The 54,194-nt window shown below is 68.2% G+C and carries 63 protein-coding genes and 2 pseudogenes (2 of these 65 only partly in view); 43 read left to right on the top strand and 22 right to left on the bottom strand.

Annotation, left to right across the window (positions count from 1 at the left end):
- The 7 genes and pseudogenes from JWQ81_RS03555 to JWQ81_RS03585 form a co-directional block, all read right to left on the bottom strand.
- Positions 1-612 (bottom strand): annotated as a pseudogene (locus tag JWQ81_RS03555) (amidohydrolase family protein); its annotated part reaches 507 nt to the left of the window's first position; the annotation flags it as partial.
- A 295-nt stretch (positions 613-907) separates the two neighbouring features.
- On the bottom strand, positions 908-1,678 hold the full coding sequence (locus JWQ81_RS03560) for an antibiotic biosynthesis monooxygenase (RefSeq protein ID WP_297537388.1): 771 nt from the start codon (positions 1,676-1,678) through the stop codon (positions 908-910).
- Positions 1,675-2,928: an amidohydrolase family protein gene (locus JWQ81_RS03565; protein ID WP_297537390.1), complete on the bottom strand. Its 1,254-nt coding sequence runs from the start codon at positions 2,926-2,928 to the stop codon at positions 1,675-1,677. The genes JWQ81_RS03560 and JWQ81_RS03565 overlap by 4 nt, the downstream gene beginning before the upstream one ends.
- A 27-nt stretch (positions 2,929-2,955) precedes the next feature.
- A complete protein-coding gene (locus JWQ81_RS03570; protein WP_297537392.1) occupies positions 2,956-4,419 on the bottom strand; it encodes an FAD-dependent monooxygenase in 1,464 nt (487 codons plus the stop codon).
- Between the two features lie 174 nt (positions 4,420-4,593).
- Complete coding sequence (locus tag JWQ81_RS03575) at positions 4,594-5,607, bottom strand: alcohol dehydrogenase catalytic domain-containing protein (protein ID WP_297537394.1); 1,014 nt, start codon at positions 5,605-5,607, stop codon at positions 4,594-4,596.
- 47 nt (positions 5,608-5,654) lie between these two features.
- On the bottom strand, positions 5,655-6,263 hold the full coding sequence (locus JWQ81_RS03580) for a TetR/AcrR family transcriptional regulator (protein WP_297537396.1): 609 nt from the start codon (positions 6,261-6,263) through the stop codon (positions 5,655-5,657).
- 26 nt (positions 6,264-6,289) lie between these two features.
- Entirely contained in the window at positions 6,290-6,958 is a 669-nt protein-coding gene (locus JWQ81_RS03585) for a TetR/AcrR family transcriptional regulator (RefSeq protein WP_297537398.1), read from the bottom strand.
- Positions 6,959-7,095: 137 nt separating this feature from the next.
- Here JWQ81_RS03585 and JWQ81_RS03590 point away from each other — a divergent pair, with 137 nt between their 5' ends.
- Both JWQ81_RS03590 and JWQ81_RS03595 read left to right on the top strand, forming a co-directional pair.
- Positions 7,096-7,332 carry a hypothetical protein gene (locus JWQ81_RS03590; RefSeq protein WP_297537399.1) on the top strand — a complete coding sequence of 79 codons (237 nt, stop codon included), beginning with the start codon at positions 7,096-7,098 and terminating at the stop codon, positions 7,330-7,332.
- A gap of 196 nt (positions 7,333-7,528) precedes the next feature.
- Positions 7,529-7,852, top strand: coding sequence for a fumarylacetoacetate hydrolase family protein (locus tag JWQ81_RS03595; protein ID WP_366942255.1), 324 nt, complete (start codon positions 7,529-7,531; stop codon positions 7,850-7,852).
- A 98-nt stretch (positions 7,853-7,950) separates the two neighbouring features.
- Here the strand turns inward: JWQ81_RS03595 and JWQ81_RS03600 are convergent, their stop codons facing one another.
- The 4 genes from JWQ81_RS03600 to JWQ81_RS03615 form a co-directional block, all read right to left on the bottom strand.
- The gene (locus tag JWQ81_RS03600; protein ID WP_366942250.1) at positions 7,951-8,385 is read right to left on the bottom strand and encodes a recombinase family protein; all 435 of its coding nucleotides are present in this window, start codon (positions 8,383-8,385) and stop codon (positions 7,951-7,953) included.
- Positions 8,386-8,486: 101 nt separating this feature from the next.
- On the bottom strand, positions 8,487-9,287 hold the full coding sequence (locus tag JWQ81_RS03605; protein WP_297537403.1) for an enoyl-CoA hydratase/isomerase family protein: 801 nt from the start codon (positions 9,285-9,287) through the stop codon (positions 8,487-8,489).
- Complete coding sequence (locus tag JWQ81_RS03610; protein WP_297537405.1) at positions 9,284-10,519, bottom strand: acyl-CoA dehydrogenase family protein; 1,236 nt, start codon at positions 10,517-10,519, stop codon at positions 9,284-9,286. Before JWQ81_RS03610 ends, JWQ81_RS03605 begins: the two co-directional genes overlap by 4 nt.
- Positions 10,520-10,600: 81 nt before the next feature.
- The gene (locus tag JWQ81_RS03615; RefSeq protein ID WP_297537407.1) at positions 10,601-11,719 is read right to left on the bottom strand and encodes a LuxR C-terminal-related transcriptional regulator; all 1,119 of its coding nucleotides are present in this window, start codon (positions 11,717-11,719) and stop codon (positions 10,601-10,603) included.
- Between the two features lie 75 nt (positions 11,720-11,794).
- On the opposite strand from JWQ81_RS03615, the gene JWQ81_RS03620 reads away from it, so the two are divergent.
- Positions 11,795-12,418: a TetR/AcrR family transcriptional regulator gene (locus JWQ81_RS03620; RefSeq protein WP_297537409.1), complete on the top strand. Its 624-nt coding sequence runs from the start codon at positions 11,795-11,797 to the stop codon at positions 12,416-12,418.
- 6 nt (positions 12,419-12,424) lie between these two features.
- Here JWQ81_RS03620 and JWQ81_RS03625 read toward each other — a convergent pair whose 3' ends face one another.
- On the bottom strand, positions 12,425-13,645 hold the full coding sequence (locus tag JWQ81_RS03625; RefSeq protein WP_297537411.1) for a LuxR C-terminal-related transcriptional regulator: 1,221 nt from the start codon (positions 13,643-13,645) through the stop codon (positions 12,425-12,427).
- A gap of 183 nt (positions 13,646-13,828) precedes the next feature.
- Here JWQ81_RS03625 and JWQ81_RS03630 point away from each other — a divergent pair, with 183 nt between their 5' ends.
- The 15 genes from JWQ81_RS03630 to JWQ81_RS03700 are packed head-to-tail and all read left to right on the top strand — an operon-like array spanning position 13,829 to position 30,530.
- Complete coding sequence (locus tag JWQ81_RS03630; protein WP_297537413.1) at positions 13,829-14,419, top strand: RNA polymerase sigma factor; 591 nt, start codon at positions 13,829-13,831, stop codon at positions 14,417-14,419.
- A complete protein-coding gene (locus JWQ81_RS03635) occupies positions 14,416-14,814 on the top strand; it encodes a hypothetical protein (RefSeq protein WP_297537415.1) in 399 nt (132 codons plus the stop codon). Before JWQ81_RS03630 ends, JWQ81_RS03635 begins: the two co-directional genes overlap by 4 nt.
- Positions 14,811-15,671: an ABC transporter permease gene (locus JWQ81_RS03640; protein ID WP_297537417.1), complete on the top strand. Its 861-nt coding sequence runs from the start codon at positions 14,811-14,813 to the stop codon at positions 15,669-15,671. Before JWQ81_RS03635 ends, JWQ81_RS03640 begins: the two co-directional genes overlap by 4 nt.
- A gap of 9 nt (positions 15,672-15,680) precedes the next feature.
- Positions 15,681-16,553, top strand: coding sequence for an ABC transporter permease (locus JWQ81_RS03645; RefSeq protein WP_297537419.1), 873 nt, complete (start codon positions 15,681-15,683; stop codon positions 16,551-16,553).
- Positions 16,554-16,580: 27 nt separating this feature from the next.
- Positions 16,581-17,444: an ATP-binding cassette domain-containing protein gene (locus JWQ81_RS03650; protein ID WP_297537421.1), complete on the top strand. Its 864-nt coding sequence runs from the start codon at positions 16,581-16,583 to the stop codon at positions 17,442-17,444.
- 2 nt (positions 17,445-17,446) lie between these two features.
- Positions 17,447-18,676: an MlaD family protein gene (locus JWQ81_RS03655; protein WP_297537423.1), complete on the top strand. Its 1,230-nt coding sequence runs from the start codon at positions 17,447-17,449 to the stop codon at positions 18,674-18,676.
- Positions 18,673-20,112 carry an MlaD family protein gene (locus tag JWQ81_RS03660; protein WP_297537425.1) on the top strand — a complete coding sequence of 480 codons (1,440 nt, stop codon included), beginning with the start codon at positions 18,673-18,675 and terminating at the stop codon, positions 20,110-20,112. The genes JWQ81_RS03655 and JWQ81_RS03660 overlap by 4 nt, the downstream gene beginning before the upstream one ends.
- Positions 20,112-21,401, top strand: coding sequence for an MlaD family protein (locus JWQ81_RS03665; RefSeq protein WP_297537427.1), 1,290 nt, complete (start codon positions 20,112-20,114; stop codon positions 21,399-21,401). Before JWQ81_RS03660 ends, JWQ81_RS03665 begins: the two co-directional genes overlap by 1 nt.
- A gap of 8 nt (positions 21,402-21,409) precedes the next feature.
- On the top strand, positions 21,410-22,756 hold the full coding sequence (locus tag JWQ81_RS03670; protein WP_297537429.1) for a mammalian cell entry protein: 1,347 nt from the start codon (positions 21,410-21,412) through the stop codon (positions 22,754-22,756).
- Positions 22,753-24,012: an MlaD family protein gene (locus JWQ81_RS03675; protein ID WP_297537431.1), complete on the top strand. Its 1,260-nt coding sequence runs from the start codon at positions 22,753-22,755 to the stop codon at positions 24,010-24,012. The genes JWQ81_RS03670 and JWQ81_RS03675 overlap by 4 nt, the downstream gene beginning before the upstream one ends.
- A 9-nt stretch (positions 24,013-24,021) precedes the next feature.
- A complete protein-coding gene (locus JWQ81_RS03680; protein ID WP_297537433.1) occupies positions 24,022-25,320 on the top strand; it encodes an MlaD family protein in 1,299 nt (432 codons plus the stop codon).
- Positions 25,317-27,584, top strand: coding sequence for an RND transporter (locus JWQ81_RS03685; RefSeq protein WP_297537435.1), 2,268 nt, complete (start codon positions 25,317-25,319; stop codon positions 27,582-27,584). Before JWQ81_RS03680 ends, JWQ81_RS03685 begins: the two co-directional genes overlap by 4 nt.
- On the top strand, positions 27,584-28,759 hold the full coding sequence (locus tag JWQ81_RS03690) for a peptidyl-prolyl cis-trans isomerase (protein ID WP_297537437.1): 1,176 nt from the start codon (positions 27,584-27,586) through the stop codon (positions 28,757-28,759). The genes JWQ81_RS03685 and JWQ81_RS03690 overlap by 1 nt, the downstream gene beginning before the upstream one ends.
- Positions 28,756-28,968 (top strand): hypothetical protein, encoded by a 213-nt coding sequence (locus JWQ81_RS03695; RefSeq protein ID WP_297537439.1) that lies wholly within the window; start codon positions 28,756-28,758, stop codon positions 28,966-28,968. Before JWQ81_RS03690 ends, JWQ81_RS03695 begins: the two co-directional genes overlap by 4 nt.
- A 23-nt stretch (positions 28,969-28,991) precedes the next feature.
- Positions 28,992-30,530 carry an acyl-CoA synthetase gene (locus JWQ81_RS03700; protein WP_297537440.1) on the top strand — a complete coding sequence of 513 codons (1,539 nt, stop codon included), beginning with the start codon at positions 28,992-28,994 and terminating at the stop codon, positions 30,528-30,530.
- A 64-nt stretch (positions 30,531-30,594) separates the two neighbouring features.
- On the opposite strand, the gene JWQ81_RS03705 is transcribed toward JWQ81_RS03700, so the two are convergent.
- Both JWQ81_RS03705 and JWQ81_RS03710 read right to left on the bottom strand, forming a co-directional pair.
- Positions 30,595-31,065 carry a hypothetical protein gene (locus tag JWQ81_RS03705; RefSeq protein ID WP_297537442.1) on the bottom strand — a complete coding sequence of 157 codons (471 nt, stop codon included), beginning with the start codon at positions 31,063-31,065 and terminating at the stop codon, positions 30,595-30,597.
- The gene (locus JWQ81_RS03710) at positions 31,065-32,180 is read right to left on the bottom strand and encodes a CaiB/BaiF CoA-transferase family protein (protein ID WP_297537444.1); all 1,116 of its coding nucleotides are present in this window, start codon (positions 32,178-32,180) and stop codon (positions 31,065-31,067) included. Before JWQ81_RS03710 ends, JWQ81_RS03705 begins: the two co-directional genes overlap by 1 nt.
- Before the next feature lie 179 nt (positions 32,181-32,359).
- On the opposite strand from JWQ81_RS03710, the gene JWQ81_RS03715 reads away from it, so the two are divergent.
- The 10 genes and pseudogenes from JWQ81_RS03715 to JWQ81_RS03755 all read left to right on the top strand — a co-directional run bounded on the left by JWQ81_RS03715 (position 32,360) and on the right by JWQ81_RS03755 (position 39,971).
- On the top strand, positions 32,360-32,761 hold the full coding sequence (locus JWQ81_RS03715; RefSeq protein WP_297537446.1) for a sterol carrier protein: 402 nt from the start codon (positions 32,360-32,362) through the stop codon (positions 32,759-32,761).
- A 22-nt stretch (positions 32,762-32,783) separates the two neighbouring features.
- Complete coding sequence (locus JWQ81_RS03720; RefSeq protein ID WP_297537448.1) at positions 32,784-33,842, top strand: alcohol dehydrogenase catalytic domain-containing protein; 1,059 nt, start codon at positions 32,784-32,786, stop codon at positions 33,840-33,842.
- A 7-nt stretch (positions 33,843-33,849) separates the two neighbouring features.
- The gene (locus JWQ81_RS03725) at positions 33,850-35,370 is read left to right on the top strand and encodes an aldehyde dehydrogenase family protein (protein ID WP_297537450.1); all 1,521 of its coding nucleotides are present in this window, start codon (positions 33,850-33,852) and stop codon (positions 35,368-35,370) included.
- A gap of 51 nt (positions 35,371-35,421) precedes the next feature.
- Positions 35,422-36,705: a cytochrome P450 gene (locus JWQ81_RS03730; RefSeq protein ID WP_297537452.1), complete on the top strand. Its 1,284-nt coding sequence runs from the start codon at positions 35,422-35,424 to the stop codon at positions 36,703-36,705.
- The gene (locus JWQ81_RS03735; RefSeq protein ID WP_366942251.1) at positions 36,702-36,902 is read left to right on the top strand and encodes a ferredoxin; all 201 of its coding nucleotides are present in this window, start codon (positions 36,702-36,704) and stop codon (positions 36,900-36,902) included. The genes JWQ81_RS03730 and JWQ81_RS03735 overlap by 4 nt, the downstream gene beginning before the upstream one ends.
- 14 nt (positions 36,903-36,916) lie before the next feature.
- Positions 36,917-38,137, top strand: coding sequence for an NAD(P)/FAD-dependent oxidoreductase (locus JWQ81_RS03740; RefSeq protein ID WP_297537454.1), 1,221 nt, complete (start codon positions 36,917-36,919; stop codon positions 38,135-38,137).
- An 80-nt stretch (positions 38,138-38,217) separates the two neighbouring features.
- Positions 38,218-38,553 (top strand): annotated as a pseudogene (locus tag JWQ81_RS44780) (ATP-binding cassette domain-containing protein); the annotation flags it as partial.
- A 55-nt stretch (positions 38,554-38,608) separates the two neighbouring features.
- Positions 38,609-38,896: a hypothetical protein gene (locus JWQ81_RS03745; RefSeq protein ID WP_297537456.1), complete on the top strand. Its 288-nt coding sequence runs from the start codon at positions 38,609-38,611 to the stop codon at positions 38,894-38,896.
- A gap of 26 nt (positions 38,897-38,922) precedes the next feature.
- Positions 38,923-39,759, top strand: coding sequence for an NAD(P)-dependent oxidoreductase (locus tag JWQ81_RS03750; RefSeq protein ID WP_297537458.1), 837 nt, complete (start codon positions 38,923-38,925; stop codon positions 39,757-39,759).
- A 14-nt stretch (positions 39,760-39,773) separates the two neighbouring features.
- The gene (locus JWQ81_RS03755) at positions 39,774-39,971 is read left to right on the top strand and encodes a DUF6372 family protein (RefSeq protein ID WP_297537460.1); all 198 of its coding nucleotides are present in this window, start codon (positions 39,774-39,776) and stop codon (positions 39,969-39,971) included.
- Positions 39,972-40,017: 46 nt separating this feature from the next.
- Here JWQ81_RS03755 and JWQ81_RS03760 read toward each other — a convergent pair whose 3' ends face one another.
- On the bottom strand, positions 40,018-40,656 hold the full coding sequence (locus JWQ81_RS03760; protein WP_297537462.1) for a DUF2637 domain-containing protein: 639 nt from the start codon (positions 40,654-40,656) through the stop codon (positions 40,018-40,020).
- Between the two features lie 6 nt (positions 40,657-40,662).
- Complete coding sequence (locus JWQ81_RS03765; protein ID WP_297537464.1) at positions 40,663-40,848, bottom strand: helix-turn-helix domain-containing protein; 186 nt, start codon at positions 40,846-40,848, stop codon at positions 40,663-40,665.
- A 371-nt stretch (positions 40,849-41,219) separates the two neighbouring features.
- On the opposite strand from JWQ81_RS03765, the gene JWQ81_RS03770 reads away from it, so the two are divergent.
- From JWQ81_RS03770 to JWQ81_RS03805, 8 genes are all read left to right on the top strand, one after another.
- Positions 41,220-41,420 carry a hypothetical protein gene (locus JWQ81_RS03770; RefSeq protein ID WP_297537466.1) on the top strand — a complete coding sequence of 67 codons (201 nt, stop codon included), beginning with the start codon at positions 41,220-41,222 and terminating at the stop codon, positions 41,418-41,420.
- A 7-nt stretch (positions 41,421-41,427) separates the two neighbouring features.
- Positions 41,428-41,724 carry a hypothetical protein gene (locus JWQ81_RS03775; RefSeq protein WP_297537468.1) on the top strand — a complete coding sequence of 99 codons (297 nt, stop codon included), beginning with the start codon at positions 41,428-41,430 and terminating at the stop codon, positions 41,722-41,724.
- Positions 41,725-42,073: 349 nt separating this feature from the next.
- Positions 42,074-42,580 carry an SAV_915 family protein gene (locus JWQ81_RS03780; protein WP_366942252.1) on the top strand — a complete coding sequence of 169 codons (507 nt, stop codon included), beginning with the start codon at positions 42,074-42,076 and terminating at the stop codon, positions 42,578-42,580.
- 220 nt (positions 42,581-42,800) lie between these two features.
- Positions 42,801-43,205 carry a hypothetical protein gene (locus JWQ81_RS03785; protein ID WP_297537472.1) on the top strand — a complete coding sequence of 135 codons (405 nt, stop codon included), beginning with the start codon at positions 42,801-42,803 and terminating at the stop codon, positions 43,203-43,205.
- A 159-nt stretch (positions 43,206-43,364) separates the two neighbouring features.
- Complete coding sequence (locus JWQ81_RS03790; protein WP_297537474.1) at positions 43,365-43,631, top strand: hypothetical protein; 267 nt, start codon at positions 43,365-43,367, stop codon at positions 43,629-43,631.
- Entirely contained in the window at positions 43,628-43,945 is a 318-nt protein-coding gene (locus tag JWQ81_RS03795; protein ID WP_297537476.1) for a hypothetical protein, read from the top strand. Before JWQ81_RS03790 ends, JWQ81_RS03795 begins: the two co-directional genes overlap by 4 nt.
- A gap of 5 nt (positions 43,946-43,950) precedes the next feature.
- On the top strand, positions 43,951-44,295 hold the full coding sequence (locus JWQ81_RS03800; protein ID WP_297537478.1) for a hypothetical protein: 345 nt from the start codon (positions 43,951-43,953) through the stop codon (positions 44,293-44,295).
- Between the two features lie 190 nt (positions 44,296-44,485).
- Complete coding sequence (locus JWQ81_RS03805; RefSeq protein ID WP_297537480.1) at positions 44,486-44,884, top strand: hypothetical protein; 399 nt, start codon at positions 44,486-44,488, stop codon at positions 44,882-44,884.
- Here JWQ81_RS03805 and JWQ81_RS03810 read toward each other — a convergent pair.
- The 3 genes from JWQ81_RS03810 to ribA form a co-directional block, all read right to left on the bottom strand.
- Positions 44,854-45,372 (bottom strand): hypothetical protein, encoded by a 519-nt coding sequence (locus tag JWQ81_RS03810; RefSeq protein WP_297537482.1) that lies wholly within the window; start codon positions 45,370-45,372, stop codon positions 44,854-44,856. The genes JWQ81_RS03805 and JWQ81_RS03810 overlap by 31 nt on opposite strands.
- Before the next feature lie 315 nt (positions 45,373-45,687).
- Positions 45,688-46,476, bottom strand: coding sequence for an inositol monophosphatase family protein (locus JWQ81_RS03815; RefSeq protein WP_297537484.1), 789 nt, complete (start codon positions 46,474-46,476; stop codon positions 45,688-45,690).
- A complete protein-coding gene (gene ribA, locus JWQ81_RS03820; protein WP_297537486.1) occupies positions 46,473-47,120 on the bottom strand; it encodes a GTP cyclohydrolase II in 648 nt (215 codons plus the stop codon). Before ribA ends, JWQ81_RS03815 begins: the two co-directional genes overlap by 4 nt.
- Before the next feature lie 86 nt (positions 47,121-47,206).
- Here ribA and JWQ81_RS03825 point away from each other — a divergent pair, with 86 nt between their 5' ends.
- The 4 genes from JWQ81_RS03825 to JWQ81_RS03840 are packed head-to-tail and all read left to right on the top strand — an operon-like array spanning position 47,207 to position 50,404.
- A complete protein-coding gene (locus JWQ81_RS03825; protein WP_297537629.1) occupies positions 47,207-47,605 on the top strand; it encodes a 6-carboxytetrahydropterin synthase in 399 nt (132 codons plus the stop codon).
- A complete protein-coding gene (locus JWQ81_RS03830; RefSeq protein WP_297537488.1) occupies positions 47,578-48,627 on the top strand; it encodes a glycosyltransferase family 4 protein in 1,050 nt (349 codons plus the stop codon). Before JWQ81_RS03825 ends, JWQ81_RS03830 begins: the two co-directional genes overlap by 28 nt.
- Positions 48,624-49,415: a class I SAM-dependent methyltransferase gene (locus JWQ81_RS03835; RefSeq protein ID WP_297537489.1), complete on the top strand. Its 792-nt coding sequence runs from the start codon at positions 48,624-48,626 to the stop codon at positions 49,413-49,415. Before JWQ81_RS03830 ends, JWQ81_RS03835 begins: the two co-directional genes overlap by 4 nt.
- Positions 49,415-50,404 carry a lysylphosphatidylglycerol synthase transmembrane domain-containing protein gene (locus JWQ81_RS03840; protein WP_297537491.1) on the top strand — a complete coding sequence of 330 codons (990 nt, stop codon included), beginning with the start codon at positions 49,415-49,417 and terminating at the stop codon, positions 50,402-50,404. The genes JWQ81_RS03835 and JWQ81_RS03840 overlap by 1 nt, the downstream gene beginning before the upstream one ends.
- Here JWQ81_RS03840 and JWQ81_RS03845 read toward each other — a convergent pair.
- Both JWQ81_RS03845 and JWQ81_RS03850 read right to left on the bottom strand, forming a co-directional pair.
- Positions 50,327-51,031 (bottom strand): creatininase family protein, encoded by a 705-nt coding sequence (locus tag JWQ81_RS03845; protein WP_297537493.1) that lies wholly within the window; start codon positions 51,029-51,031, stop codon positions 50,327-50,329. The two genes, JWQ81_RS03840 and JWQ81_RS03845, sit on opposite strands and share 78 nt — an antisense overlap.
- Positions 51,024-52,001: a zinc-binding alcohol dehydrogenase gene (locus JWQ81_RS03850; RefSeq protein WP_297537495.1), complete on the bottom strand. Its 978-nt coding sequence runs from the start codon at positions 51,999-52,001 to the stop codon at positions 51,024-51,026. Before JWQ81_RS03850 ends, JWQ81_RS03845 begins: the two co-directional genes overlap by 8 nt.
- Positions 52,002-52,045: 44 nt before the next feature.
- Between JWQ81_RS03850 and JWQ81_RS03855 the strand changes: the two genes are divergently transcribed.
- Complete coding sequence (locus tag JWQ81_RS03855; protein WP_297537497.1) at positions 52,046-52,777, top strand: CDP-alcohol phosphatidyltransferase family protein; 732 nt, start codon at positions 52,046-52,048, stop codon at positions 52,775-52,777.
- Complete coding sequence (locus JWQ81_RS03860; protein WP_297537499.1) at positions 52,770-53,183, top strand: DoxX family protein; 414 nt, start codon at positions 52,770-52,772, stop codon at positions 53,181-53,183. Before JWQ81_RS03855 ends, JWQ81_RS03860 begins: the two co-directional genes overlap by 8 nt.
- Here the strand turns inward: JWQ81_RS03860 and JWQ81_RS03865 are convergent.
- Positions 53,155-53,811, bottom strand: a complete 657-nt coding sequence (locus JWQ81_RS03865; protein ID WP_297537501.1) for a hypothetical protein — start codon at positions 53,809-53,811, stop codon at positions 53,155-53,157. The genes JWQ81_RS03860 and JWQ81_RS03865 overlap by 29 nt on opposite strands.
- Before the next feature lie 194 nt (positions 53,812-54,005).
- Here JWQ81_RS03865 and JWQ81_RS03870 point away from each other — a divergent pair, with 194 nt between their 5' ends.
- On the top strand, positions 54,006-54,194 hold the 5' portion of the coding sequence (locus tag JWQ81_RS03870; RefSeq protein ID WP_297537503.1) for a proline racemase family protein. The gene runs 810 nt beyond the window's last position; only the first 189 of its 999 coding nucleotides appear in the window; its start codon is at positions 54,006-54,008; its stop codon lies beyond the right edge, outside the window.

Raw genomic sequence — 54,194 nt, forward strand, 5'->3', positions numbered from 1 at the left:
GATCCACGCGTCGAGGGCACCGGCTTGGTCGAGTTCGACGAACACGTCCAGCCAGGCTCCCATGGTGGCGGCGTCCTGGGTCGCGGTGACGCCGACCGAGTTGAAGATCGACACCGCCGTTCGGGCGGACACCAGGTCTCTCGCGTGCGCGTCCGGCATGCTGCGGCGTACCGCCAGCTCCGCTGCTGTCGACGGTGCTTCGAGTAGTTGGCCGACGAGGACGCCTTCCGTGTCGCGCACGTATCGACCGTCCGCCGGGTCCTCGGTGGTGGCATCGACCCCCATGATCTGCAGGGCGCGGGAGTTGACCCAGCGGTTGTGCAGCGAGTCGTCCCGCAGCAGGACGGGCCGTCCGCGCGCGGCCTCGTCCAGGGCGGCGAGTGCTTTCCGGGTCGCGATCGACTGGAACACCGGGCTTATGACGGTGCCACCGACGACCCAGTCGTCGGGGCCGATCTCACCGGCCTGGTCGGCCACCGCGCGCAGTATCTGCGGTAGATCCGCCGCTGGGGGCAGGGTCAGCTCCCAGGCTGACTGCTGCCCACCGAAGCCCAGATGGGAGTGCGCGTCGACCAGGCCGGGCATGATCATCCCTCCTGCGGCGTCGACCACCTGGGTGTCGGCGCCGATCAGGTCGTCGACGTCGGCATCGGCCCCGACGGCGATGATCCGGCCGTCGCGGACCGCGAACGCCCGCGCTCTCGGCCCGACGGTCCCGGACTCGGCTGCCTGCGCGAGGGTTCATGCTCTGCTGCTCCCGGTTCTGCTAGGTCGGTGTTCAAAGCCAGAAGGTGGACCTCGCCCGTGTTGCACCATTAGTGCAGATTGGCACTGGAGTGCAAATATCAGCCGAGGAGGCGGAGGCTGCCGGCCGGAGCCGCGTCCGGCCGGCAGACCGGTGGGGTGGTCAGTCGCAGGAGGTGAGCATTTCCTGCCGCGGCGGCCATTCCACGAGGGAACCGGCGGCCTTCTTGAAGGCGTCCATGTGCGCGGTCTTGTGGTGCGCAGCGAGCGCGGCCGGACTTGCCCAGCGTTCATAGACCACGACGGTGTCGGGCGCGTCCTTGGCTTGGTGCACCAGGTAGGCCAGGCAGTCGTCCTCCTGGCGGGTGTCTTGTGCCACCGAGCGCATCAGCGCGCGTACCTCGTCCGCGTGGCCGGGGAGCGCTTTCATCGTGGCGACCGCGCAAACGGTGGTGTCCTGCTCCGGTGCGAGGGGGCCGGCGCCGAGCCAGGGCGACTCGAACTCGACGGCGGATTGGCCGAGCCCGTGGGGTTGCCGGGTGTAGAACCGCAGCCGCTGCCCGTCGGGGTCGGTGACCACCAGCAGCCAGCCCACCATCGCGACGATGGCCGGCGAGTGCGGGACACCGAGGGCGTCCAGGTGGGCGGTCCAGGCGTCCAGCGCCGGGCGGTCCTCGATGGTGAGGGTGAGGAAGTCGTAGCCCTTCAGCGCGACGGCGGTCGCCGGGTCCAATCGCAGTTCGACTTTGCCGTCGATGCCGGGGACGTCGAGGATCACCGCGAAGAGGGTGCCGTCGGGCCGGCGGTGGTCCAGTTCGGTCAGTCGCCGGGCGCCGAGGACCTCGCTGTACCACCGGGTGCTGCGTTCCAGGTCGGTGACCGGCAGCTTGATGTGGTGGATGCCGTGGTGGGCCGGGGTTTCCAGGTTACTCATGATCGGATCAGCTCCTGTTCGGAAGGGCAGGCGGAGCGGTCGACGGTGGTGCCGTTCCGCCAGATCGTGGTGATGTCGCGCAATACTGTGATGTCGTCGAGCGGATTTCCGTTGACCAGTACCAGATCGGCGCGCAGTCCGGCGGCGATGCGGCCCCGGTCGTCGAGACCGAAGGCGTCGGCCGGGGCCGCGGTCGCCGCGATCAGTGCCTCGGCCGGGGTGAGGCCGGCCGCGACCAGCAGGCCGAGTTCGCCGTGGTAGCTGATGCCGTGGGTGGTCGGATGGTCCCCGCCGGTGCCGTCCGTGCCGGCCAGCAGCGGGACTCCGAGCCGGAACATCCGCATGGACGCGTCGGCGGCGTCGGAGGTGCGCACTCCCAGCGGTCCCATCCGGCTGCCGGGGTCGATCGCGCGGATGCGGTCGAGGCCGGCCAGCCACTCCGGATCGGCGTACGGCCGAAGCCTCGGATCCCGCGCCAGGTCGAACTCGGGGGAGGACGTGCTCATCCCGGCCAGTGGTGGCAGGGTCGACACCACGGTGCTGCCCGCGGCCGCCACGGCTTCGATCAGTTCCTGGTCGGACGGTCCGTCCGACGGCGGATGCGCCAGGATGTCGACGCCGCAGGCGATCGCCTGCCGCACCGCGCCGCGGGTCCAGGTGTGGGCCGCGGTGCGCAACCCGTGTGCATGGGCCGCCTCGACGAGAGCAATCACTGTCTCGTCGGACATGGTCGGCATGGGCTTCCCGGCCACCGTGCCGTCCTCGATGAAGATCTTGAGGTGGTCGGCGCCGTCGGCGACCCGGTCCGCCACGAAATGCGCCGCGTGGTCTGGGCCCTCGACGGTGGGAAAGGGCTTGAGCATGCCGATCTCGACCAGTTGGTGGGGATGGCCGCCGGGCGCGGTGGCCCCGGTGGTGGCGATGCGGAGGTCGGCGACGTCGTCGCGCTCGCGGGCAACAGCACGCAGCCGGCGGGACAGTTCGGGTTCGCCGCCCATGTCGAGTTCGGTGGTGACTCCGAAGACCAGTGACTGGCGCAGCTGGGTGGCGCTGGTGGTGTGGACGTGGGCGTCGATCAGGCCGGGCAACAGGGTCTTGCCGGTGCCGTCAACGACGATGGCGCCCGGCGGGCCGGCCAGATTCGGGCCGGTCGCGGCGATCAGGCCGCCGTCAATCAGGACGTCCTGTCCGGGAAGTCGTTGTCTGCCGTCGAAAACGGCGACCTGGCGAATGAGGGTGGGACTGGCCATGGCCGTGTCCTCCAGTGCTCGGTGGAGTTATCGGGTGGGGTTCATCGGCAGGTGCGACGACAGCTGGTCGAGCACCTTCTCCGGCTCGCTCGCGACGCCGTACGCGGCCAGGTAGCCGTCGGGCCGCACCAGCAGCGGCGACTCGAGGCCGGGAACGTGGCGGACGGCCAGCACGCCGTGCTCGCCGGTGTGGTCCGGTTGGTCGAGGGCCAGGGTCCAGTGCAGGCCGGTGGCGGGGACCGCGTTCGGTGATACGCGGGCGCCGACGCGGGGGAGGCCGCGGTCGGGTTCGCTGGTGTAGCCGAGGTCGAGCTGGGCGAGCTTCGTCGTGATCCATTCGGTGACGCCCGGAGCGGTCGCGGCGGCGGCGAAGACGCGGTTGCGCAGTTCGCCTTCAGCCGGGTCGCGCAGGTTGGCCAGTTTGGCGAACTGGCTGGTGAACGCGACCAGTCCGGCCGCGATCGGGTGCCGCTCGTCGTGATAAGTGTCCAGCAGCGCCACGGGTGCCAGTCCGGTGAGGACAGCGTGCAGTTTCCACGCCAGATTGCCGGCGTCCTGGATGCCGGTGTTCATGCCCTGCCCGCCGGCCGGGCTGTGGGTATGGGCGGCGTCGCCGGCCAGGAAGACCGGGCCCTCGCTGAAACGTTCGGCCACCCGCTCTTGGATGCGGTAGTTCGAGGCCGACACGACCTCAGTCACCTCGATGTCGTCAGAGCGCGGGCCTCGTTCGGTAAGCAGCCGCCCGACCTCGGCCGCGGTCGGGGCGGCCGGGCTCTGCGCCGGGCCGACTATGCGGTGCAGGCCGCCGGCCAGTGGGGAGACGAGCAGCATTCCCGCCGCGGACAGGAAAAACGTGGTGTCTTCCTTGGGCACGGCGCCCGAAGCCGAGTTCACCCGGATGTCGGCGATGGCGAACAGCTGCTCGGGTGCGTTGCCGGGGAAGCCGATTCCGGTCGCTGTGCGCACCGCGCTGTGGACGCCGTCGCAGCCGACCAGGTAACGGGCCGAGATCGAGCGCAGCACGCCGTCCGGCCCGGCGATCGTGGCAGCAACACCCGGGAAGTCAGGGGTGTAGCCGAGGAACTTGTGTCCTCTGTGGGCCATGCCGCCCAGTTCCTCGAGGTGGGCGAGCAGGTGTGTTTCGGTGGTCTGCTGGGAGATCAGCAGCACAAAGGGGTAGGGCGTGTCCAGATTGTCGTAGGACGCGCTGAGCAAAGTCTGCGTCCGGTCGTGCAGCCGGAAGCCCCGGCCACGGTCGCCGGCCTGGATCAGCCGGTCGGCCACCCCGATCCGGTCGAGGTACTCCAGTGCTCGTGGCTGGATCGCGGCGGCTTTGCTGCCGGGCTGGACTTCGTCGTAACGATCGATCAGGACGTGGTCCACGCCCAGCTGGCGGAGGCTGGCTGCCAGTGCCAGGCCGGCCGGGCCCGCGCCGACGATGAGCACGTCGGTCGTGGTGGGCAGGGCCGGGGTGATGGATGACGGCGCCATGGCGGCCTCCTGGAAGTGTCGGTCTGCGGCGAGGGCACAGGCCACATCGCCTTAATGGAAACGCTCGTTCCTATTTCAAGGACAACGTAGCACCGAAGAAAGGCTAAGGCAAACGATCGTTCCCTTTTGTAGTCCGTAGGGTGACGGACGTCCCGCAGTGGCCGCGGAGGTTGGTCAGAGCACGATCACGACGCGGCCCAGCGCCTGGCGCGAGCCGAGCCGGGCGAAGGCGTCGTCGACCTGGTCGAGGCGGTACTCCGAGTCGATGCGGGGGCGGACGTCGCCACGATCGACGGCCGCCAGCGCGGCGGCCGCGTCCGCGAAGGTCGAACCACGCGAGCCGACCACGCTCAGTTCACGACCGGCCAGGCCGGTGGAGTCCATCCCGAACTTGAGCCCCGGGGTGTACCCGCAGCACACAACGCGTCCGCCATCGGCGAGCAGGGATACCGCTGTGTCGAAACCCGCCCGGCTGCCGGTCGCCTCCAGGATCAGGTCCGCGCCTTCGGCCGACCATTCCCGCAGGGAAGCGGTGTCGTCGAAGGCCACTACGCGGTCCGCGCCGTCGGCCAGCGCGACTTCCCGGCGATGCGGGTTGCGGTCGACGACGGCGACCTTCGCCCCCGCGCCGGCCGCGATCTGGACGCCGTTGAGTCCCAGTCCGCCCGCGCCGATCACGATGACGCGTTCGCCCGCCTTGAGCCGGCCACGTCCGTGTAGCGCGTGCCAGGTCGTGGCGACCGCGTCCATGCTGACGGCGGCCGCTGCGAAACTCGTGTGCTCGGCGAAGGGGATCAGGCTGGTCTCCGGGACGGCGAGATACTCGGCGAGGCCACCTTGCCGGTCGAGTCCGACTAGGGCGATGTGGGCGCAGGTGTTGGTGTTTCCCCGCGCGCACGACGCGCACCGTCCACAAGTGAGATAGGGGTGGCAAGCCACGCGGGTGCCGGGTGGGAGTGCACCGTCCGATGTGGACACCACCTCACCGGCGATCTCGTGCCCGATCACCGCGGGCAGTGCCAGGCCGGGCCGCATCTTCCCGCCGGCCACCTTGAGATCGGTGCCGCACAGGCCGGCGGCCCGGACCCGGATCAATGCCTCGCCCGGACCCGGTCGGGGTCGCGCGAGGCGGGTCAGGGCAAAGGAAGTGCCGAATTCCTTCAGCAGTGCGGCAGTCATGTCGGTCATGTCGTGATACCTCCGGGTTAGGGGATCGACGACCGGTGCGCGCGCGGTCAGTTCGTCCCGGCGGCCGTGCCCAGCGCGGCGAGACCGGAGATGAGCTGTTCGGCCGGAACCGGGTCGACCAGGTGCTGGTTGACGATCAGTCCCGGCATCAGCGAGACCAGTACCGTCGCCACGTCGTCCGGGTCCGTGTCGGCCGGCAGGTGCCCGGCGGTCCGCCAGCGGACGGCGAGTCCGGTCAGATGGCCGTGTACGCCCCGGTAGAAGGCGCTGGTCTGTTCGGCCACCGCGGGCCGGCGCAGCGCCTCGGCCCAGGAATGCATGGCGATCTTCGACAGGTCGTAGTCGAGTCCGGCCGTCCGGTTCGCCAGTTCGCCGAGCAGTCCGGCGAGGACGTCGGCGGGGGCCGGCGTCGGTTCGGTGTTGAGCATCCGGGCGAAGAAGGCGCTCAGCAGGGTGAGCACCTCCTCCGCCGAGGCCTCGATCAGCTCGTCCTTACTGCGGAAGTAGCGGTAGACGGCACTGGAGGACATGCCGGTGGCTGCGATGATGTCGTCCATGGACGTTGCGTGGAACCCGTCACGGGAGAAGCACGACCAGGCGCTGGTCAGGACGTGCCGGCGGCGCTGGTCGCGGAGCTCGGTGCTGAGACGGGGCATGTCGCCATCCTAAACAGGAACGATCGTTAAGGCTTGAGTGACTTCCTGTGAGCCTGTGCGCTCAGCCGCCGGGCCGTGGACTGGTCGATGCCGGCCAGTCCACGCAGGCCGGCCAGCACCTGTTCGGTGCTCACCCGGTCCGCGGTGTGCCGGGCGACCAGCATTCCCGGCATGAACGTCGCCAGCGCGATCCCGACGGCTTCCGGGCTCGCCTGCGGCGCGAGCAGGCCCGCGTGCTGCCAGCGGCGGGCGAGTGCGGTCAGCTGGGATCGCATCTCGCGGTAGAAATCGCCGGTGCGCTCGCGCAGCTGCGGTTGGCGCAGCGCCTCCGACCAGGCCTGGATCGCCACCCTGGACAGGTCGTATTCCCCTGTGTTGTCAACACCGTTGCCAAGGCTGCCGTCCACCGGTTCCACGATGGTGGCGATCGTGGTGGCGACGTCGGGCACGGGCTCGGTGTTCCGCAGTCGGTCGAACAGCGCGCGGAAGACGGCCATGGACTCTTCGCCTGCCGCATCGATCAGCTCGTCCTTGCCGCTGAAGTACCGGTAGACCCCGCTGGCGGACATGCCGGTCGCGGCGATGATGTCGTCCATCGACGTCGCGTGGAACCCGTTGCGGGAGAAGCAGGTCCACGCGCAGGTCAAGATCTGACGCCTGCGCTCGGCTCGGCGCTGTTCGGTAATCCTCGGCACCGGCTCATCCTAAACGGGAACGCTCGCTTGCGTAAGTAGGCGCGTCATAGTTATGCTCATCTCACACGAAAACATCCGTTCCTGTTTGCGTGACGCCTCACGGAGCAGCGTGAGGCGCGCGAACGAAGGGAAGGCGTATGACGCAGGCTGTGAGTTCGCCACCGCTGTCCGTTCGGGCGAGCCCACACGAGCTGGCGGCAAGGCCGCACGAAGCCGGGTTGATCAACGGAACTTCTTCGGGGACGGCTACCAACCGCCGGAACACCTCCGCCGGCCCGGCGGAGCGGGGCCAGGTCACCGCCGGCCCCGGGCCGGTGATCGACGTGCGGCTCACCACCACGGACGAAGAGCAGGAGCGGCCGTGCGTTTCGTGACCTATCAGGACAGTCGGCGTACCGGACTCGGTGTGCGGACCGCGGAAGGCATTGTGGCCACAGGATATTCGGACTTGCGCGAGTATCTCGCGGCCGGCGAGGCGGCGGTCGCGGACCTCGATCGCCGTCTCGCGGGCGGGGTGACCGTACGGCCCGACCTGATGCTGACTCCGCTTCCCGAGCGCAGCCAGTTGATCTGCGTCGGTGGCACGAGGTCGAACTCGCCGTTGTCGTCGGCCGCACCGCCCGGCACATTTCCGCCGCCGACTACCTCGACTACGTGTTCGGCTACACCGTCGTCAACGACATCAGCGCCCGTGACGTGATGATCCGCGAGCACCTGCAGATCATGCTGTGCAAGAGCGCCGACGGCTTCCTGCCGATCGCCGAGGAGATCGTCACCGCCGACGAGGCCGACGGGCCTTCGGCGAGTACGTGGGTGTTCGGGTTGTGCCACGTTAGGCCAACAACGTTTCACAACCCGAACACCGGGTGTTTGCTGCGTCGGCGGTGTTGGTGAACTGCTGGTGTGCGCAGCCTGCGGGTCAATCAGTGCGAGCGCGGATCCGTTCGCCTGCAGGCAGTGCGTGCTGCCGAAACCCTTGAGCGCGCCATCGCTCAAGACGAACTGCTGATTGGTGCCGTCCGGGGCAGTCCCACACGATCTGGTCTGTCCAGTCGTTGCCTGCTGGCGGAACCATCCAGTCGCCCGCCTGAGTCCGCGCCGACGAACTTGTTCGACATGGGCAGCGCGGTCGAGTGCGCCCGACACATGGACGGGAACGCGGCACGCCTGGTCATCTCGGTGGCAGACCGGCCCGGTTCGACGTATTCGTCGACGATCGTCAGGTCGGGCTGCTCAGCCTTGCGGTGGCACGCGGCGCGTTGCACCGGGATCGAGGTGCCCTCCGGGTAGCAGCCCCGTCCGACCTGCCTCGTCGATGACATTCGCAGGTAGATCACCGCTCGTTGACAGCAGGGTGCGGGGATGTAGCGCCTCTGTTCATGGCGCTGAGTCCAGCAAACGACCGGCGTCCAGTGACCGCGCAGCACGACGGCACCAGTCAGCCTTCGTAGCTGTTGCGCCAGGCAGGTTTAGTCAGACCGGCAGGCTGTGCGACGAGGCCGGCGCGCACCGGCGGCTACATCGTTGTCTAGGAGTTCACGGAGAATCGGCGGGCGGCGGCGAAGTTGGGGCGGCGCTTCTCCAGGAACGAAGAGATGCCTTCACTGCCTTCGGGAGTGGCCGCGAGTGAGGAGATTCCGTGTGCCTCGGCGATGAGGTGTTGTTCGAGCGCGGTTGTGCCCGCGTCGCGGACCAGCCTGACCGAGTGGGCCTGTGCGGCCCGAGCGCCGGTTGCCAGGGCCGCGGCCAGGGTGAAGGACTCGTCCACGACGTCGTCGGCCAGGCGGCTGACCAGGCCACAACGTTCGGCTTGGTCAGCATCGATCAGGCGGTTGGTGAGGATGAGGTCGGCGGCTCGGGCGGGGCCGAGGGTGCGGGTCAGGGCCCAGGACACGCCGCAGTCGGGGGAGAGGCCCGCGGCGGTGTAGGAGACGCGGAAGCGGGCGTCGCGGGCTGCGAGGACGATGTCGCCGGCGAGGGCCAGACCGATGCCGGCGCCGGCGCAGGCGCCTTGGACGGCGGTGACGACCGGCGTTTCGAGTGCTCGCAGGCCGACGACGGCCTCGTGCATGGTGGCTGCGAGTTCGGCGATGAACTCGCTCGGCGCGGGGGCAGCAGCGAAGCTGCGGAGGTCGCCGCCGACGCAGAAGTTGTCACCCTCGGCGTAGAGGACGACGGCGCCGAATTGGCGGCCGGTGCCGAGTTCGTCGACGGTGTCACGCAGGACCCGGGCGAAGTCGAGGTCGATCGCGTTGTTTCGGTCGCCGCGGGCGAGTTTGAGGCGAGCGACCTCGTCGACGACTTCCAGGGTGACTGGTGCGCCGCTCACCCGGTCACGTCCCGGCCGATCAACTGGCGCGCGACGAGCCAGTGCTGGATCTCGTTGGCACCTTCGAAGATCTCCAGGATCTTGGAGTCGCGGTAGAGCTCTTCGAGGCGGAAGGTTTCGCCGGTTTCCGAGACTTCCCGCGCGAAGCCGTAGCCGCCGTAGACCTGGATGGCGTCTCTGGCCATGTCTGCCGCGAGCCTGGTCGCGTACGCCTTGGCCATCGCGGCTTCCGGTTCGGGGGCGCGCTCGCCGGCGTCGACGCGCAGCGCGGCCTTCTGGTACAGCGTCCGGGCGCACTCGAGTTCCGTGGCGCGTTCGGCGAGTCGGTACTGCCAGTGCTGCATCGCGCCCAGCGGCTTGCCGAAGAGGTGGCGGCTGCGCAGGCGGGCGACGGCGAGGTCGAGTGCGGCCTGGGCCACACCGACCCCGGCCGCGGCGATCCCGATCCGGCCGTAGGTCAGGCAGGCGAGCGACACGGACAGTCCTTTGCCGACCGCGCCGAGGACGTTTCCCTTGGGCACCAGGACGTTGTCGAAGACGATGTCCGACGTCAGCTGGCCGCGGTGGCCCAACTTGAGGTCGGGCTTGCCAATGCGGACGCCGTCGCTGTGCTTGAGGTCGACCAGGATCATGGTCATCGACCCGCCGGAGCGGCACAGGACCGCGGCCCAGTCGGCGACCGCGCTGTTGGTGATCCAGCGCTTGCGTCCATTGAGGACGAAGTTGTCGGCTGTCTCTGTCGCGGTGGTCCGCATGGACTCCACGGAGAGGTCGCTGCTGGCGTCGGGTTCGGTGGTGGCGAAGGAGAACACGAGCTCGCCGCTGATGAGCCCCGGGATCACCCGCGCGCGGAGTTCGTCGGAGGCGAAGGACAGCGCCTTCGGCACGAGGATGCACTGGCCGTCGTAGACACCGGCCATGCTGCTGCTGTGGTAGGCGATCTCTTCGGTCGCGGTGCACGTGCCCAGCAGTGGATGTGCCAAGCCGCGACCGAAGTCGGAACCGAAGGGAATGGCGAAGGTGCCGGAATCGGCCAGGCCGCGGAAAGCCTTCCAGGGGAAGCTGTCGACGCTCTCCTCCCGCGAACCGATCTCGCGGGCGTAAGGGGCGACCTTCTCGGTGACCGTGGCGCGGACTTCTCCGCGCAGTGCCACGATCTCTTCGGGGATACCGAGGTCGTGCCACATGTGGTCCTGGGTGCGGGGCACGTCGGCCGGGGCAAGTGGGCTCAAGATGCGGACTCCTCAACGGCGTCGATGCCTGTCAGGGGCCAGTGTCACCCTCGGACCGCCAAACAGTCAAGCCTGACTGTCTCAGTGGGCCCGGCCGCGGGTCAGCCAGATCGACACGGCCTCGGCGCGGTTGGCGGCGCCGAGCTTGCGCAGGATGTGCTTGGCGTGGGACTTCACCGTGCCCTCGGAGATCACCAGTTTGCTCGCGATTCGGCCGTTCGTGTCGCCGGCGGCCATGAGCCGGACGATCTCGGTTTCACGCCGCGTGAGCATGGTCTCCCGGTCGCTGGGCTGGGCCGGAACCCGGGCCAGCCGCTGCTGGTTCGCGCCGTCTTCCCGCATGAGTGTGCTCAGGCCGTCGCCGTGGTCGAGCACCGCCGCGCGCAGCTGGGCCAGCTTGTCCAGCAGGATCGACCGTTCCAGGACGTAGCCGAAACCCTCGGCGAACACCGCCAGCAGGTCGCGGTCGAAGCCGTCGAGCGGACCGGGGTGGAAGAACCGGTCGCCGTGCAGGAAACCGATGACCTGGGACCGGGGCATCACCGGGGCCGCGACATAGGTGCGCGACTGCGAAGACTCCGAGACCGCGCGGTGGACGCGCGGGCGCTCCTGCGCGTTGGTGACGAGGATCGCCCGGCGGCGGCGCACGATCTCGGTCTCGAACAGATCCGGCACCAGCTTCTCGGGATTGTCCCGGCCTGCCTGCAGAATCTGGCCGGCCCAGGCCTCGTCGCCCTCGACGTGCAGGGTCTCGGTGACCCACATCGCCTCGTGGATCCGGGAGAAGATCGCCCGGTCGAAGCCCAGCAGGCACACCGTCGCGGGCACTGCCTCGATCAGGTCCGCCACTGACTGGATCTGCTCGAAGCGGCTGAGTGCGGCGCGGACGTCCTGCAGCGCGGAGGATTGGCGGACTTCCTGCTCGCGGCGTACTTGATCTTCGGCGTCCTTCGCCTGCAGCGCCAGGGAAAGGAGGTCCTGGGCACCGTCGAGGCGGTCGAAGCTCTTCTGGTCGCCCTGCATCGCGGCTCGGACGTTGTCCCAGACGCAGCCGAGTGCGCCGATGGCGCCCGGTGTCGCGTCGATCTCCGCGGAACAGGGGAGGTTGTCGACGTCCAAGAGCTCTTCGGCGCGGGTAACCACCGCGAGCACTGCGGCGCTGGCCGATGTCGATGTCGATGTCGGCTTAAGGCTCTCCATGTGCAGCCCTCCTTTGGGCCATTCGGCGCAGTGTAACAGTCAGGTGTGACTTGTACCACGAGTATGCTCGGCGGTGTGTCAGAGACCCCGGCCTTGACCACCAGGCGTGAGCAGCGAACCATCGACAGCTGGACCCGGATCCTCGACGCGGCGGTGGAGTGCCTCGTCGAATCCGGGTACCAGGGCGCGTCGACGGTGGAGATCCAGGCCCGCGCGGGCGTCTCCCGCGGCCGGCTGCTCCACCACTTCCCGTCGCGGGACGCTCTGCTCTTGGCCGCGTCCCACCACCTGGCGACAGGCAGGGTCCAGAGCGTCGCGACGCAGTCGATGGCAGCCATCACCGCGGGCGCGGCCACGGGCAAGCGCGTCGACCAGGCCGTCGAGCTGATGTGGACGACCTATCAGCAGCCGTACTTCTGGGCGGCGACCGAACTCTGGATGGCCGCCCGGCACAACGACGACCTCGGCGTCGCGCTGCGGCCCGCCGAGCGGGAGCTGTACGTGGCCATCAAAGTGGTGGTGGACCAGATGTTCGGCCCGGTGTTCATCGCCCGGAAGCGGTATCCCCTGGTCCGCGAGCAGTTGCTGACCAGCATGCGCGGCGTCGCGCTGACGTACTCCTTCGACGCCCGGGACCCGAAGTCCGATCCGCATCTCGCGCAGTGGAAAGAGCTGGCACGCGCGCTTCTCCAGGACTAGGACGCGTCACCGGCTCGCCTTCCGTTTGTCGCTGTGCCAGATGGAGACGGCCTCGGCGCGGTTGGCGGCGCCGAGCTTGCGCAGGATGTGCTTGGCGTGGGACTTCACGGTTCCCTCGGAGATGACCAGCTTGCTGGCGATCCGCGCGTTGGTGTCGCCGACGGCCATGAGCTCGAGGACGTCGACCTCGCGGCGGGTGAGCCTGGATTCGGGCGGCCAGTCGTCGGCCCGGCCGAACTGGCGCGGCACCGCCGCGGGGGCGTCGAGCGGCCCCAGGCTGAGGCTCCCGTCCTTCTCGCTCATGATCGAATTGAGGCCCTCGCTGTAGTCGAGGACTTTGGAGCGCAGATCGCCGAGCCGTTCCATGAGAATCGCCCGCTCGAGGGCGTACCCGAAGCCCTCGGTGAAGATCGACAGTACATCGCGGTCGAAGTCGGTCAGCTCGCCCTTGTGGAAGTAGCGGTCCGCGTGCAGGAAACCGATTACCTGGGCGCGCGGCATCAGCGGCGCCGCAACGTAACTCCGTGAGCCGGAGGCATCGGCGACGGCTCGGTGGACCCGCGATTCCTGCTGTACGTTCGTCACCCGGACCGCCCGCTTCCGCCGGACGATCTCGGTCTCGAACAGACCCGGCACCAGCTTCTCCGGATTCTGGCGGCCTGCTTGGAGAATCTCCTCGGCCCACTCCTTGTCCCCCATGACGTGCAGTGCTTCGGTGACCCACATCGACTCGTGGATCCGCGACAGGATCGCCCGGTCGAAGCCCAGCGTGCACACGATCGCCGGGGTCGACTCGATCAGATCGGAGACCGAGTCGCTCTGCTGGAACCGGCTGAGCGCGCCTTGGACATTGCGCATCGCCGAGGACTGCCTGACCGCGCGCTCGCGTTGGACCTCGTCCTCGGTTTCCCTGACCTGGATCAGAAACGGGACCAGGTCCTCGGCCGCGGCCAGGCGGTCGCCGGGCCGGCGGTCACCCGAGGCGACGGTGCGGACGTCGTCCCAGATCGCGGCGAGTGCCGCCGAAGCGGCCGGGAGGTCGTCGATCTCGGTGGGCGGCGGTAGACCCGGGGACGAGAGCAGGCTGTGAGCCTTGTCCAGCACGTCGAGTACTTCCCCGAGTGCCTGCCCGGAGATCGACCGCTCGTAGATGCGATCGGCCACCTGCCGGGCGTGCTCCTCCCCGTCCTCCGCGGCGGCGTTGTCTCCAGCGCCTTCGGTAGTCACAACGGGCCTCCCTCTCTTGTTCTGGTGCCGTGGCGGACTGTAGGTCGTCGACCCCGGCGCGTCACCGCAAACTCCACCTTTGGAGGGGGTAACTACCCCCCGGCGGGAGATGTGGCCCCTACCCGGTCAGGCGCAGGATTTCTCCACTGCGCATCGACAAGGCCGTCGGTAGGAGGAAGTTCCATGATGAGCGCAACCCTGGACACGCCCGGCGAGGTGATTGCCGGCGCTGACGGCTGGGATCTCGTACGGGACGTGCAGCGCGGAAAGATCGCGTCGTTCGGTGTCCTCTACGAGCGCTACGCCGATTCGGTGCTTGCCTTCGTGCACAGCCGGGTGGTCGACCGGTCCTACGCCGAAGACCTCACGAGCGAGACCTTCCTGCGGGTGTTCACCAAGATCGACTCCTTCGCCGACCGGGGGATCGGTGTCCGAGCCCTGCTGTTCACCATCGCACGGAACCTGGTCATCGACCACTCCCGTTCCCGCTACTCCCGCACGGTCACGGTCGAACACGACGTGCTCTCCGACACCCGGACCGCTACCGACGACCCCGAGGCGAGCGTCATCCTCGGCCATCAGGTCGCCGACCTCGCCCAGTACCTACAGCTGCTTACGCCGATTCAGCGGGACTGCGTGCACCTCCGTTTCACTCTCGAACTGTCCGTGGCCGAGACCTCGGTCGTCATGGGCAGGCCCGCCACCGCGGTCCGCCAGCTCCAGCACCGCGCGGTGCAGCGTCTCGCCCTGTTGATGAAGGAGGAATGGACATGACCCGCACGCCGATGAAACAGGTCTCGTGGATCGACACCATCGACATGGTCGCCGCCGTCCGCGGCAGCGGGCGGGGGTTCATGGTGCTCGTCTGCGGCGGGCTTGGCGCTCCCGCGCTGGCCATGCACACCCAGCTCGGCGGGTCGATGCTGCTGCTGGGGTCGGCGATTCTCGCCTTCGTGGTGGCCGCCGTCAAACCGGGCCAGGCGAGCAACGGTGGCCTGCACGGCGCGGTCGCGGCGGTCGGCGCCTACCTGCTGGTCCTGCCGCTCGTGCTGATGGCCTCCGCCGGGCGCGACCCCGCCCAGATCTCGATGACGCTCGCGGCCGCCGTGATCATCGGCGCCGCGGCCGGCTGGGCCGATGTCCGCCGCCGCCAAAGGAAAACCGCATGAGCGCACCGGCCACGACCGCCGAGCCGGTACCCGACACCCGGATCCGGGTCCGCCGCCCCCAAGCTCCCAAGTGGACAAAGACCGCGCAGCGCCCGCTGCTCCAGGCCGGGGAGATGGTGCAGCTCGCCGGGGACGTCCTCTACCGGGCCATCCGCCACCCGCTGGGCTACTGGGGCGAAGTCCGCGACCAGATGTTCCAGATCCTCAAGCTGTGCTGGATCCCGATGATCGTGTCGTGCACGGCGTTCGGCTTCGGCGCGCCGGGGTTGCAGGGCGGCAACATCTTCCTGCTCTTCGGTATCCCCGAGCGCCTTGGCTCGTTCTTCATCATGGCGAGTGTGCGCGAGTTCGCGCCGTGGATCAACGCGATGGTCGTGGCCGGGGTGATGGGCACGGCGATGACCGCCGACCTCGGCGCGCGCCGGATCCGTGAAGAGATCGACGCGATGGAAGTCCTCGGCATCGATCCAATTAGGACACTCATCCTGCCGCGGGTCATCGCGATCACCCTGATGACCGGCCTGCTCGACCTCGTCGCGCTGGTCTTCGGCGTGCTGGGCGGCTATATGGCGTCGGTCTGGGTGATGGGCGCGAACAGCAGTGCCTTCCTGAACAACTTCTTCGCCAACGCGACCACCACGGATGTGTGGGGCAGCGTGCTCAAGACGACGATCTTCGGCCTGCTGATCGGGGTCGTCTGCTGTTACAAGGGCCTGCACGTCGAGGGTGGTCCGATCGGTGTCGGCCGGGCGGTCAACCAGGCCGTGGTCATCGCCTTCGCCGCCATCTGGATCTTCAACTACGTGTTCACCACGATCCTGCTCGGGCTCAACCCCGACATGCAGGTCTACAAGTAGGGGCGCGCGATGTCGACTTCGCTGGACCGGCCACCACCGGTCGAAGATGCACCACCGGTCGCCCCGAAACCACAGGACACCGTCGTCACGCTCGGCGGCGCGGGGCGCGGTGTCAAGCAGGCGGTCACCACCAGCGGTGAGATCGCCCGGTTCGCCGGCCAGACCGTCCGGGAATTCCCGGACGTCCGCAAGCACAGCTCCGAAGTGCTGCACCAGGCCGGGATCTTGATCCTGTCGAGCGGGCTGATCATCTGGATGATGCAGTTCGTCATGGGCACGGTGTGCGGCCTGGAAGCGAGCTACACCCTCAAGCAGATCGGCGCGCCGCTCTACTCCGGGATCTTCAACGCCTTCTGCTCGATCCGCGAACTGGCGCCCTATATGTGGGGCTATATCTTCGCGGCGAAGGTCGGCTGTGGACTGGTCGCGGAGATCGGTTCCATGCGGATCTCCGACGAGATCGACGCGATGGAGGTCATGGGCGTCAACCCGCGCAGCTACCTGGTGGGGACCCGCGTGATCGCCGCGTGGATCGCGATGCCGTTCCTCTACACCGTCGGGCTCGGTGTGATGTACGTGTCGATGTACCTGGTGACCGTGGTGCAGCTCGGCGGCGTTTCCTCTGGTGGTTACAACTACATTTTCTGGCTTTACCAGAATCCGCTGGATTTCCTGTACTCGATGATAAAAGTGATGGCAATGGGGACGACGATCGTCTTCGTAGGCTGCTTCTACGGCTATACCGCCAAAGGCGGATCGGTCGGTGTCGGGACGAACACCGCGAAATCGATGATGCTCAACATGGTCCTGATCCACGTGATCGGCGTCCTGGCCACCCAGCTGTTCTGGGGACTCAATCCCAACGCGCCCATCGCCAACTAGCCGAACGACGTTTCTTTGGAGGTTCACGTGTCCACGAGTGCAGCGCACCGCGCCGAGGAGATGACTGCCACGCTGCCCGCGCACGGCACGTTGCGAGGCACGTCGCCCGATGGCGAGCGGCAGGTGGCCGGAAACGGCACCCACAGCATGGAGGTGCGTGACGTCCACAAGACGTTCGGCGACTTCAAGGTCTTGCAGGGGATGAACCTCAACTTCGTCGACGACGCGATCACCACCGTCCTCGGCCCGTCCGGCACCGGCAAGAGCGTGCTCATCAAGCACCTCGTCGGGCTCCTCGAACCGGACCGCGGCGAAGTCCTCATCCACGGCCAGAACATCTGGGACATCTCCGAGCGCGACCGCTACGAGCTCCGCAAGAAGTTCGGGGTGCTCTTCCAGGACGGCGCGTTGTTCGGCTCGATGAACGTCTACGACAACACCGCGTTCCCGCTGCGCAAACACACGCACAAGACGGAGAAGGAGATCTCCGACATCGTGTTGCAGCGACTCCACGAAGTCGGCCTGGACAAGGCGTTGAGGAAGTACCCCAGCGAGGTCTCCGGTGGAATGCGCAAACGCGCTGGCTTCGCCCGCGCACTGGTGATGGACCCGGACATCGTGCTGTTCGACGAGCCGGACTCCGGCCTTGACCCGGTCCGGACCAGCCTGCTCAACGACCTCATCCTCGAGATGCACAGCCAGTACAAGGGCACTTACCTGCTGGTCACCCACGACATCCGCACCGCGCGCAAGGTCTCCGACTACGTCGGGCTCATCTGGAAGGGAAAGGTCGTGCACTACGGCGAAGCCGAAGGCGCGTTCAACTCCACCGACCCGTTCGTGCGGCAGTTCCTCACCGGGGACTCCGCGGGCCCGCTGGGGATGGACTGACCATGCGCAGACTCCTCATCGCCGGCCTGATCGCCGCGGTCGCGGTCACCACCGGCGGCTGGGCCTGGATGCACGACGACTACCGCGTCGGCGTGCTCCTCGGCTCGGCCACGAACATCGTCCAAGGCGGTTCGGTGCTGGTCAACGGCTTCCAGGCCGGGACCGTGTCGGACATCAGCGTCCGCGACGGCAAGGCGTACCTCGAGCTCACGCTGGACAGCGACTACGCGCCGCTGCACGACGGCGCCAAGGTGACGGTCGCGTGGAAGGCGCTGCTCGGCGAGCGTTTGGTCGAGGTCCAGGACGGCCCGGTGAAGAACGCGACGATCCCCTCCGGCGGGATGCTCACCGGCACGATGGACCAGCCGATGGAGATCGATCAGGTCCTCAACGCGCTGGATCCCGCCGTCCGCGCGCACCTTTCGTCACTGGTCAACGGCCTGAACGACACGCTGAAGGGCAACGAGGGCAATGTCAGCGCGACGCTGAAGTCGGCCGGTCCGGCGCTCGCGTCGCTCGGCAGCGTGCTCAAGGCTGTCGGGTCGGACGGGCCCGCGATCAAGAACCTCGTCACCACCCTCGACCAGATGACCACGACGCTGGCCGGGCGCGACAAGGACGTCCGCGGGGTCGTTGACGACCTCGCGCACCTGACGTCGGTGACCGCGGACCAGCACCAGCAGCTCGCGCAGACGTTGCAGAAGCTGCCCGCGACCCTCGACCAGGCCAACAGCACGTTGGCCGAAGTACCCGGCGTGGCGGCGAAAGCTGTGCCGCTGCTGAACGACCTCGAGCCCGCGACCAAGAAGCTCCCGTCGGTGGCGAAGAACCTCAAGCCGGTCCTTCAGGACCTGCGTCCCCTCGTCGCGCAGCTCGCACCGACGCTCACTGCCGCCCAGACACTGCTCTCCTACACCCCGGGCCTGCTCGACCAGGCGCACGCCGTCGTGCCCGGTGTGACGTCGGCGGTCAACTACCTCCAGCCGATGCTCGCGTTCCTCCGGCCGTACACCCCGGAGGCCGCGTCCTTCTTCTCCCTGTGGGGCTCGGCGTTCGCCAACTACGACGCCAACGGCCACTACGCCCGGATCTTCGGGCCGCAGGAGGGATTGGCGAGTGTCAACAACAACCCGGGCATCGTGCCGCCGGGCATCAAGGATGATCCTTACCCCCTTCCCGGAGCAGCGGGCAACCAGCCCTGGGCCGATGCTTTCGGGAGCCAGCCGCGATGAAATCCCATTCAGCCAACCGGAACCGGGCGCCCAGAGCCCGCCTGATCGCCATCGCGGTCGTCGCCATCGGCGCGGTCACCGCTGCGAGCTCGGGCATGGCCGCCGACCAGAACCCGTCCACCGCGACCGTCGTTGCGAAGTTCGCCGACGCGAGCCCACTGCTGGTGGGCAACGACGTGAAGCTGCTCGGAGTCAAGGTCGGCTCGATCACCAGCATGAGCGTCGACGCCGACGGCCAGGCCGATGTCGGGATGGAGCTCGACGCAGCCGCGCTGCCCCTGCACACCGACGCGAAGGCGTTAGTCCGGCCGGTCAGCCTCCTGGGCGAGCGTTACTTGGAGCTCGACCGGGGCAGCGACAACGCGCCGGTTCTGCCCCGGGGCGCGGTCATCCCGTCGTCGCAGACCGGTCAGAATACCGACCTCGACCAGGTTCTCAACACCGTCGACGATCCCACCGGGCAGTCGCTGGCCGCGCTGGTCACCGTGCTCGGTGAAGGCGCGCAGGGCAACGGCGCCAACATCGCCGACACCATCAAGGCGCTTGCGCCGGCGATGACGGACACCCAGGGCCTCGCGGACGTGCTCAATCAGCAGAACGCGCTGGTCAACGGCCTGGTCGACAAGCTGGGCCCGGTTGCGACCGCGCTGGCCGACGATAAGGGCAAGACCCTCGACGGGCTCGTCAGCTCGACCCAGCAGATCCTCAACACCACCGCGGCCAACCAGCAGGCGCTCGACAGCACGCTCGCCGCGCTGCCCGCGACGGTGCAGACCGCGCGCGACACCCTCGCGCAGCTCACCGGCACGGTCGCGAGCACGGTTCCGACACTGCAGGCGATCAAGCCGGTCACCGGGAGCCTCACCCAGATCTCCGCGGAGCTCCAGCAGTTCGCCGGCGCGGCGCAGCCCGCACTGGCCGGAGCCAACCCCGTGCTGGAGAAGGCACAGTCCTTATTGGACGAAGCGCGGCCGGTCGTCGAGACGCTGAGCAAGTCCGGTCCGGACACCAAGGCACTGGCCAGCTCGCTCAAGCCGATCGCCGGAGAACTCACCGACAACATCGACGGCGTCTTCGCCTTCATCAAGAACTGGGCCCTGGCCACCAACGGCGCCGACGGGCTGTCGCACTACTTCCGGGCCGGGCTCGTAGTCACCCCTGACATCGTCAGCGGCGCCGTGCCCGGCCTGGGTTCCAACCTCGGGATCGGCGGCTCGCCCGCGCCGCTGACCAAGAACCCCGGCGGCCAGCCGGTGGACCCGCAGGCTCCCCAGCAACCCGGTGGCGGACCGGCCGGCGGGCTGCTCGCCGGTGGCGGTCCGGCCGGGATCCTCGGTTCACTGCTCTCACCGACCCCCAGCCCCGACGGCGGGGTCACCGGTCTCACCCAGCAACAGGAATCCGGCGTCCTGGGCTTCCTGCTCGGAGGTAACTAATGGCCAGAAAAGGCAATGCCTGGGCCCGGCGGCGGTCGATGCTGCTCGGGACCACACTCATCGTCGTCTTCGCGACCGCGGTCTACGTCGCGGTCACCGCGAGCTCCGGGCTGCCCGGCGAGACCGGCAAGACCGTGAAGGCCGCTTTCGGCGACGTCGGCGCCCTGCGCGTCGGCGACGACGTCCGGATCGCGAACGTCCGCGTCGGCCAGGTCAAGGACATCCAGCTCGTCGACGGAAAGCCCTTGGTCACCATGGGCTTTGACGGTGACCGCGCCATCTACCGCAACGCCGAGGCCGTCACCGCGGCCGTCGACGCTCGCTCGGCCCTGGGCCAGAAGTACGTCGACTTCCGGCCCGGCACCCCCGCCGACGGTCCGCTGCCGGACAACACCGTCATCGCGGCGGACAAGACCGTGGGCGGCGAAGAGCTCTCCGACCTGCTCCGCGTGCTCGACGCGCCGACCCGTGATGCCCTCGGCTCCACGGTGCGTCAGGTTGGCAACGGCCTGGGCGGGCATTCCCAGGACCTCAAGGACGCAGCAGGCGCGCTCCCGACCGAGCTCCCCGACCTCGGCACGGTCGCCAAGGCGCTGAGCGCGGGAAACGGCGCGGACCTCACGTCCCTGCTGCACGCCGCCGACGACCTGTCGTCGTCGTTCCAGGGCCACCAGCAGCAGCTCGCCGACCTCACCAAACGGCTCACCACGACGTTGACCTCGCTCAACGCGGACAAGGGCGCGCCGCTGACGCAGGCGCTGGACAAGGCGCCGCAGACGCTGGCGGACGCCCGCGCGGCCTTGGACAGCCTCAACGGCCCGCTGGCCCAGACCCAGCAGGCGATGGCCAAGCTCCACCCGGGCGCCGTCGCGCTCGGCGAGGCGACGCCCGATGTCCGGGGTGTCCTGCGCGAAGGCGTGTCCCCGCTGGAGAAGGTCCCCGGCGTCGCCCAGCAAGCCGAACCCGCGGTGACGGACTTGACCAAGGTGATGACCGACGCCAAGCCGCTCGCCCCGAGGCTGACCGCCGCGATCGGCATGGCCAAGGACCCTCTTGGCGTCATCGCGCCTTATTCGCCCGAGGTGTCGCTGTTCTTCTCCTACGCCGCCGACGCGCTGCACCTCGGTGACGCGGCGGGCAACTGGTTGCGGTTCTACCCGGTCCTCAACCTTGAATCCGTCGACGGGACGATCCCGATCGCCGACCCGACTGTCTCCCGTGACGCATATCCGGCGCCAGGCGTGGCGGCCACGGAGAAGAAGCCCGGCCTGCTCGGTGATCGGAAGTGAAGGTCCGCATGCCCAGGTTCCCCCGGCGAAAGCCGCGCACCGGCACCAAGAAGTCCTGGTTCACCCCGCTGAGGCTCGGTCTGCTGTTCCTCGTCGTGGTGCTCCTCGGCGGCACCGCGCTGTTCAACAAGGACCGCATCCTCACCACGCTCAGGCCCGGCGAGACTTTCCAGATCAACTTCGCCGCGGACAACCGGCTCGTGCCCTACCTGAGCCAGGTCAAGGTGTCCTTCGTGCCGATCGGCGTGGTCAGCGGAGTCGACAGCGCGCCGGACGGGTCCGCGACGGTCAGCGTGAAGGTGGACGACGGGATCCGCGCCAAGCTGGGGACCGAGCCGTCCGCGGTCATCCGCCCCACCACACTGCTCGGCGGCAACTACTTCATCGACCTGGTCCCGGGCGGACCGCCGGGTGAGTTCACCGGCGACATCCCGCGCAAGCGCACGTCGCTCCCGGTCGAGCTCGACAAGGTCGCCGCAGCCCTGCAACCCTCCGCCCTCAAGGGGCTGACCGACAGCGTCGGCAACGTCGACACCACACTGAAGGACGGCGGCCAGGCCGCGCTCGACAAGCTCGTCGCGGACGCGCCCGGCGCGCTCGACCCGGCGGCCGGTGTCCTCGCCGCCGCGACGGGCGACGACGACGCCGACCTGACCAAGCTCGTCTCGGGGCTCGAATCGGCGTCACGCACCTTGACCGACAAGCAGGGGCAGCTCAACGACGTCGTCAGCGGCCTGCACACCACGACGTCCGTGCTGTCCCGGCGTGCCGACGACCTCGCGTCGGCGGTCCGGCAGATGCCGTCCACTCTGGACTCCACCGACGCCGGCCTTGTCCGGTTGAAGGTGACGCTGGACAAGCTGAAGAACACCGCCGACCCGGCACGCCCGGTCGCCACCGCCCTGGCCACGGCGCTCGACCACGCGGATCCGGTGCTGGCCAAGGCCGAGCCCGTGGTCAAGCAGCTCAACGGCTTGCTGGTCAACGCGCGACCACTCGTCGAGGACCTGGTGCCGGCGAGCCAGCAGGCGACCGCGCTGCTCAACGACGTCCGCGGACCCGTGCTCGACCGCATCGACGGACCGGTCAAGACCTTCCTGCAAACCCCCTACAACGGCAGCGGCTCGTTCGCGTCGTCCACTTCGGACAAACCGATGTACGAGGATCTCGGCTACATGTTCGCCACGCTCGACCGGGCGTCTTCGATGAGCGATCGTAACGGGCCGGCCATCTCCTTCCACCCCGGGATCGGCGTCGGCTCCCTCGGCGGCCTGCCGATCAGCCTCGAGCAGATGTTCACCCAGCTCTCGACGCAGTTCGGCATCCCACTCCAGAAGGGCGCGGCCCCCAAATGACCGAACGCAAGCAGCGCTTCCGGCGGTTCATGGACCGGGTGAAGACCGAGCCCGGCCTCAAGCGCAACGTCTCGGTGCTGATCGCGCTGATCGCACTGGCCGGGGTCGCCGGTGGCATCATCCTGACCAACCAGCGCGTCAATTTCCCGTGGGACAACAAGTTCGAGTTCTACGCCACCTTCGCCGGCAGCCCGGGCGTCAGCCCCGACCACGGCCAGGAGGTCCGTATCGCCGGGGTCGCGGTCGGCGAGATCAAGACCGCCGACGTCGACAACCGTGGGATGGCCAGGCTGGAGCTGTCCATCGACCCGCAGTACAAGGTCTACGACAACGCGACCGTGGTGCTCAGGCCGAAGAGCCCGCTCAACGAGATGTACGTCGAGCTGAACCCGGGCAACGCTGCCAAAGGCCACCCGCTCGCCGCCGACGGCGTGCTCCCGGTGACCGCTTCACAGCGTCCCATCGAGATCGACGAGGTCCTCGATCACCTCGACGACAACAGCCGCGAGGCGTTGACGACCCTGCTGCAGGAGTCCGACACCGCGCTGGCCGCGGCGCCGCAGAACCTCCCGCAGGGGCTCACCGCCACCGACCAGGTCGCGCAGAAACTGCAGCCCGTGCTGGCCGCGCTCAACACCCGGCGCGACGGCATCCAGCACCTCGTCACCGCGCTGCAGCAGATCTCGAGCTCGGTCGGGGACGACGGCGGCCGGCTGCAGTCGCTGGCCGATTCGCTGCAGACGACGTTGTCGGTACTGGGACAGAAGAGTTCGTCGCTGGACTCCGTCCTCGGGCAGCTGCCTGACCTCACCACCCAGCTCAAGGCCGCGACCGACTCGGTCGGGACACTCAGCAGCCAGCTCGACCCGGCCCTGGACAACCTCAAGAACGCGTCGAGCACGCTGCCGGACGCTCTGTCGAAGCTGACCGGGACCGTCGACCAGCTCAACACCACGCTGGACGAGGCGAAGCCGGTGGTGGACAAGGCAGGGCCGGTGGTCGCCGACCTGCGGCCGTACGTGCGGGACCTCAACGTCGCGCTGCCCGACCTCCGGGTCACCACGACGCGCCTGGACCCGGTGACGTCCGCGCTGGTCAAGTACCTGCCCGACCTCGGCGCCTTCGTCGTCAACACGCACTCGATGACGAGCCTGGCCGACGCCAACGGCGGGATCCTGCGCGGGATGCTCGAGATCACGCCGACGACGCTGCCGCTCGACATGTCCAAGATCCTGCCCACACTGACCGGGAAGTAGGCGCTCGCCGTGCGAATCCCCCACGCCGTGATGCCGGTGATCCGGCTGGTGACGCTCATCGCGTTCGCGCTGGTCTGCGCCGTCGTCTTCGGCTACCTCTGGACCAACTCCGGCGGCAAGCTGCCGGTCATCTCGAAGGCCGGCTACCAGGTCAGCCTGCGGATGGACAAGGTGTCGAACCTGGTCAACGACTCGGATGTGATGATCGCCGGGGTCAAGATCGGCAAGGTCGACCAGCTCTCTGTGCAGGGCGACAAGGCGCTGATCGTCATGCAGCTGGCGCAGAACACCCCGCTGCACCAGGGCGCGGCCGTCCAGGTGCGGTCCAAGACGCTGATCAACGAGACGTTCCTCGAGGTCACCGACGGGACCGGCCCGGCGCTGCCCAGCGGCACGACCCTGCCCGACACCGCCGGCAAGCCGATTGTCGAGCTCAACGACGTCCTCGCCAGCCTCGATCCGGGCACCCGCAACGCGTTGGCGAGCAGTGTCCGATCGCTGGGGGCGAGCACAAAGGACGGTCAGCACAGCATTTCCCAGGCGCTGCAAGGCCTCGGTGACCTCGGGCGGCAGGGCAAGACGACGCTCGACGCGCTCTCCGCCCAGTCCGTGGACCTGCAGCACCTCACCGGCTCCGCAGCGACCCTGCTCGCAGCCCTGGACAACCGCCAGGGCCAGATCGGGCAGCTTGTCGACGACGCCAACCAGCTCGCCGGCGCGACCGCCGGGAACAGCGCGCAGGTCGAGGCGGTGATGCGCAAACTGCCCGGCCTGCTGGACACCACCCGCAACGCCACCAGCAGCATCAAGGACCTCTCCGGGGCACTCTCCCCGGTTGCCGCCGACCTCAACGCCGCCGCCCCGGACCTCTCCTCGGCGTTGCAGGAGCTGCCGCAGACCACGGCGGACCTGCGGGGACTGCTGCCTTCGCTCAACGGCGTGCTGGTGAAGGCTCCTGACACGCTGCTGCGGGTGCCTGCGGTGGCCCAGGCCGTCGAGACGCTCGTGCCCGGCCTGCAGGTCGACCTCTCCGACCTCAACCCGATGCTCGGGTTCCTGCAGCCCTACGGCCACGACCTCGCGGCGTTCTTCACCAACTTCGCGCAGACCCTCGCCACCGGCGACGCGAACGGCCGGGCGTTCAGGGTGTTCTCGATCGACAACGAGCAGACCATCAAGGGCATCCCGGTCAACACCAACATCGGGCCGTTGAACAAGTTCAACCCGTACCCGCTACCTGGCTCGGCCGTGATCCCCGGCCCGGCGAACAACCCGTACCCGCACGTGACCCCTGAGCCGCCGAAATGATGAGGGTGCCCGGGCGGCGCGTCCTCGTCGTGGCCGGAATCGTCGCGGCACTGGCGTTCGTGCTCGGCGGGCTGTCCCGCAGCAAGATCGAGACCGGGGTGGACTCGTTCCTGCCCGCCCACGACAGCTCGGTCGACCAGCTCAACGACCTGGCCCGCTCGTTCGGTGGTGACCCGGTCGTGGTGCTGCTGGAGTCGTCGAAGCCGCGCACACTGCTCGACGAGCAGCACATCTACACGCTGCTGAAGCTGGAAGGCCACCTGACGTCGCTTCCGGACGTCGCCGCGGTCTACGGGCCGGGTACGACGCTCAACCAGGTCGCCGGGCAGGTGCAGGATCTGCTGACGGAGTTGGTCGGGCGCCGCGATTCGGTGCGATCGCAGGCCGAGGCACAGGCGAAGGCCGCCGGGGCGAGCGACACCGCCGCGCAGACGGCCGGAACGCAGGCGACCGCGGCCTTCGACCAGCGCTACGGCTCGTTGATCGTCCAGGGGCTGCCTGCCGGGCTGCCGACGCTGGGGAATGACAAGTTCGTCCAGTCTGTCGTCTTCGCCCAAGGCCAGCAGCCCCGCGCACAGTGGCGGTTCGTGGTGCCCTCGCAGAACTCGGTCGCGGTCCTGATCCGGCCCCGGCAGGGCGCTGATGCCGCCACCGCGCAACGGCTCGTCACCGCGATCGAGAACACCGTCGGCGCAGCCCACATCGACGCGAGCAAGGTGACGATCTCGGGTGTGCCGGTGCTCGCTGCCGACGTCAGCCACCAGGTGACCCGCGAAGCGCCCCTGCTGGGCGGCGTCGCGGTGGCAGCTATCGGGCTGTGCTTCTTCTGCGTCCCGTGGACGCGGCGGAAGCGACGTCTGCTGCCGCTCGTGTCGACCCTGGTCGCGATCGCGAGCACGCTGGCGATCCTCGGCTGGGCGGGTAGGCCGCTGTCGCTCGGCGTGGTCGCGTTCCTGTCGGTCCTGCTGGGTGTCGGCAGCTACTACCCGACGTACTTCCTGCGTGCCGCACGTCGCCGGGTGGTGCTCACCGTCGCGGTGGCCACGGCCGCGAGCTTCGCGACGCTCATGGTGTCGCCGCTGCCGTTCGTCAAGGACCTCGGGCTGACGCTGTCGATCGGCGTGTTGATTTCGGCTGGGCTCGGGTCACTACTGACAAAGCTGCCGTTTGTCGACGTCGACCCCGAACCGCTGGTGCAGCCCGTGGCCAAGCGCGCGATCAGCCGACGCGTGCTCGTCTCCGCAATGGTCGGCGCGATCCTGCTCGCGGGCATCGGCTGGGCGTCACTGCCGAGCTTGAACCTGCAGAGCAACTTCGAAGCTCTCGCCGGCGGAGCCTCGTCGCTCGACGACGCGAAGCACGTCGAGGACGTCATCGGTTCGTCCGGCGAGCTGTCGGTGGTCCTCACCGGCGGCGATGTGACGACCCCGGCGGCGATCGACTGGATGCACCAGGCCCAGGACCAGCTGATCGCGAGGCACGGCGACCAGTTGCGGCCCGTGGTGTCGCCGCCGACCCTGCTGTCCTTCCTCGGGAATGCGAGCACGCCCGAGGAGATCAACGCGGCGCTGCGCCTGCTGCCGCCGTATCTCGCCGGTGCGGTGTTCCGCGACGACCACAAGGTCGCGACGCTGGTCTTCGGGGTTAAGATGGACGACCTCAGCGCGCTGAAGTCCTTGCGCGACAACATCACCGCGCAGCTCGCGCCACCGCCGCCCGGGTTCCGCGTCGAGCTCAGCGGCCTGTCGATGGTGGCCGTGCGCGGTGAGGAGATGGTGTCGAACGAACGGATCATCAGCAACGTCCTGGGCATCTTCGCGGCGTCGCTCGTGCTCGTGATCGGCCTGCGGCGCCGGTCCGACGCGGTCCGGGCGTTCGCCTCGGCGGCACTTGCGACCGGAGTCGGCCTTCTTCTACTGCGGATCACCGGCGTCGCGCTCAGCCCGATCACCGTCGCCCTCGGGTCGCTCACGGCTGCCGTCGGTTGCGAGTTCACGGTGTTGCTCAGTGAAGCGGCTCGTCGAGGTCGCCGGTCACTGCGGGTTTCCGTGCTGCTGGCCGCGGCGACGTCGGCGGCCGGCTACCTCGTCCTGGTGCTCTCCGGACTGTCGGTCATCCGGCAGTTCGGCGGGTTGCTGGCCGGAGCGGTCCTGCTCGCTTTGGCCGCCGCGAGCTTTGTGGTCGCGGTGGCGCCCCCGCGGGTGGAGGCCGACGCCGAATTCGGCACCGGTCCGGAGAAGAAAGAACTGGTTGGAGTGAGTTGATGAGTACCCGAACCGAAGACCTGCCGGACGCCGAAGCACTCGACGAGGACGCCAGCGTTGACGTCGTCGATGCTGCTGAAGATATCGAAGCCGCTGACGACACCGACGACACCGATACCGGCGAGGCTCCCCGGCCCACGTGGTTCCGGCGGCACCGGCGGCTGCTCGCGGCGGTCGTGGTCGTCCTGCTCGCACTCGGCGGCGGTGCCTTCTACTGGTACAAGACGACGGTCCTGCCTGCCGGGACGGCCTTCCGGCTCGGGGACTCCGACGTTACGATCACCGATCTCAACCACGAGACCGATACCCTGCGCGCGCTCTACGGCATCCAGGCCCCGACGGACCCGGCCAAGCTCGACACGTTCCGCCGCGACGTCGCGAAGTCCTACGCCGTCAGCATGATCCTCGACAACGCCGCGACGGACCACAAGATCGTGATCGCCGACAAGATGGCCCAGGACACGCTGAGCCGGTTCGTCACGCAGCAGTTCGGCGACGGGAGCGACGCCCGGGACAAGTTCGTCCAGGCGCTCGGGACCGTCGGCACCACCGAGCAGGCCGTGCTCGTCGAGATCAAGCGGCAGCTCGCGGTCAACCAGCTCTTCGAGCAGGTCGCAGGTACTCCCGCGGTGTCCGACACCGACGTCCAGACGGCGTTCGCCCAGCGGAAGGACACCCTCGGCACGCCGGAGCGCCGCGACATCCACAACATCGTGGTCAGTTCGAAGGCCGAAGCGGACCAGGCTGTCACGGACCTCAAGGGCGGCGCGACGTTCGAGACGATCGCGCAGCAGCGCAGCCTCGACGCCAGTACGAAGACCAGCGGTGGAGACCTGGGCGCCGTCTCGGCTTCGCAGCTGGACCAGACCTACGCCGGCGCGGCCTTCACGACACCGATGAACACGGTTTTCGGACCGGTACAGACCCAGTACGGCTGGAACGTCGGCAAGGTCGTCTCCGTCATGGCCCCGATCCCGGCGGTCTTCGACCAGGTCAAGGACAACCTCAAGCAGCAGCTGGTACTCGAGCAGCAGCTTGGCAAGTGGCGCGGCTGGCTCGGCGACACGATCAAGGGCGCCGACGTCAAGTACGCCGACGTCTACCGGCCGGCCAACCCCGACGCGGCACCGGACGGCCAGCCCGGCACCCCCGCCGTCCCGGTTCCCGGCAAATGAGGGTTGCCGCGATCGTGGTCCAACTGGGCGTCGCGGCCGGGCTCGTCCTCTTCGGACGATGGGGTCGGCGGAACGCGGCTGCGCTCGCACCGGCGAGCCTGCCCCCGGCGGAGCGAGAGCGGCGTGAGCGCACGACGACCCGCGGTGCGGTGGCGTGCCAGGTCGCGGGTGCCGCCTTCGCCGCGATCAACCTCGCCTTGTTCTTCTGACTCGCTCGACGACAGGAAATCCGATGTATCCAGGAACGCACGCGCAGAAGACACCGGACAAGCCTGCGGTCGTCATGGTGGAGTCAGGCCGTCAGCTGACCTTTCGACAGCTTGAGGACCGGTCGATCCAGCTCGCTCGGGTCCTGCGTAAAGCGGGACTCCGCCGCGGCGACACGGTGGCAGTGCTCAGCGAGAACCAGCCGGAGGTCTTCGAGGTCTATTGGGCCGCACTGCGTTCGGGGCTCTACCTCACGGCCGTCAACCACCGCCTCGCCGCCGACGAGGCCGCGTACATCGTCGATGACTGCGACGCCAAAGCCCTGATCGTTTCAGCCGGCGAACGGGAGCGGGCTGAAGTGTTGCTCGATTCGACTCCGGCGGTGCGGCTGCGGCTGGCGTTCGGCGGCGCGGTCAACGGACATGGTGACTACGAAGCGGCGTTGGCGAGGCAGTTCGCGGTGCCGCTGGCGGATCAACCCCGCGGTGCCGACCTGCTGTACTCGTCCGGGACGACCGGGCGGCCCAAGGGCATCAAGGCGCCTCTGCCGGACCGCCAGGTCCATGAGCCAGGCGATGCCTACACGGCCTTGTTCAGCACGAAGTACGGCTTCGACGACACCACGGTCTACCTCTCCCCGGCGCCGCTGTATCACGCCGCGCCACTGCGGTTCGGCGGTGTCGTGCAGGCGTTGGGCGGCACCGTCCACGTGATGGCGAAGTTCGACCCGGCGCTGGCGCTGAGCACGATCGACTCCGCGCGCGTCACGCACAGCCAATGGGTGCCGACCATGTTCGTGCGCATGCTCAAGCTCTCGACTGAAGAGCGCGCGCAGTACGACGTGTCGAGCCTGCGGAGCGCGATCCACGCGGCGGCCCCGTGCCCGGTCGAGGTCAAGCACGCGATGATCGACTGGTGGGGTCCGATCCTGCACGAGTACTACTCGTCCACCGAGGGCAACGGGATCACGTTCATCGACTGCCACGAGTGGCTGCGCAAACCCGGTTCGGTCGGCAAGGCGGGTCTCGGTGTGATCAGGATCTGCGACGACGAAGGCCAGGTGGTTCCGTCGGGCACCAACGGAGTCGTCTACTTCGAACGCGAGCAAGTCCCCTTCGAGTACCACAAGGACCCCGCGAAGACGAAGGCCACGCAGCACCCCGAGCACCCGAACTGGTCGACCACCGGCGACATCGGCTATCTCGACGAGGACGGCTACCTGTACCTCACCGACCGCAAGGCGTTCACCATCATCTCCGGCGGGGTGAACATCTACCCGCAGGAGATCGAGAACTGCCTTGCCTTGCACCCCAAGGTGTTCGACGTCGCGGTGATCGGCATCCCCGACCCGGAGATGGGCGAGTCCGTCCAGGCCGTCGTCCAGCTGCCACCGCACGTCATCCCCAGCAATGAGCTCGCCGCGGAGCTGCAGGAGTACGTCCGCGAGCGGATCGCGCGCTACAAGGCGCCGCGCGGGATCGACTTCGTCACGGAGCTCCCCCGCACCGAAACCGGCAAGCTCCTGAAACGCGTCCTCCGCGACCGCTACACATCCCGCCTCTAGCGCAGCTGTCTGTCAGGGCCCCGGCGCCGCATCCCCCGCGGTGCCGGGGCCCTGCACACCTCATTCAGCGGCGGAGGTAAGCCTGAGCGGATTCGGCGAACAGAGTGATCGCGCCGATGACGAACGCGAGGAAGACCACGGCCGCTTCCCAGTGCCCGCCGAGAGCGAGCACCACAACTGCGGCGACGCTGGACGCATAGAGTGCGTATTGGGCCCACTTCCTGCCTAGCAGAAGAATGCCGAGCGCCGCGAGAACGCACACACCGACCACCAGGGCAAGTACGTCCTGAGGATGGACGTGCGTCGAGGCCGCCATGGTGCCTTCGCCCAACTGGTTGTCGAGGTCCTGAGTGTTGCGCTGGTCAGGGTCATTGCCCAGGGCGTTCATACCCGCCCACAGGGTGAGGAAGGCCAACGCCAGCCATACGACAGCGGACGCGGCGAGCGCGCGGGGGAACCCGGTACGCGCGGTGGTTTCGGCGGCCGGCCGAGGTCGTGGTGACGGCTTCCAGCCGGGCTTGAGAGTGGGGGACATCATGCTCCTTCGGTGCGTGCGCCGAGCCAGTCATCGAGGACGTCGACGGTGTCTTCGCCCGGTTTTCTCGGCGGGAGGGGAATTTCGGCTTGGGTCCGTGAGAACCGTGGCGCGGGTGCTGCCTGGAGCACGCCGTCGACGTCGACGAGTGTGCTCCGGTGAGCGATGTGGGGATGTCGCGCGACTTCGCCGAGCGCGAGGACGGGTGTGACACAGGCGTCGGTGTCGGCGAACAATGCCGCCCAGTGGTCACGAGGCTGGGTCAGAAAAGTACGGGTGAACAACTCGCGCAGCTCGGTCCACCGGCCCGGGTCGAGTTGGTCGGGAATACTGGAGCCGCCAAGACCGAGTCCGTGCAGCAGTTCCGCGTAGAACTGCGGTTCCAACGCGCCAACGGCGACATAACGACCGTCGGCGCATTCGTAGGTGTCGTAGAACGGAGCGCCGGAGTCGAGCAGGTTGGCTCCGCGCCGGTCAGCCCAGGAATCGGCGCCGCGCAACGACCACACCATCTGCATCAACGCGCTCGTCCCGTCGACCATGGCCGCGTCGACCACTTGGCCGCGCCCGGACCTTTCCCGCTCCCACAAGGCGGCCAGGACTCCGAGTACGAGGTGCAGCGAGCCGCCGCCGAAGTCACCGACGAGGTTCAGCGGCGGCACCGGATTCCCTTCGGCCCTGCCGATCGCGTGCAACGCGCCGGTCAGCGCGATGTAGTTGATGTCGTGTCCCGCGCGCGCCGCGAGCGGGCCCTCCTGCCCCCACCCGGTGACCCTGCCGTAGACCACTCGCGGGTTGAGCGCGAGGACGTCGTCCGGTCCGACACCCAGCCGTTCGGCCACGCCCGGACGGAAACCCTCGATAACCACGTCGCAACGCGCGACGAGACGTTTCGCGAGTTCGCGGTCGTCGGGCTTCTTCAGGTCGACCGCCACCGATCGCCGGTTGCGCAGGAGCTGGTCGTGATGCCCTTCCGGATAGAGCGAAAGGCCGCCGGACGGCCGTTCCAGCCGTACGACGTCCGCGCCGAGGTCGCCCAGGATCATCGCGGCGTGCGGGCACGGCCCGAGACCGGCGAATTCGATCACTTTCAGTCCCGACAAAGGACCGCCCATAACGTGCTCCCAAGAAGTGGCCGAATGCCGAAGGTAGCCGAGCGGAGGCCTCAAAGGCCCTGGTAGCGGCCCGAAATATCCCCATCGGGAGAGGGGGACACCCCCGGGGAGCGATGAGTTGTGAGCTCGACCGCCCTAGCCTTCGTCACAGGGTTCCAGCGCAGCGACAGGAGACGCACATGTCCTACTTCGACAATGCCGACGAAGTTGACAAGTACATCGGCGAAATGTTCCGCATGGCCGGCGACCACCCCGAAGTGGGGGAGAAGATGCGGGCCGCGAACATCGTCATGCGGGTCGAATACTCCGACCCCGAGTGCGTGGTCACCGTCGGTTTCCAGGACCCGATGGTCGTCGACTCCGGCGAGACCGAGTTGAAGCCCGACATCACCCTCGTCATGCGTGCCGACACCGCTGACAAGTTCTGGCGCGGTGACTACAACCTCGCCGTCGGCCTGGCCAAGGGGCAGGTCAAGGCCAAGGGGCCGGTCAACAAGATCCTCAAGCTCGTCCCGCTGACCAAGCCGCTCTTCCCGGTCTATCGCGACCTGGTGAAGGACAAGGACGCCGCGGTCTCCTGAGCCGGAAAGGGGCACATTTCCCATGTCAACGAAGATGAAGGCCGCGGTGCTGCACGCACCGCGCGATGTGCGGGTGGACGACGTCGACGTACCGTCGATCTCCGACCCCAACGACGTACTGATCAAAGTCGAGATGTCCGCGATCTGCGGCACCGACCTCCACCCCTACGAAGGCCGGATCGAGATCGAGGGCGGCGTGGTCCTGGGCCACGAGTTCCTCGGCACCGTGGTGGACGCGGGTGAAGCCGTCGGTCTCGTCGAGCCGGGTGACCGCGCCGTGGCGTCCTGCGTGGTCAACTGCGGCCACTGCTGGACCTGCCGCCGCGGCGACCCCGGACGCTGCGTCGGCTCGCGGATCTTCGGCCTCGGCATCGCACTCGGCGACCTCGCCGGCGCGCAGGCCGAGTACGTCGTCGTCCCGAACGCCGACCTGACCCTGCGCAAGCTCCCCGAGGAGATCCGCAGCAGCGACGAGGACCTGCTCTTCGTCGGTGACATCATGACCACCGGCTACGAAGCTGTCCGCCGCGCGATCCAACCCGGTGACGTCGTCGCGATCGTCGGCGCGGGACCGGTCGGGCTCTGTGCGGCGATGTCCGCGATCGCCCTCGGCGCGAGCGCGACGATCGTGGTCGACAAGATCGCTTCGCGGCTCAAGGAAGCCGAGCGCCTCGGCGCGATCCCGATCAACGCCGACGAGGCCGACCCCGTCGACGTCGTGCTCGAACTCACCGGCTGGCGCGGCGCGAACGTGGTGATCGACGCCGTGGGCCACGAATCGGCGTTGGTCAGCGCGTGCAACCTCCTTGCCGCAGGCGGCACGTTGTCGGTTCCCGGGGTGTACATGGAGGAGTCGGTCAACATCCCGTTCGGCGACCTGTGGCTCAAGGGCGTCAAGATCGTCACCGGGGTCGCGAACATCGTCAACTACATGGACGAGGTCATCCAGCTGACCGAGGCCGGCAAGCTCAGCCCCGCCGGCATCATCTCCCACCGGATGGGTCTGTCCGAGGCGCCCGAGGCGTACCGGATGTTCGAAGCCCACGAGGCCACCAAGATCGTCCTGGACCCGAGCAGGTGAGCGAGAAATGACCGCTACGACAGTACGCAACTTCCCGATGCTCATCGGCGGCAAGTGGGTCGAGTCCGACCGCCTGCTGGAGATCCGGGACCCGCAGAACGACGAACTGGTGGCCACGGCCGCCAGCGGTGGTGCCGAACAGGTCGACGCGGCCGTCGAAGCCGCGAAGGCTTCGTTCAAGAGCGGATCCTGGTCGCGCGCTACGCAGGCCGAGCGCGCCTCGGTGCTTCGCGCCATCTCCGAGAAGGTGGGCGACCGGCTCGACGAGCTGGTGGAGCTCGAGATCATGGCCAACGGCGCGACCGTGCGCCAGGCCACCGGGTTCCACATCGGTTACGTGGCCCCACACCTGGAGTACTTCGCCGAGCTCGCGGACAAGTATCAGTTCGAACGACCCGCGCCGCGGGCGACATTCCCTTCGCTCGCACAGAGCACGGTCCGCAAGGAGCCCATCGGTGTCGTCGGGGCGATCGCGCCCTGGAACTTCCCGCTGCTGCTGGGCCTGTGGAAGATGGGCCCGGCGCTCGCGGCCGGCAACAGCGTCGTCATCAAGCCCGACGAGAAGACCCCGCTGTCCACTTTGGAATTCGCGCGGATCGCCGAAGAGTGCGGCCTGCCGGCGGGCGTGCTCAACGTCGTCCCGGGGCCGGGCGTCGAAGCGGGCGCACGGCTCGCGTCACATCCGGACGTGGGCAAGATCGGTTTCACCGGGTCCACCGAGGTCGGCCGCGAGATCATGCGCCTCGCCTCCGGTACGGTCAAGAAGGTCACCCTCGAGCTCGGCGGCAAGTCGCCGTCGATCGTGCTCGACGACGCCGACATCGAGACCGCCGTCGACGGCGTGCTCTACGGCTGTTTCCTCTACTCCGGACAGATCTGCGAGTCCGGAACCCGTTTACTGGTGCCAGAGTCGCTGCACGACGAGTTCGTCGAACGGCTCGTGGAGCGCACCAAGACGATCACCTTGGGCGACACCCGAGACTGGGAGACCGACCTCGGACCGGTGATCTCGGCCAAGCAGCACCGACGGATCCTCAACTACCTCAAGATCGGTGCCGAGGAAGGCGCGACCGTCGCCACCGGTGGCGGAGTGCCGAAGGGCGAGCAGTTCGAGCGCGGACACTGGATCGAGCCGACGATCCTCACCGACGTGCGCAACGACATGCGTGTCGCCCAGGAGGAGATCTTCGGGCCGGTGCTGTCGGTGATCAAGTACACCTCCGAAAAAGAGGCCATCGAGATCGCCAACGACACTACCTACGGGCTCGCGTCCTCGATCTGGAGCGGCGACAACGAGCGGGCACTGGCGATGGCGAACGAGATCGAGGCCGGTTCGGTGTGGATCAACGACTCCCACCAGATCAACTGCCAGGTTCCCTTCGGCGGCTACAAGCAGAGCGGGCTGGGCCGTGAGCTCGGCCCCGACGCGCTCGACGAGTACACCGAAACGAAGAACGTGCACCTCGATCTCTCGGGTCGCCGAGACCGCCGTCCGTATGACGTCCTGCTCAGCCACGCCGACGACTGACCCGTCGACAGCCGGCACGTAGAAAACCGAGCCCTTCTCCCGGAGCGAAACATGACCGTCGAACTCATCCCGGCGACCGCCGACCACAAACCCGACCACGACGAAATCGACATCTCCTCGAAGGCCTTCTGGGCGCTGACCTCCGAAGAGCGCGACAAGAACTTCGCGCTGCTGCGCGAGATCCGCCCGGTGTCCTGGCAGCGTCCGGTGGAGGACGCCGTCACCCCGGACCCGGACGACCCGGGTTACTGGGCGCTGGTCAAGCACTCCGACATCGTGCGCGTCAGCAAGGACAACGACACCTTCATCTCCGGCCAGGGCGTGCTGTTCGACCTGCTGCCGGACATCTTCCTGCAGATGTCGCAGTCGTTCCTCGCGATGGACGCACCGCAGCACGACAACCTGCGCAAGCTGGTCAGCTCGGCGTTCACCCCGAAGCAGATCAAGCGGATCGACGACAAGATCAAGGCTGCGGCGAAGGAGATCGTCGACGACATCGCCGGCAAGGGCTCGGTCGAGTTCGTCGCCGAGTGCGCCGAACGGCTGCCTGTCCGGATGTTCGGCGATATCTTCGGCATCCCCGAGGCGCTCCGGTCCACTGTGGCCAAGGCCGCTGCCGACGTCGTCGCTTGGGCCGATCCGGAGATCCTCGCCGGCCGCCCGGCCGACGAGGTCCAGGTCGAGGCGTGCGTGACGCTGCACGACGTCGCCGAGGAGCTCATTGCCGACCGCCGCAAAAACCCCGGCGAGGACCTGATGAGCAGCCTGGTCGAGGCCGAGATCGACGGGCAGAAGCTCGAGGACTTCGAGATCGGCGCGTTCTTCGTGCTGATGGCGGTGGCCGGCACCGACACCACCAAGCACACCGCCAGCCACACGATGATGGCGTTCACTGAGTTCCCGGCTCAGAAGGACTGGCTGCGGGAGGACTTCGACGGCCGGATCAACGGCGCGATCGACGAGTTCATCCGGTACGCCTCACCCGTGATGACCTTCCGCCGCACCGCGGTCAGGGAGACCGAGCTCGGCGGGCGGCGGATCATCCCCGGTGACAAGGTCGTCATGTTCTACCCGTCGGGGAACCGCGACAGCGAGGTCTTCACCGAGCCGGAGAAGTTCGACCTCTCCCGCAGCCCGAATCCCCACGTCGGGTTCGGCGGCGGCGGTCTGCACTTCTGCCTGGGCAACCAGCTGGCGAAGTCCATGCTGCGAGCCCTGTTCGGCGAGCTGCTGACTCGCATACCGGACTTCCGTGCGAGCGACCCGGAGTACCTCGGCTCGAACTTCATGCGCGGGGTCAAGCGGATGAACCTGCAGTTCACCCCGGAGCGGTGACGGCCGTGAAGATCGTCGTCGATCACGCGAAGTGCACGGGGCTCGGGATCTGCGAGTCCATTGCCGAGGACGTCTTCGAGGTCACCGACGACGGCAGTCTGAACCTGCTCGCGCAGGACATCTGCCCGTCGCGGCGGGCCGAGATGCAGGAGGTCATCGACTCCTGCCCGACCGAAGCCCTCACCCTCGTCGACTGAAAGGACAGCGAGCCATGCAGCGACGACTCGTGATCGTCGGAGCGTGCTTGGCCGGGCTCCGAGCCGCGGAGGCCGCTCGGCGCACCGGTTTCGACGGGGTCATCACCGTTGTGGGCGCCGAGCGGCACCTGCCTTACGACCGTCCGCCGCTGTCGAAGGCCTACCTCGACAGCGGTGGGGAACCGGCGTTGCCGGCGTACCGCGATGAGGAGCTGCTACGCGGCGAACTCGATCTCGACCTGCGGCTGGGCACCGTCGCAACCGGACTCGACCTGGACCGGCGGCGGGTCGGACTCAGCGACGGCGAGGTCGAGTACTCGGCACTGGTGATCGCCACCGGCGCCACCGCGCGGACGCTGCCGGCCAACCCGAAGCTGCGCGGTCTGCACACCCTGCGGACGGTCGACGACGCGCTCGCCGTCCGGTGCGCGCTGGACGCGGGCGCGCGGACCGTCGTTGTCGGCGCCGGTTTCATCGGCTCCGAGGTCGCGTCGGCCGCCCGCAAGCGCGGACTGCCGGTCACGGTGGTGGAGATGGCCGAAACGCCGTTGACCCGCGCGGTGGGTGACCAGGTCGGCGACGTGCTCGCGGACCTTCACCGCCGGCATGGCACAGACCTCCGGCTGGGCATCGGCGTGCGCGCTGTCACCGGAGACGGCAAGGTCGAGCGGGTCGTCCTGACCGACGGCACCGAGCTCGACGCCGACCTCGTCGTGGTCGGCGCGGGAGCGGCCCCCGCGACGTCGTGGCTGGAGACGTCCGGGCTGGTCCTGCACGAGCGCGATCGCGGCCTGGTCTGCGACGAGACCCTCAACGCCGGCGCCCCCGGCGTCTACGGCGCTGGCGACGTCGCGCACTGGCCGAACCCGCTGTTCGGCACGCAGATGCGGCTCGAACACTGGACCAGCGCGGCGGAACAAGGCGCCACCGCGGCTCGTAACGCCCTCGATCCGGACAACGCCAAGCCCTACTCGACCGTGCCGTACTTCTGGTCCGACTGGTACGGCAAGCGGATCCAGTTCGTCGGCGTGCCCGGCGCGGACGAGACCCAGATCGTGTCCGGACAGGTCGAGGACGAGAAGTTCCTCGCGCTATACCGGCGCGGCGACCGCCTGGTCGGCGCGTTGTCGGTCGAGCAACCGACGTTGATCATGAAGTACCGCAGGCTGATCTCGAAGCAGGCCGCCTGGGAGGACGCGCTCGAGTTCGCGGGCGCGAAACCGGCACCGGCGTGAACGCCCCGACGGTCCGGCTCGATCGCGTCACCTCCGTTCGCGGCGGCGACGAGGTGCTGCACCGGCTGGACCTCACGCTGATGCCCGCTCGCACCACAGTCCTCATCGGACAGTCCGGGGCGGGCATGACCACCCTGGTCCGCCATCTGGCCGGGCTCACCCCGCCGACCAAAGGCCGGGTCCTGATCGACGGCGACGACCTCTTCGACCTGCGGCCCGACCAGCTGGCCCGGCTCCGCGCCGACATGCTGGTGGACGTCGACGGCTCGCTCTTCTCCAGCGACACCGTGTGGGAGAACGCCCGGTGCGCGCTTCTCGGCGGCGGCGAACAGCGCGCCGCGGCGACCTTGGCGACGTTGGGGCTGGGCAGCCGGACGACCGCCCTGCCCGAGCGGTTGAGCGCTCATGAACGTCGCCGCCTTGGCCTGGCCCGCGCGTTGGTGTCCGATGCGGGCTTCGTCCTCATCGACGATGCTCATCACCACACGCGACCCGGCGATCGCCCGTGCTGTGGGGGACCAGCTGGCCGTGCGCGCCCACGGCAGAATCGCCGTGACGGGACCGATGGAGGAGCTCCTCGCCGACACCGGCAGCCTCGACGACCTCCTCCGGGTCTACCGCGATGCCGAGTATCTCGGACCGGTCTCCCGCGAGCGTGAACAGCGCTATTTCTCCTTCGACCTGAAGATCGTGATCGCCGTGATCGGGTTTCTCGCGCTCGTCTACGTCCTGATCACCACCCACGCCCTGTCGCACTGAAAACCCGCACCACCGAGAGGAACACCATGACCGAGAACCGCCCCCTGGCCGGGCGAACGATCCTGATGTCCGGCGGCAGCCGGGGGATCGGCCTCGCGATCGCCCTGCGTGCTGCCCAGGACGGCGCGAACGTCGCGTTCATCGCGAAGACCGACGAGCCCGATCCCCGCCTCCCCGGCACGATCCACACCGCGGCCGCCGGGATCGAAGCCGCCGGCGGCAAGGCGCTGCCGATTGTTGGAGACGTCCGCGACGAAACCGCGGTCGCCGAAGCGGTCCGCCGCACGGTGGGCCAGTTCGGCGGCATCGACATCGTGGTCAATAACGCCTCCGCCATCGCGCTGACCGGGTTCGGCAAGCTGTCGGCCAAGCGCTACGACCTCATGCTCGACGTCAACGCGCGCGGCACGTTCGTGCTGGTCTCCACCGCCCTGCCGCACCTCCTCGAGTCCTCGAACGCCCAGGTGCTCACGCTCTCCCCGCCGCTTAACCTCGACCCGAGGTGGCTGAAGGACCATGCGCCCTACACGGTGAGCAAGTACGCGATGACCATGCTCACCCTCGGCGTCGCCGAGCAGTACCGGAGCGAAGGCCTCGTCGCGAACTGCCTGTGGCCGCGCACTTTGATCGCGACTGCGGCCGTGCAGAACCTTGTCGGCGGGGACGACGGAATGCGCGTCGCCCGCCGGCCGGAGATCATGGCCGACGCCGCGCATCTCGTCCTCGGCCGGGCACCGGGTGGACCGTCCGGCGAGTGCCTGATCGACGACGAAGTGCTGCGTGTCGCGGGTGTCACCGACCTGTCGGCCTACCGCTACGGCGACGCCACCGAAGACCAGTTGCAGACGGACCTCTTTCTGTGAAACGGAGTTCACCGATGATCACCGAATGCCAGTGCCTGTGCGCCCCGCTGGGGCACTCGTTCTCGATCTGCGAGCAGACGGCTCGACCGGGCGTGTTCGTCAAGCTGGGCTCCACGCCCGGCGCCGGGTCTGTCCCGGCCTGCCCCAGCTGCTTCGAGGCCATGCGGGAACGCCTGTTCGCCGCTGCGCTCACCCGCTCCGGGAGCCGGTAAAAGTTTGGCTTCAAGGTTTCCCAATCAGCTACTCCGACGGGTCCCATCATGCTGCCGTCGGTCGCGTGAGGCGGTGTTGTTCTCGGATTTGGCGTGTCAGTGTGCGTGCTCGGTGCGAGCCGATGCCGAGATGGCGCCGGAGCGTGTCGGCGGAGATGGGACGTTGGTGTGTAAGCCGATGCTCGGCGTCGAGCCGGAAGGCTTCGCGTTCCAGCGAGTGGAGACATGCTTGCCGCTCGTCGTTAGAGGTGCTGTCACGGATAGTAGAGAGCGATCGGGGCTGGTACTCGGTTGTGGAGTCGTCGTGTTGGCGTTTCAGAGCGTGGTTGAGGAGTTCGACGGCGAGCAATAGTGCCAGTGGTGGGTTGGCGGCTACGGCGATGGCGAGGGGGTTGAGGTGGGGTGCTGAGGCGACGTTGGCGCAGAGTGACAGCGCGATGCCGAGGCTGAAGGAGAGCCAGGCTTTCCATTGGCCGGTGGTGTGTTGGCGTGTTTTCCAGAGCTCGATGGTCGCGATGATCAGCAGGCCGTCGACGATCAGCGGCCAGAGAGCTGCTGTCGCGGGATCGGCGCTGAATCGGAGGGCGAAGGCGCGGCCGTGTCGGTATGAGATGTCCGCTGCGCCAAGTGCGACGAGCAGGGTGCAGGCGCTCTGGAAGCGGAGTGACGGGTCGAGCCTGGTCATCGAGGGTCACCAGCTTCGGTGCGTGGGCGTCCCTGGGGGGTCGCGCATGATCACTCCGCGTTCGAGCAAACGTTTGCGTACCGTGTCCGCGGTGACGTCCATCTGCTCACCGATCCGCGCGAGCGACCAGCCCTGGTCGTAGAGCCGCACGGCGTCCTCGACCTGGTCGTCGGCGAGACCCTGTCGTCTCATGGCTACGTGGTGGCGGTGGAGGATGGCGCTGACGGTGCGACGTTCAATCCCGAACGTCTCGGCTAGCTGGTACACGGTCGAGCCGCACCGGTAGCCGGCGATGAGTTGCTGGATTTGCTCATCGTCGAGCTGTCGGGAACGCCGTGGTCGATCTGGCCGGATGGCGATTTCTGGGCCTTCGGCGAGTACGTGGGTGTTCGGGTTGTGCCACGTTAGGCCCACAACGTTTCACAACCCGAACACCGGGTGTTTTGGACAGCGGGCATCGAGTTGGTTCCGTTTCGTTATCTTCGGCGATACGGAACTGGCACGGTGTCCGCTGTTTGCTATGTCAGGAGCGTTAGCCTGCGCCGACGTGGGCCAGGCCCTTCATGAGCGTGGCTGTCGTTGTCACCGCTGACTTGATCGACGGGTACCAAACCGTCGCTGCCGAGTACGGCTACCGCGCGACGTACTTCATCCAGATGGTTGGTGAACTTGGCGGTGCCGAGACCGTCATGAAACTGGTCGCCGAAGACCTCCGAGGGATGCGCGACTCTCGGATAGAAGCAGCAGCTCGGCCGCAGTATTGAGGCGTGAATGCTTCGCCCGGACTTCGCCGAGCTCTTCGATGAGGCTGCCCATGCGCTCGAGGTGCTACCGGTAGAAGGTGGCGTTATCCATCTTCGTGGGCCGGACGCCTGCTTCTTTTTCGGCTCGGCCGCGCTCGACCTCACCATGGCCATCATCGAATGGGTGACGCGCTGGTCCAGGGGCGAGGTGGTCGGCGGCTTGGCGTGTCCAGGGCGGGAGGCGTTGGATATGTGGCTGGAGCAGGTCGGCTGGCTCAACGACGACATCGTCGTCCCGTTGCAGCCCGAGGGGCCAGCCAGTTGATCGAACCGTACATTCCGGCCACCCAACCAGGGAGTACGTCAAGCCCGGAGTGTGCTTTCGTGAAACGCGGTTCGGAACATTTCGGTCGTTGTGTCCGAATTGGCATCCGAACTTATTTACGTCCGCTCGGCTGGAAATCTCGACTCCGACGCGATCGAATTGCTGCGGCGCGAAACCGGCTCCATTATGGTCTGTTCGAGGCGGGTACCGCGCACAGCGAGTGCGGGATCTCAGGGGAGGGAAACAGTTGACTACGACGACAGAAGCGATCGAGGCCTCCGTCGGAGGCGGCGTGGTGTTTGTGCCCGCCGACGCCGCGCGTCCGCGAGATACGCAGGTATAGCTCCAGTTGCGCCGGATGGAAGACGGCCGGATGGCGGCCCTGGCCTACTCGACGCTGGAGCTTCTCGTCGCCGGTTGCGGGCCAGATCAGGCGTGGATCGCCGCTCCTGTCGAAGAGCTGGAAAATCTCAAGCCGCTGGCCGGGTTCGATGTGAAGGTCCCCGTGGTCGGTGGCCTTCTCGCTACCGGTCAAACCGTGTATGACGTCATGAACGACGACAACAAGAGCGCTGGTGCGATCGCCCAGCATGTCGGCGCGGACATGGGTGGCTTCGTCGCGGGGACCGCGGCAACCGAAGGGGCTATGGCGCTGGCGGCGACGATCGGTGTCGCCGGGGGACCGGTCACCCTGGCCGCCGTGGGCATCGGTATCGGCGTTGCGTGCGGCGTCGGGGAAGTGGTCAACCACTGGCCCGAGATCTCCCATTGGGCTGGAGACACCGCCAGCGACGTCGGTCATGGTGTGGAGAACGCGACGAAAGCCGTCGGCAACTTCTTCTCGAGTGTCTTCTGACATGACCGTGCCATCGAACTCGGCAGCAGACGGGCTGCCGCCACGACCTGATCCAGAGACCGGCCTCCCTCGGCCACCCCGTGCCCCGCGCAACTTCGCAGCCAGTGATCCGACGCCGACCGACCGTTCACCGCGGAGGGCTCCGCCTCCACCTGAGGGGCGAGGCATCCTGCTGGAGTGGCGGCAGGAAACCCCGAAAAGCGCCTTTTGGGCGGGTGGGGTGCTGGCGGTGTTGATGGCCGGCCTGCCGACGGTCAACAGCGGAAGTTTCGGTTGGATGATCCACTGGTGGTGGTATTGGTTCCTGGTGCTGTTCGCGTTCTGGATCGGTTACGGCATCTTCAGCAACATGTGGATCGCCGCTGGAGCGACGTGGCTGCAGAACGGGAAGCGCTGGGTGGACCTGTACCGGCTGACCGAGGTGAACATCAAGGCGGCCGGGACCAACCACATGCTGCGGCTCAAAGACGGCGTGGGGCGCGAGGTCAGCGTGAAACTCGATGCTGTTCAGCGCAACCAGGACCTGTGGGATCTGGTCTACAACGGGATCTTGCACGCGGTCGTCACCGGCGAGGCAAACCCACCGAATGGCGCACGCACGATCCTCAAACTGCCCAGCAGGTGACGGTTGACCCGATCGGCTGATGTTGCCCTCGTCGCCGCGCTAACACCGAATTGGGCGGTTCAGTAAAGTTACCCTCGGCGCTCCCTCCCCAATGCGCGCGCCGGTACCGGCGCGAACCTGGTCAACAAAGGTATCAACGTCATCAATAAGGGTGCCAATTTGGTCGGCCACGACGGAAAGGTGTTCGAGAACCTGGCTGTCAACTCGTGGAAGACCGGCGGTAAGAGCTTGGCGACTCTTGGCCTGACGGACAAGGTGGCGCACACGGCGCAGAGCGGTGCCGCGGTGATAGCGGGAACTTCAGTGGCGACTGTCAAGCAGGCTGCGGTGACCGTCGGCAAGGGGGAAGCCCAGCCCTATATCGAGCAGGGCAAGAACACCGTGATGAACGGTGTCCACAGCGCGTTGGGTGGGTGGGCCCGATGACCAACCCGCCTGACGATCAGCAACCTGACGAGCAACAAGGTCCGAGTCCCGTCGCGCGGCGCGGTTTCAACCTCGGGTTGCCCGAGGGGTTCATCGAGCTGCCGACAGACGGCGACGACCTGGAATCACCCGAGCTGACCGAGCGACTGAACGCCCAGGTAGCTGCGCAGTTCGGCCTTCCGCCGGACGGGGACAACGCGGCAGCCGCCGCTGCCGCGTTCGCCGACCTGGGTGTCCTGGCTGGAGGTGGCGGCGTGGACTACTCCGCGATCGCCTTCTACCAGTCCCCAGATGATCCGGCTCGCCTATCATGATCTTGGTGACTGGCATCGCGATGCCGTCGGACCACTACGGCAAAGACGCCGCCATCGCGGGGCTACTGGAAACCCATCAGGCAGACGGACGCAGTGAGCCGGTCGCAATCCAACTTCCGATCGGGCCGGCCGTCGCGGTGGCGGTCGAAGAGAGGAGCTTCCTGGCTTTCGACGATGAGAAGATCCCGATTCTGACCAGGCAGTTCTCAGCGTGGGTGCCGGACCCGGACGGCACGACCATCGGGGTGGTGTCGGTGATGACGAATTGCTGGCAGGACTGGGACCATGTGTGCGTGTTGGCTACCGAGATCTTCGACTCATTCGAATGGCACGAGCTGAGCAGCACCTGACATGGCAGAGTTGGAGAAGGACGCGGCGCGGGAGCGAGTCCGGTACGAGTTAGCGCGGAACTGGCGCGAATCGGTGTCGGTCATCCACTTTCGTCGACGCAGGTTCAGTTACTCGGTTCCGGGGCGGAAGCAGAACGGCCAACCCGCGACCACAAGCACAGCGGTCCGCGTGCTGCGGACTATCGCCATCGTGGTGTTCGTCGTGGTATTTGCGGTTGTCTTCCTGATCCTGGTTCTGGTTGAGGCCGCGCTCAACGTCCTGAGCCTGGAGCTACCCCTGTCTGGGCCACTGTCCAAACACGGGAAGCTATCGGTGAAGGGCGAACAAGGCTCGCCTGCTGTCCAGCTCGCCGACGCAGCGCGCGATGGCAGTCCCACCCTGTGGATCGCCTGGTCGCATTCCCGGTTGGCAGTCGTCGGCAGCGACACGGAGCAGCCAATCCGAATCTTGTGGGCGACACCGGTTGGCCAGCGACCGAAACTCAAGGCGTTGGAGACATCACTGACCTGGCCTGACGGCTCCGCCGTCACCTTCGAGATCGACAAGCGGGAACGAGCTCACATCCAGGCCCGCAACGGGCGTCCCTGACGACACCAGGACACAAGTCTGGGGAACCAGGGCTGGACCAACTGCGACGGAGACGGTAGCTGCCGATGGTAGATCGCCTGTTTCACGGCCACGTGACTTGGGATCGGCGCGTCGACGACCGCATCGGGGTCTTCCACCCCGCACACATCATGGTGCTTCGGACCCACTTCGACGGGCTCCTGAAGATCGCCTCCCGAAGACTTCAGCAGCACACTTCCGGGGAGAAACTCGACCTGCCGGATCGAGGCCATCTGTCGACGACGCAGCGAAGCACAGACGCTGACCGAGTTCGAGCTCGTCTTGGGCATCGCCAATCGCGCGAAACAGGCCTTGCGGATCTCGCATAACGATCCCGGCCTCGAGTAACCGCCGCGCTGCCGTGTATCGAGCTTCGCAGCGATCCGGGCAAGCGACCAGCCGGCCCGGTCGAGGTCGGCGGCTGCGAACCAGCCAACCACGTCCCCAGCGAAGCCGTCGCTCGAGGTCATCGCGGGAAGGCCAGTTGGGCTCAAATCAGAGGCCGGCTGTCGCGGAAGAAGCTGCCGTGGGCCCGTCGGGCGCTGTCGGAGGCGGGGCGCGCATCGTCCCCGCGTTCGGGGTGGGTGGCGGTTTCGCCTGAGTCGACGAAGTCCAATGTGTTCCTGAATCTGAATCCCGCGGACGGGCCGATTACGCCGTTTCTCGGCGCGGGCGGTGGTTTGCACGGTCCCTTGGTGAAGGAGTCCGTGTCCGAAACGGCCGGCCCGATGCCGTGGACCAGGTACCCGCCCGGTTCCCGGCGGTGACAGCCGACCTGATGCAGGTCACCGCTGAGACTCGTGGAGAATCGCGATGACCACGTCGCGGAGCCCTGGGCACACGGCGATCGTGGCTGCGGAATCGGCGGTGTGCTCGGTGTCGTCGAGGTCGACCACGACCCCGCCCGCCTCGCGCACGAGCAGCACGCCGGCCATCGTGTCCCACGGCAGGTTCGACAAGTTGATCGTGGCGTCGAGCTTGCCCTCCGCGACCCACGCCAGGTCGATGGCGGCGGTGCCGATCATCCGGATTCGCTGCGCCCGCGCCCCGAGCCTGCTCAACAACGCTATGCGCACGCGGTTCTTGGCCTCGGCGTCGGCGCCCACCGCGAAGTCGCCGATCGAGACCACGGCCTGGGCGATGTCGTCCACCGCCGAAGCCCGGATCCGCTCCTCCCCGACGAACGCCCCGCCGCCTTCGACGGCCGAGTACTCCACGCCGAGGAACGGCAGGTCGATCGCGGCCAACACGGGACGACGGCCGGCGACCAATCCCAGCGACACCGCGCACAACGGGATGCCGCGCGCGAAGTTCGTGGTGCCGTCCACCGGGTCCAACGCCCACCACAGCGAGTCGGTCGGCCCGGTGTGGCCGTGCTCCTCGCCCAGGATCCCGATGTGCGGGGTCTCCCGCGCGAGGAACTCGCGCACGGCGTCCTCGACCGCGAAGTCGATGTCGGTCACCAGGTCCCGCGCGCTCTTCTCGGTGATGGAACGCGGCGCGCGGGATCGGATGATCCGGTTGCCGATCGCCGTGGCCGCCCGCGCGATGGGGAGCAGATCCGCGTGCGTCACCGGTCCGCCGCGTGCGGCAGTTCGGGGGTGAACACGTCGACCTGCGGCAGGTCGTGCCCCAGCCGGTCGCGCTTCGCCGTCAGGTACCCGATGTTGTGGTCGTTCGCGGGCACGAGCAGCGGCACGCGCGCCGTCACGGGGATGCCGTGCGACTCCAGCGCGTTGATCTTGTCCGGGTTGTTCGACATCAACCGCACCGACAGCACCCGCAGGTGCTTGAGCACCCTCGCCGCGGGCGTGTAGTCCCTGATGTCGACCGGCAGGCCCAGGGCAGTCGCGGAGTCGAGGGTGTCGAGCCCCTGCTCGTCCTGCAGGACGTGCGTGCGCACCTTCTCGACGAGCCCGATCCCACGGCCCTCGTGGCCGCGCAGGTACACGAGGACGCCGCTGCCTTCGCGCACGATCATGTTCAGCGCGGCGTCCAGCTGCTCGCCGCACTCGCAACGCATCGCGCCGAAGATGTCGCCGGTCATGCACTCGGAGTGAACGCGGACGAGCACGTTCGCCCGCATCCGCGTCTTCCCGAAGACCATGGCCAGGTGCTCGTGCCCGTCCGCCCGGAACGCCACGGCGCGGAATGTGCCGCGGCGCGTCACCAGGTCGGACTCGGCGACGTCTTCGTCGTTGAACGCTTGGTCGTACATCCGGTCCCCTCGTCACCCGACCCGGCCGACGTCATTACGCTCGGCCGGGAGTTGCACCGTAGCCCGCTCGACCCGTGGAGGTCACCCTGTTCAGCATCACCGTCCGCGACCACGTGATGGTCGCCCACAGCTTCCGCGGCGAGGTGTTCGGTCCGGCGCAACGCCTACACGGAGCAACGTTCGTGGTGGACGCCCGGTTCAAACGCGTTGATCTCGACTCGGACAACATCGTCGTCGACATCGGACTCGCCACGGCCGAGCTCGGCAAAGTTCTCGCCGAGTTCAACTACCGCAACCTGGACGACGTACCCGCTTTCGCGGGGATCAACACCTCGACGGAGTTCCTCGCCAAGTTCATCGCCGACCAGCTGGCGGACCTCGTGCACGCCGGCACGCTCGGCGAAGGTGCGCGCGGACTGTCCGGGATCGAGGTCTCGCTGCAGGAGTCGCACGTCGCGTGGGCGAGCTACGAACGGGCTCTGTGATCCACTTCGTCCTGCCCGGCGACATCGATGACGTGACCACCCCCAGTGGTGGCAACGTCTACGACCGCCGCATGTGCCAGTGTCTGCCGGACCTGGACGAGGTCGCCGTCCCGGGCGCGTGGCCGCGACCGTCCGCCGACACCCGTGCTGAGCTGCGTCGATCGCTCGCCGCGTGTCCCGATGGCGAGGTCGTGCTGCTCGACGGGCTCGTGGCGTGCGGCGCGCCTGACGTGATCGTGCCGCACGCGGACCGGCTGAGGCTGGCCGTGCTCGTGCACCTGCCGCTGGCCGGTGAGACCGGTCTCGCGCCAGCCGAGGCGGCCGAACTCGACGCCGCCGAGCGGGCGGTCCTGCGGGCCGTCAGCGCGGTCGTGGCGACCAGCCCGCGAGCCGCCGACCACCTGATCCAGCGCCACGGCCTGGCCGGCGACCGGGTGCACACCGTCGTGCCGGGCACCGATCCCGCGCCGCTCGCACCCGGCACCGACGGCAGGTCACGGCTGCTCTGCGTCGCGTCGGTCACGCCCCGGAAGGGCCATGACCTGATGGTCGAGGCCCTCGCGACGGTTGCTGACCTGCCGTGGCACCTGGACTGCGTCGGCCCGCTGAGCCACGCCGCCCACGAGACGCGCGTCCGTCGGTTGATCGAACGGCACGGCCTCCGCGACCGGGTCCGGCTCGTCGGCCCGCTCTCCGGCGAGCCGCTCGACCGCGCGTACGCCGCCGCGGACCTGTTCGTGCTGCCGTCGCGCGCCGAGACGTACGGCATGGTCGTCACCGAGGCTCTGTCCCGTGGCATCCCGGTGGTGGCGAGCGCCGTCCCGGACGCGCTCGGCGACGGCGGACTGCTGCTGCCCCCGGCCGACATCGGCGCGCTGTCGGGCACGTTGCGCCGCTGGCTCACCGATTCCGACCTGCGCCGTGACCTGCGCGAATCGGCACGCGGACGCAGAAGCCGGCTGTCGACTTGGGAGGATGCCGCACAGGACTTGGCGAGGGTGCTGGCTAATCTGCGCGGATGACCACACCTGGGTTCGCACCGGAATGGCTGGCATTGCGCGAGAGGGCCGACGCCGAGGCTCGAGCGGCCGGTCTCGTCGAGGAGTTGCGGCCGACGTTGAACCGCACCCCCCTGGTCGTACGTGACCTAGGTTGTGGCACGGGATCAATGGGACGTTGGCTCACCGGACGGCTGGACGGTCCGCAGCACTGGGTGCTGCACGACCGCGACCCCCGTCTCCTCAGCCTGGCCGGTGCGGCCATGACCGGCCCGAGCACGACCGTCGAGACGCGCGAGGGAGACCTCACCGCGCTCACGGCGCACGACCTCGAAGGAACCTCGCTCGTCACCGCGTCGGCTCTGCTCGACCTGCTGACGGCCGATGAGGTGAACAGGTTGGCAGCCGCGTGCGTCGAGGCTGGTGTGCCCGCTCTGTTCACGCTCTCCGTCGCCGGGAAGGTCGAACTCGACCCGACCGAGGCGCTCGACGCCGAGTTCGAAGCGGCCTTCAACGCCCACCAGCGCCGGGTCGTCGACGGCCGTCGGCTGCTCGGGCCCGACGCCGTCGAGGCCGCGGTCGCGGCGTTCGAGGGCTTGGGCGCGACCGTGACCACCGCGTCGAGCCCGTGGCGACTGGCCGCCGACCAGGCCGCGCTGACTGCCGAGTGGCTGCGCGGCTGGGTCGACGCGGCCTGCGAACAGGAACCCGCTCTGGTCACCGAGGCACCTGCCTACCTACGACGACGCCTCGGTGGCGTCAACGCCGTAGTCGCACACACCGACCTACTAGCGATGTCGAGGGCCGACTGATGAGCAAACTCTGGCCGTGGCTGCGGCTGTTCCTGGCGGTCGGCATCCTCGTGGCGCTGGGCTGGCGCCTGGGCACCGACGCGTTCGTGGCCGGGCTGCGCGCGATCTCCGTGTGGTCCGTGCTCGCCGCGCTCGGCATCGGGCTGCTGACCACCGTGTTCAGCGCCTGGCGGTGGTGCGTCGTCGCCCGCGGCCTCGGCCTGCCCCTGACATTGCGGACCGCCGTGGCCGACTACTACCGCAGCCTGCTGGTCAACTCCGTCCTGCCGGCCGGGGTGCTCGGTGACGTGCACCGCGCGGTCGACCACGGCAGGCAGTCCGGCGACCTCGGCCGTGGCGTCCGGGCCGTGGTGTTCGAGCGGCTCGCGGGCCAGGTCGTCCTGCTCGCCATCGGGGTCGCGGTGCTGGTCACGCAGCCCGCGCTGGTTTCCGGGCTGGCACTGGATTTGACACCGTCGCCCATGGTCGTCGTCATGATCGTGGCCGTGCTCGCGGGTGCGGCCGTCGGCGGTGTGGTCCTCGCCGGGCGTTCGGCGAAGATCCGGCAGGGCCTGCGCAGGACGTGGGTCGATGCCCGGTCCGGCCTGCTCAACCGGCACACGTTGCCGAAGGTGCTGTTCTCGTCGGCGGCCACCGTCGTCGGGCACGTTGCCCTGTTCGTCGTGGCCGCCCGCGTCGCGGGTTCGACCGCGACGATCGCCCAGTTGCTGCCGCTGATCGTGCTCGCGCTGCTGGTCATGGCTGTGCCGGTCAACGTCGGCGGCTGGGGCCCGCGCGAGGCGTTCCTGGCTGTCGCGTTCGGCGCCGCGGGTCTGGGCGCCACGCAGGGGCTCACCACCGCGGTCGTCTACGGGGTGCTCGCCATGATCGCCGGACTGCCCGGCGTGCTGGTCCTCTTCCGGCGTCGCGCGCTACGCGTCGAACAGTTCCAGGTACTCCCCGAACGCCTCGACCAGCCCCGCCAGCACGGCCCGGCCCTTGTCGGCTGACGCCAGCGACGCCTGCCCGATCACCCCCGATTCCGTGTACCGCGCCATGCCGAGCGTGAGCAGGTGCGGCCGGTCGTCGGCCAGGTGGTCGCTCGTTTCGTAACCGGGTCTGACCAGGTCCGGGTGGGCGTGCAGGAGGATAGACGTCTCCAGCTCACCGCCGTGCATGTCGCGGTCGGCCGAGGTCTCGATCCCGGCGGCCGCCCGTGCGAAGTCCCAGGCCTGCAGGCTGGGAAACAGCGCCATCCGGCCCATCGACTCCTGCACGACGTTGCCCAGCACGTAGTTCCCGCCGTGACCGTTGACGAGGACCAGGTTCGGGACACCGGAGCGCGCCAGTGACTCCGCGATGTCCGTCACGACCGCGTGCAACGTCTGCGCGGAGATGCTCACCGTGCCCGGCCAGGCCGCGTGCTCGTGCGAGCACGAGATCGTGATGGGCGGCAGCAGCTGGACCGGGTGCGCGGCGGCGATCCCCTGGGCGATCGTGCAGGCGATCAGCGTGTCGGTCACCAGCGGCAGATAGGTGCCGTGCTGCTCCAGACTGCCGACCGGCAGTACCGCCACCTTCGCGGCGCGGTCCCGCACATCGACGGTCGTGGTCAGCGGGAACAGGTTCTCAGCCATGGTCCGCACGGTAGTCAACGCGGTGGCACAGGGCCGGAATCTCGCCTCTGGCCAGCTTCGGCAGCACGTCGGGCAGGTCGTCGAACTCGCTCGCGCCGGTGACGAGCGCGTCGAACCTCGGGTCGGCGAGCAGGTCGAGCGCGACCGCCATCCGCTCGGCGTAGCCGCGGTTCGGCCGGGCGACCGTGCCGACTTGGCTGCCGCGGATGGTGAGCCTGCGGGAGTGGAAGAACTCGCCGAGCGGCACGCTGACCCGCCGGTCGCCGTACCAGCTCAGTTCGACCACGGTGCCCTCCGGGGCCAGCAGCTCCAACGACCGCGTCAGCCCCTCTTCCGTGGCGCTGGCGTGCACCACCAGGTCGCGGTTCTCCAGCGCCTCCGCCGGTGACGCGAAGTCGACGCCGAGCGCCTCGGCCACGGCCGCGCGCGCCGGATCGGAGTCGACCAACTGCACCCGGACGCCGGGGAACCTCGCCAGCACCGCGGCGACGCTGCACCCGATCATCCCGCCGCCGACGACCGCGATCCGGTCACCGATCAACGGCTTCGCGTCCCACAGGGCGTTTACGGCTGTCTCGACTGTCCCGGCCAGGATCGCTCGTCCAGGGGAAACGCCGTCGGGCACCGGTGTCACCGACCCGACGGGCACGACGTACTCGGTCTGATGTGGATAGAGGCAGAACACGGTGCGCCCCAGCAGGTTCGCCGGGCCCTGTTCAACCACGCCGACGTTGAGGTACCCGTACTTCACCGGCCACGGGAAATCACCCTCCTGAAAGGGGGCGCGCATCACGTCGTGCTGGTTCTCCGGCACCCCGCCGCGCAGGACAAGGGCCTCCGTGCCCCGGCTGATGCCGGAGCAGAGTGTGCGGACCCGGACCTCGCCGGGGCCTGGATCGGTCAGCGTGACGGGCCGGATCTCAGTTTTTCCGGCGGAAGTGAACCAAAGGGCTCTTGCCGTACGTGTCATCCAAGAACCTCCGAGAAAGCGGGACCCACTGCACGAGGGGCACGATGATCACACTTCAGCACAACACGGCGGCGGCCGTTGAGGAGCGGGCGGCCTGGGCGGGCGCCCAAGCGCTCCTGCTCGGCCTACTCGGCGTCACGGTAGGACTCGGTCCGCTGGGCTGGCTCGTGGGGTCGGCGTACACACTCGCCACGTGGACGCTGCTCAGCTCCGCGCTGCTGCGGTCGCGGACATCGCTCGGGCCGGCAGACCGGGTCACGTTGGCCAGGGGAGTGCTGGTCGGCGGCGTGACCGCCCTCGTGGTGGACCGGGTGGGCCAAGGCGTGCCGACGGCGGTCATCGTGTCGTTCGCCGCCGTGGCGCTCGCGCTCGACTTCGTCGACGGCCAGGTCGCCCGGCGCACCGGCACGTCGTCCGCCGTGGGCGCGCGGTTCGACATGGAGGTCGACGCCTTCCTCATCCTCGTGCTGAGCGTGTACGTCGCGTTCTCCTTCGGGCCATGGGTGCTGGCGATCGGCGCGATGCGTTACGTGTTCGTCGCGGCGTCCCGTGTGTTCCCATGGCTGATCGGCGACCTGCCCCCGAGCTACGCGCGCAAGACCGTGGCCGCGGTGCAGGGCATCGTCCTCGTGGTCGCGGCGTCCAAGCTCGTGCCGTACTCGGCAGTCCTTGTCGGACTCGCGCTAGCTTCGCTCGTGTGGTCTTTCGGCCGGGACATCGGCTGGTTGTGGCGGAACAGGGTCGTAACTCGGATGGAAGGAATCACCCATGTCTGAACAACGGGTCAGCAGCGTGCGGACCGTCGGCAACGTCGTGTTGTGGATCGCGCGGATCGCGTTGGCGGCGTACTTCGTCTACAGCGGCCAGCTGCTGTTCGGCGACGGCGTTATCGGCAAGTTCGAGGAGATCGGCGTCGGCCAGTGGCTGCGGTACTTCACCGGGGTGCTGGAGATCGCGGGCGCGATCGGGTTGCTGATCCCGCGGCTGTGCGGGCTTGCCGCGCTCGGCCTCGTCGGCGTGATGGCGGGCGCCGTTACCACCGAGCTGTTCCTGGTGGCCAAGGGTGGCCCCGAACTGCCCGCGGGGCTGCTGGTGGCCTGCCTGGTGGTGGCGTTCTTCCGGCGCGACACGATCATCGCGCTGGCGAAGAGCCTCAGGCCGTCAGTTTCGGCAAGTAGCTGAGCACCGCGACTCGCGGTCTGATGTCCGTTTCGCAACTCGACGGCGAGTCGCGGTGGCAACGACCCACACCTACGGTGCGGTCGGTCCCGGTCAGATCCGCGCGGCACCGCTCGAGACGGCGCTGACGGATCAGGGCCGCCACCGTCAGCGTCTGCTCCTCGAAGAGCTTGTGCAGGCGGCGCACGGACATGTGGTGCGCTGCGGCCACCTTCGCCGGAGTGAGAACCCGGTCAGCCAGCCTCGCCTCGATGAAGCCGACAATCCGGGCGCGCAGCGCCTCGTCGGGGACCGAACGAGGATCATCCAGCTGAGCCGACAGCGCCACCGCGATCAGCTCGATCACCGCGGCCGCCGACCTGTCCGCCTCGTCCGCGCGGAACCCGGCCAAAGACCGCGCCATGCCCCGCGCGAGCGAGGACACCAGTGCGCCGGGGCCGCGATCACCACGGATGCGCACCCCGGCCAGCCGACCGGCGGCGTCCGGTCCGAGCCGCAGCAAACGCTTCGGCACCAGCATGGTCACTGTCGTAGTCGCGGTGGTGACGAACCGGACCGGCCGCACCGGGTCGATCAGGACAAGATCGCCCGGCCTGAGCACGGCCGTGTTGCCGCCCTGCTCAGCGCTCACGCGCCCCGCGTCACCAGCTCGATCTGCCACAGCTCGCTGTCGGCGCGGCAGGCCACTCGCCGCGAACGTCTCGAGAAGGCATCGGCGCTGGTCATAGCACGCCGTTACCGGCCGACGACCGGTTCGGCGCAGGACCTGCGAGCATCATGGGGAAACCGGACGACGTCTCGGGCGCACAAAGGACAGGAGAAGTGATGCGCGCTTCACGCCAGATCCACGCGGTCGACTCGCACACCGAAGGCATGCCCACCCGCGTCGTCATCGGTGGGGTGGGCGTGTTGCCCGGTGACTCGATGGCCGCGCGGCGGCTGCATCTGCTCGAGCACATGAACGACCTCCGCACCTTCCTGATGTGCGAACCCCGTGGCCACGAAGCGATGTCC

Source organism: Amycolatopsis sp. (assembly GCF_025464955.1).
GTDB lineage: Bacteria > Actinomycetota > Actinomycetes > Mycobacteriales > Pseudonocardiaceae > Amycolatopsis.

Coding starts and splice junctions, on each gene's coding strand:
- JWQ81_RS03560 (WP_297537388.1), bottom strand. CDS start 1,678: ATGAGTAACCTGGAAACCCCGGCCCACCACGGCATCCACCACATCAAG.
- JWQ81_RS03565 (WP_297537390.1), bottom strand. CDS start 2,928: ATGGCCAGTCCCACCCTCATTCGCCAGGTCGCCGTTTTCGACGGCAGA.
- JWQ81_RS03570 (WP_297537392.1), bottom strand. CDS start 4,419: ATGGCGCCGTCATCCATCACCCCGGCCCTGCCCACCACGACCGACGTG.
- JWQ81_RS03575 (WP_297537394.1), bottom strand. CDS start 5,607: ATGACCGACATGACTGCCGCACTGCTGAAGGAATTCGGCACTTCCTTT.
- JWQ81_RS03580 (WP_297537396.1), bottom strand. CDS start 6,263: ATGCCCCGTCTCAGCACCGAGCTCCGCGACCAGCGCCGCCGGCACGTC.
- JWQ81_RS03590 (WP_297537399.1), top strand. CDS start 7,096: ATGACGCAGGCTGTGAGTTCGCCACCGCTGTCCGTTCGGGCGAGCCCA.
- JWQ81_RS03615 (WP_297537407.1), bottom strand. CDS start 11,719: ATGGAGAGCCTTAAGCCGACATCGACATCGACATCGGCCAGCGCCGCA.
- JWQ81_RS03630 (WP_297537413.1), top strand. CDS start 13,829: ATGATGAGCGCAACCCTGGACACGCCCGGCGAGGTGATTGCCGGCGCT.
- JWQ81_RS03635 (WP_297537415.1), top strand. CDS start 14,416: ATGACCCGCACGCCGATGAAACAGGTCTCGTGGATCGACACCATCGAC.
- JWQ81_RS03640 (WP_297537417.1), top strand. CDS start 14,811: ATGAGCGCACCGGCCACGACCGCCGAGCCGGTACCCGACACCCGGATC.
- JWQ81_RS03645 (WP_297537419.1), top strand. CDS start 15,681: ATGTCGACTTCGCTGGACCGGCCACCACCGGTCGAAGATGCACCACCG.
- JWQ81_RS03655 (WP_297537423.1), top strand. CDS start 17,447: ATGCGCAGACTCCTCATCGCCGGCCTGATCGCCGCGGTCGCGGTCACC.
- JWQ81_RS03660 (WP_297537425.1), top strand. CDS start 18,673: ATGAAATCCCATTCAGCCAACCGGAACCGGGCGCCCAGAGCCCGCCTG.
- JWQ81_RS03665 (WP_297537427.1), top strand. CDS start 20,112: ATGGCCAGAAAAGGCAATGCCTGGGCCCGGCGGCGGTCGATGCTGCTC.
- JWQ81_RS03670 (WP_297537429.1), top strand. CDS start 21,410: ATGCCCAGGTTCCCCCGGCGAAAGCCGCGCACCGGCACCAAGAAGTCC.
- JWQ81_RS03675 (WP_297537431.1), top strand. CDS start 22,753: ATGACCGAACGCAAGCAGCGCTTCCGGCGGTTCATGGACCGGGTGAAG.
- JWQ81_RS03685 (WP_297537435.1), top strand. CDS start 25,317: ATGATGAGGGTGCCCGGGCGGCGCGTCCTCGTCGTGGCCGGAATCGTC.
- JWQ81_RS03690 (WP_297537437.1), top strand. CDS start 27,584: ATGAGTACCCGAACCGAAGACCTGCCGGACGCCGAAGCACTCGACGAG.
- JWQ81_RS03695 (WP_297537439.1), top strand. CDS start 28,756: ATGAGGGTTGCCGCGATCGTGGTCCAACTGGGCGTCGCGGCCGGGCTC.
- JWQ81_RS03700 (WP_297537440.1), top strand. CDS start 28,992: ATGTATCCAGGAACGCACGCGCAGAAGACACCGGACAAGCCTGCGGTC.
- JWQ81_RS03705 (WP_297537442.1), bottom strand. CDS start 31,065: ATGTCCCCCACTCTCAAGCCCGGCTGGAAGCCGTCACCACGACCTCGG.
- JWQ81_RS03710 (WP_297537444.1), bottom strand. CDS start 32,180: ATGGGCGGTCCTTTGTCGGGACTGAAAGTGATCGAATTCGCCGGTCTC.
- JWQ81_RS03715 (WP_297537446.1), top strand. CDS start 32,360: ATGTCCTACTTCGACAATGCCGACGAAGTTGACAAGTACATCGGCGAA.
- JWQ81_RS03720 (WP_297537448.1), top strand. CDS start 32,784: ATGTCAACGAAGATGAAGGCCGCGGTGCTGCACGCACCGCGCGATGTG.
- JWQ81_RS03725 (WP_297537450.1), top strand. CDS start 33,850: ATGACCGCTACGACAGTACGCAACTTCCCGATGCTCATCGGCGGCAAG.
- JWQ81_RS03730 (WP_297537452.1), top strand. CDS start 35,422: ATGACCGTCGAACTCATCCCGGCGACCGCCGACCACAAACCCGACCAC.
- JWQ81_RS03740 (WP_297537454.1), top strand. CDS start 36,917: ATGCAGCGACGACTCGTGATCGTCGGAGCGTGCTTGGCCGGGCTCCGA.
- JWQ81_RS03745 (WP_297537456.1), top strand. CDS start 38,609: ATGCTCATCACCACACGCGACCCGGCGATCGCCCGTGCTGTGGGGGAC.
- JWQ81_RS03750 (WP_297537458.1), top strand. CDS start 38,923: ATGACCGAGAACCGCCCCCTGGCCGGGCGAACGATCCTGATGTCCGGC.
- JWQ81_RS03755 (WP_297537460.1), top strand. CDS start 39,774: ATGATCACCGAATGCCAGTGCCTGTGCGCCCCGCTGGGGCACTCGTTC.
- JWQ81_RS03760 (WP_297537462.1), bottom strand. CDS start 40,656: ATGACCAGGCTCGACCCGTCACTCCGCTTCCAGAGCGCCTGCACCCTG.
- JWQ81_RS03765 (WP_297537464.1), bottom strand. CDS start 40,848: ATGAGACGACAGGGTCTCGCCGACGACCAGGTCGAGGACGCCGTGCGG.
- JWQ81_RS03770 (WP_297537466.1), top strand. CDS start 41,220: ATGAGCGTGGCTGTCGTTGTCACCGCTGACTTGATCGACGGGTACCAA.
- JWQ81_RS03775 (WP_297537468.1), top strand. CDS start 41,428: ATGCTTCGCCCGGACTTCGCCGAGCTCTTCGATGAGGCTGCCCATGCG.
- JWQ81_RS03795 (WP_297537476.1), top strand. CDS start 43,628: ATGACCAACCCGCCTGACGATCAGCAACCTGACGAGCAACAAGGTCCG.
- JWQ81_RS03810 (WP_297537482.1), bottom strand. CDS start 45,372: ATGACCTCGAGCGACGGCTTCGCTGGGGACGTGGTTGGCTGGTTCGCA.
- ribA (WP_297537486.1), bottom strand. CDS start 47,120: ATGTACGACCAAGCGTTCAACGACGAAGACGTCGCCGAGTCCGACCTG.
- JWQ81_RS03835 (WP_297537489.1), top strand. CDS start 48,624: ATGACCACACCTGGGTTCGCACCGGAATGGCTGGCATTGCGCGAGAGG.
- JWQ81_RS03840 (WP_297537491.1), top strand. CDS start 49,415: ATGAGCAAACTCTGGCCGTGGCTGCGGCTGTTCCTGGCGGTCGGCATC.
- JWQ81_RS03845 (WP_297537493.1), bottom strand. CDS start 51,031: ATGGCTGAGAACCTGTTCCCGCTGACCACGACCGTCGATGTGCGGGAC.
- JWQ81_RS03850 (WP_297537495.1), bottom strand. CDS start 52,001: ATGACACGTACGGCAAGAGCCCTTTGGTTCACTTCCGCCGGAAAAACT.
- JWQ81_RS03855 (WP_297537497.1), top strand. CDS start 52,046: ATGATCACACTTCAGCACAACACGGCGGCGGCCGTTGAGGAGCGGGCG.
- JWQ81_RS03860 (WP_297537499.1), top strand. CDS start 52,770: ATGTCTGAACAACGGGTCAGCAGCGTGCGGACCGTCGGCAACGTCGTG.